52 protein-coding genes, 1 tRNA gene and 1 pseudogene (2 of these 54 running past the window's edge) are annotated in these 57,671 nt (G+C 53.6%); 28 read left to right on the top strand and 26 right to left on the bottom strand.

From position 1 onward, the window contains the following. The 4 genes from DB48_RS10965 to DB48_RS10950 all read left to right on the top strand — a co-directional run. A protein-coding gene (locus tag DB48_RS10965) for a peptidoglycan DD-metalloendopeptidase family protein (protein ID WP_041510313.1) crosses the window boundary here: on the top strand, positions 1 to 462 show its 3' end. 1,014 nt of this gene lie to the left of the window's left edge; only the last 462 of its 1,476 coding nucleotides appear in the window; its start codon lies beyond the left edge, outside the window; it ends in the stop codon at positions 460 to 462. Positions 463 to 500: 38 nt separating this feature from the next. Continuing rightward, positions 501 to 1,610, top strand: a complete 1,110-nt coding sequence (locus DB48_RS10960) for an anhydro-N-acetylmuramic acid kinase (protein ID WP_041510312.1) — start codon at positions 501 to 503, stop codon at positions 1,608 to 1,610. Between the two features lie 102 nt (positions 1,611 to 1,712). Next, positions 1,713 to 2,084 (top strand): DUF2750 domain-containing protein, encoded by a 372-nt coding sequence (locus DB48_RS10955; RefSeq protein ID WP_041510311.1) that lies wholly within the window; start codon positions 1,713 to 1,715, stop codon positions 2,082 to 2,084. Positions 2,085 to 2,130: 46 nt separating this feature from the next. Continuing rightward, the gene (locus DB48_RS10950; RefSeq protein ID WP_041510364.1) at positions 2,131 to 2,673 is read left to right on the top strand and encodes a hypothetical protein; all 543 of its coding nucleotides are present in this window, start codon (positions 2,131 to 2,133) and stop codon (positions 2,671 to 2,673) included. Positions 2,674 to 2,822: 149 nt separating this feature from the next. Here DB48_RS10950 and erpA read toward each other — a convergent pair whose 3' ends face one another. Further along, positions 2,823 to 3,173 (bottom strand): iron-sulfur cluster insertion protein ErpA, encoded by a 351-nt coding sequence (gene erpA, locus DB48_RS10945; RefSeq protein ID WP_011864821.1) that lies wholly within the window; start codon positions 3,171 to 3,173, stop codon positions 2,823 to 2,825. Next, positions 3,166 to 4,083 (bottom strand): DUF6776 family protein, encoded by a 918-nt coding sequence (locus DB48_RS10940; RefSeq protein WP_041510310.1) that lies wholly within the window; start codon positions 4,081 to 4,083, stop codon positions 3,166 to 3,168. The genes erpA and DB48_RS10940 overlap by 8 nt, the downstream gene beginning before the upstream one ends. A gap of 75 nt (positions 4,084 to 4,158) precedes the next feature. Between DB48_RS10940 and DB48_RS10935 the strand changes: the two genes are divergently transcribed. Beyond that, positions 4,159 to 5,868 (top strand): chloride channel protein, encoded by a 1,710-nt coding sequence (locus DB48_RS10935; protein ID WP_041510309.1) that lies wholly within the window; start codon positions 4,159 to 4,161, stop codon positions 5,866 to 5,868. A gap of 55 nt (positions 5,869 to 5,923) precedes the next feature. Here DB48_RS10935 and DB48_RS10930 read toward each other — a convergent pair whose 3' ends face one another. Beyond that, on the bottom strand, positions 5,924 to 6,430 hold the full coding sequence (locus DB48_RS10930; RefSeq protein ID WP_041510308.1) for a 2TM domain-containing protein: 507 nt from the start codon (positions 6,428 to 6,430) through the stop codon (positions 5,924 to 5,926). A gap of 422 nt (positions 6,431 to 6,852) precedes the next feature. On the opposite strand from DB48_RS10930, the gene DB48_RS10925 reads away from it, so the two are divergent. The 4 genes from DB48_RS10925 to nhaD all read left to right on the top strand — a co-directional run bounded on the left by DB48_RS10925 (position 6,853) and on the right by nhaD (position 11,013). Further along, the gene (locus tag DB48_RS10925) at positions 6,853 to 7,872 is read left to right on the top strand and encodes an aspartate carbamoyltransferase (RefSeq protein ID WP_041510307.1); all 1,020 of its coding nucleotides are present in this window, start codon (positions 6,853 to 6,855) and stop codon (positions 7,870 to 7,872) included. Positions 7,873 to 7,899: 27 nt separating this feature from the next. Next, entirely contained in the window at positions 7,900 to 9,186 is a 1,287-nt protein-coding gene (gene hemL, locus DB48_RS10920) for a glutamate-1-semialdehyde 2,1-aminomutase (RefSeq protein ID WP_041510306.1), read from the top strand. Positions 9,187 to 9,213: 27 nt separating this feature from the next. Then, complete coding sequence (locus DB48_RS20105; protein WP_152619145.1) at positions 9,214 to 9,465, top strand: hypothetical protein; 252 nt, start codon at positions 9,214 to 9,216, stop codon at positions 9,463 to 9,465. 300 nt (positions 9,466 to 9,765) lie between these two features. Beyond that, entirely contained in the window at positions 9,766 to 11,013 is a 1,248-nt protein-coding gene (gene nhaD / locus DB48_RS10915) for a sodium:proton antiporter NhaD (protein WP_041510305.1), read from the top strand. Between the two features lie 94 nt (positions 11,014 to 11,107). Here the strand turns inward: nhaD and DB48_RS10910 are convergent, their stop codons facing one another. Both DB48_RS10910 and DB48_RS10905 read right to left on the bottom strand, forming a co-directional pair. Further along, positions 11,108 to 12,208, bottom strand: a complete 1,101-nt coding sequence (locus DB48_RS10910) for a general secretion pathway protein GspB (RefSeq protein WP_041510304.1) — start codon at positions 12,206 to 12,208, stop codon at positions 11,108 to 11,110. Continuing rightward, entirely contained in the window at positions 12,208 to 13,932 is a 1,725-nt protein-coding gene (locus DB48_RS10905) for an ExeA family protein (protein WP_041510303.1), read from the bottom strand. Before DB48_RS10905 ends, DB48_RS10910 begins: the two co-directional genes overlap by 1 nt. Positions 13,933 to 14,120: 188 nt before the next feature. On the opposite strand from DB48_RS10905, the gene DB48_RS10900 reads away from it, so the two are divergent. Together DB48_RS10900 and DB48_RS10895 are read left to right on the top strand one after the other, a co-directional pair. Continuing rightward, on the top strand, positions 14,121 to 15,362 hold the full coding sequence (locus DB48_RS10900; RefSeq protein WP_041510302.1) for a multifunctional CCA addition/repair protein: 1,242 nt from the start codon (positions 14,121 to 14,123) through the stop codon (positions 15,360 to 15,362). 209 nt (positions 15,363 to 15,571) lie between these two features. Continuing rightward, positions 15,572 to 15,838: an Lpp/OprI family alanine-zipper lipoprotein gene (locus tag DB48_RS10895; protein ID WP_011864811.1), complete on the top strand. Its 267-nt coding sequence runs from the start codon at positions 15,572 to 15,574 to the stop codon at positions 15,836 to 15,838. Between the two features lie 747 nt (positions 15,839 to 16,585). On the opposite strand, the gene DB48_RS10890 is transcribed toward DB48_RS10895, so the two are convergent. The 5 genes from DB48_RS10890 to folB form a co-directional block, all read right to left on the bottom strand. Continuing rightward, complete coding sequence (locus DB48_RS10890) at positions 16,586 to 17,527, bottom strand: L,D-transpeptidase family protein (protein ID WP_052813755.1); 942 nt, start codon at positions 17,525 to 17,527, stop codon at positions 16,586 to 16,588. Positions 17,528 to 17,620: 93 nt separating this feature from the next. Continuing rightward, positions 17,621 to 18,445, bottom strand: coding sequence for a putative RNA methyltransferase (locus DB48_RS10885; RefSeq protein WP_041510301.1), 825 nt, complete (start codon positions 18,443 to 18,445; stop codon positions 17,621 to 17,623). A 34-nt stretch (positions 18,446 to 18,479) separates the two neighbouring features. Continuing rightward, on the bottom strand, positions 18,480 to 19,280 hold the full coding sequence (locus tag DB48_RS10880; protein ID WP_041510300.1) for an undecaprenyl-diphosphate phosphatase: 801 nt from the start codon (positions 19,278 to 19,280) through the stop codon (positions 18,480 to 18,482). Positions 19,281 to 19,315: 35 nt separating this feature from the next. Next, positions 19,316 to 19,807 (bottom strand): 2-amino-4-hydroxy-6-hydroxymethyldihydropteridine diphosphokinase, encoded by a 492-nt coding sequence (gene folK / locus DB48_RS10875; RefSeq protein WP_041510362.1) that lies wholly within the window; start codon positions 19,805 to 19,807, stop codon positions 19,316 to 19,318. Positions 19,808 to 19,811: 4 nt separating this feature from the next. Further along, positions 19,812 to 20,165, bottom strand: coding sequence for a dihydroneopterin aldolase (folB, locus tag DB48_RS10870; RefSeq protein ID WP_041510299.1), 354 nt, complete (start codon positions 20,163 to 20,165; stop codon positions 19,812 to 19,814). 296 nt (positions 20,166 to 20,461) lie between these two features. Here folB and plsY point away from each other — a divergent pair, with 296 nt between their 5' ends. Next, entirely contained in the window at positions 20,462 to 21,073 is a 612-nt protein-coding gene (gene plsY, locus DB48_RS10865) for a glycerol-3-phosphate 1-O-acyltransferase PlsY (RefSeq protein ID WP_082035626.1), read from the top strand. A gap of 313 nt (positions 21,074 to 21,386) precedes the next feature. Here plsY and tsaD read toward each other — a convergent pair whose 3' ends face one another. Next, positions 21,387 to 22,400, bottom strand: coding sequence for a tRNA (adenosine(37)-N6)-threonylcarbamoyltransferase complex transferase subunit TsaD (tsaD, locus tag DB48_RS10860; RefSeq protein ID WP_041510298.1), 1,014 nt, complete (start codon positions 22,398 to 22,400; stop codon positions 21,387 to 21,389). A 333-nt stretch (positions 22,401 to 22,733) separates the two neighbouring features. On the opposite strand from tsaD, the gene rpsU reads away from it, so the two are divergent. From rpsU to DB48_RS10840, 5 genes are all read left to right on the top strand, one after another. Continuing rightward, positions 22,734 to 22,949: a 30S ribosomal protein S21 gene (gene rpsU / locus DB48_RS19910; protein WP_006080725.1), complete on the top strand. Its 216-nt coding sequence runs from the start codon at positions 22,734 to 22,736 to the stop codon at positions 22,947 to 22,949. Between the two features lie 6 nt (positions 22,950 to 22,955). Further along, entirely contained in the window at positions 22,956 to 23,399 is a 444-nt protein-coding gene (locus DB48_RS10855) for a GatB/YqeY domain-containing protein (RefSeq protein WP_041510297.1), read from the top strand. A 97-nt stretch (positions 23,400 to 23,496) separates the two neighbouring features. Continuing rightward, the gene (gene dnaG / locus DB48_RS10850) at positions 23,497 to 25,224 is read left to right on the top strand and encodes a DNA primase (protein WP_041510296.1); all 1,728 of its coding nucleotides are present in this window, start codon (positions 23,497 to 23,499) and stop codon (positions 25,222 to 25,224) included. Positions 25,225 to 25,349: 125 nt separating this feature from the next. Continuing rightward, entirely contained in the window at positions 25,350 to 27,191 is a 1,842-nt protein-coding gene (gene rpoD, locus DB48_RS10845) for an RNA polymerase sigma factor RpoD (protein WP_152619144.1), read from the top strand. A 216-nt stretch (positions 27,192 to 27,407) separates the two neighbouring features. Beyond that, positions 27,408 to 27,484: transfer RNA gene (locus tag DB48_RS10840), tRNA-Ile, on the top strand. Positions 27,485 to 27,566: 82 nt separating this feature from the next. On the opposite strand, the gene DB48_RS10835 is transcribed toward DB48_RS10840, so the two are convergent. Both DB48_RS10835 and DB48_RS10830 read right to left on the bottom strand, forming a co-directional pair. Beyond that, positions 27,567 to 28,034: a response regulator gene (locus DB48_RS10835; protein WP_052813754.1), complete on the bottom strand. Its 468-nt coding sequence runs from the start codon at positions 28,032 to 28,034 to the stop codon at positions 27,567 to 27,569. 38 nt (positions 28,035 to 28,072) lie between these two features. Then, positions 28,073 to 31,588, bottom strand: coding sequence for an ATP-binding protein (locus DB48_RS10830; RefSeq protein ID WP_041510294.1), 3,516 nt, complete (start codon positions 31,586 to 31,588; stop codon positions 28,073 to 28,075). A gap of 241 nt (positions 31,589 to 31,829) precedes the next feature. On the opposite strand from DB48_RS10830, the gene DB48_RS10825 reads away from it, so the two are divergent. Together DB48_RS10825 and DB48_RS10820 are read left to right on the top strand one after the other, a co-directional pair. After that, positions 31,830 to 34,280, top strand: a complete 2,451-nt coding sequence (locus DB48_RS10825; protein ID WP_041510293.1) for an EAL domain-containing protein — start codon at positions 31,830 to 31,832, stop codon at positions 34,278 to 34,280. 139 nt (positions 34,281 to 34,419) lie between these two features. Continuing rightward, positions 34,420 to 35,358, top strand: coding sequence for an SPFH domain-containing protein (locus DB48_RS10820; RefSeq protein WP_041510292.1), 939 nt, complete (start codon positions 34,420 to 34,422; stop codon positions 35,356 to 35,358). 83 nt (positions 35,359 to 35,441) lie between these two features. Here the strand turns inward: DB48_RS10820 and DB48_RS10815 are convergent, their stop codons facing one another. The 8 genes and pseudogenes from DB48_RS10815 to DB48_RS10780 all read right to left on the bottom strand — a co-directional run bounded on the left by DB48_RS10815 (position 35,442) and on the right by DB48_RS10780 (position 44,254). Next, the gene (locus tag DB48_RS10815) at positions 35,442 to 36,728 is read right to left on the bottom strand and encodes an NAD(P)/FAD-dependent oxidoreductase (protein ID WP_041510291.1); all 1,287 of its coding nucleotides are present in this window, start codon (positions 36,726 to 36,728) and stop codon (positions 35,442 to 35,444) included. Between the two features lie 84 nt (positions 36,729 to 36,812). After that, the gene (locus tag DB48_RS10810; RefSeq protein WP_011864781.1) at positions 36,813 to 37,640 is read right to left on the bottom strand and encodes an ABC transporter permease subunit; all 828 of its coding nucleotides are present in this window, start codon (positions 37,638 to 37,640) and stop codon (positions 36,813 to 36,815) included. Beyond that, on the bottom strand, positions 37,637 to 38,545 hold the full coding sequence (locus tag DB48_RS10805) for an ABC transporter permease subunit (protein ID WP_041510290.1): 909 nt from the start codon (positions 38,543 to 38,545) through the stop codon (positions 37,637 to 37,639). Before DB48_RS10805 ends, DB48_RS10810 begins: the two co-directional genes overlap by 4 nt. Before the next feature lie 10 nt (positions 38,546 to 38,555). After that, a complete protein-coding gene (potA, locus tag DB48_RS10800) occupies positions 38,556 to 39,692 on the bottom strand; it encodes a polyamine ABC transporter ATP-binding protein (RefSeq protein WP_041510289.1) in 1,137 nt (378 codons plus the stop codon). 99 nt (positions 39,693 to 39,791) lie between these two features. Next, positions 39,792 to 40,892, bottom strand: a complete 1,101-nt coding sequence (locus DB48_RS10795; RefSeq protein WP_041510288.1) for a polyamine ABC transporter substrate-binding protein — start codon at positions 40,890 to 40,892, stop codon at positions 39,792 to 39,794. Positions 40,893 to 41,169: 277 nt separating this feature from the next. Beyond that, positions 41,170 to 42,206 (bottom strand): annotated as a pseudogene (locus DB48_RS10790) (glutamine synthetase family protein). Positions 42,207 to 42,524: 318 nt separating this feature from the next. Next, positions 42,525 to 43,286 carry a gamma-glutamyl-gamma-aminobutyrate hydrolase family protein gene (locus DB48_RS10785; RefSeq protein ID WP_041510287.1) on the bottom strand — a complete coding sequence of 254 codons (762 nt, stop codon included), beginning with the start codon at positions 43,284 to 43,286 and terminating at the stop codon, positions 42,525 to 42,527. 419 nt (positions 43,287 to 43,705) lie between these two features. Further along, positions 43,706 to 44,254, bottom strand: a complete 549-nt coding sequence (locus tag DB48_RS10780; RefSeq protein ID WP_041510286.1) for a cupin domain-containing protein — start codon at positions 44,252 to 44,254, stop codon at positions 43,706 to 43,708. A 183-nt stretch (positions 44,255 to 44,437) separates the two neighbouring features. Between DB48_RS10780 and DB48_RS10775 the strand changes: the two genes are divergently transcribed. Next, complete coding sequence (locus tag DB48_RS10775) at positions 44,438 to 45,742, top strand: NAD(P)/FAD-dependent oxidoreductase (protein ID WP_041510285.1); 1,305 nt, start codon at positions 44,438 to 44,440, stop codon at positions 45,740 to 45,742. A gap of 67 nt (positions 45,743 to 45,809) precedes the next feature. Here DB48_RS10775 and DB48_RS10770 read toward each other — a convergent pair whose 3' ends face one another. Together DB48_RS10770 and DB48_RS10765 are read right to left on the bottom strand one after the other, a co-directional pair. Next, a complete protein-coding gene (locus DB48_RS10770) occupies positions 45,810 to 46,670 on the bottom strand; it encodes a sulfurtransferase (RefSeq protein ID WP_041510359.1) in 861 nt (286 codons plus the stop codon). A gap of 404 nt (positions 46,671 to 47,074) precedes the next feature. Continuing rightward, positions 47,075 to 48,571: an aldehyde dehydrogenase gene (locus DB48_RS10765; RefSeq protein WP_041510284.1), complete on the bottom strand. Its 1,497-nt coding sequence runs from the start codon at positions 48,569 to 48,571 to the stop codon at positions 47,075 to 47,077. A 248-nt stretch (positions 48,572 to 48,819) separates the two neighbouring features. Here DB48_RS10765 and DB48_RS10760 point away from each other — a divergent pair, with 248 nt between their 5' ends. From DB48_RS10760 to DB48_RS10745, 4 genes are all read left to right on the top strand, one after another. Continuing rightward, positions 48,820 to 50,160 carry an aspartate aminotransferase family protein gene (locus DB48_RS10760; protein WP_041510283.1) on the top strand — a complete coding sequence of 447 codons (1,341 nt, stop codon included), beginning with the start codon at positions 48,820 to 48,822 and terminating at the stop codon, positions 50,158 to 50,160. 49 nt (positions 50,161 to 50,209) lie between these two features. Then, complete coding sequence (locus DB48_RS10755) at positions 50,210 to 51,700, top strand: CoA-acylating methylmalonate-semialdehyde dehydrogenase (protein ID WP_041510282.1); 1,491 nt, start codon at positions 50,210 to 50,212, stop codon at positions 51,698 to 51,700. A 55-nt stretch (positions 51,701 to 51,755) separates the two neighbouring features. Beyond that, positions 51,756 to 52,121, top strand: a complete 366-nt coding sequence (locus DB48_RS10750) for a cupin domain-containing protein (RefSeq protein WP_041510281.1) — start codon at positions 51,756 to 51,758, stop codon at positions 52,119 to 52,121. 110 nt (positions 52,122 to 52,231) lie between these two features. Further along, on the top strand, positions 52,232 to 52,951 hold the full coding sequence (locus DB48_RS10745; RefSeq protein ID WP_041510280.1) for a TorF family putative porin: 720 nt from the start codon (positions 52,232 to 52,234) through the stop codon (positions 52,949 to 52,951). A 222-nt stretch (positions 52,952 to 53,173) separates the two neighbouring features. On the opposite strand, the gene DB48_RS20295 is transcribed toward DB48_RS10745, so the two are convergent. Continuing rightward, positions 53,174 to 53,344 (bottom strand): hypothetical protein, encoded by a 171-nt coding sequence (locus DB48_RS20295; protein WP_200890551.1) that lies wholly within the window; start codon positions 53,342 to 53,344, stop codon positions 53,174 to 53,176. A gap of 124 nt (positions 53,345 to 53,468) precedes the next feature. Between DB48_RS20295 and DB48_RS10740 the strand changes: the two genes are divergently transcribed. Further along, a complete protein-coding gene (locus DB48_RS10740; protein WP_041510279.1) occupies positions 53,469 to 53,813 on the top strand; it encodes a DUF3634 family protein in 345 nt (114 codons plus the stop codon). Between the two features lie 35 nt (positions 53,814 to 53,848). Here the strand turns inward: DB48_RS10740 and DB48_RS20520 are convergent, their stop codons facing one another. Beyond that, on the bottom strand, positions 53,849 to 53,971 hold the full coding sequence (locus DB48_RS20520; RefSeq protein ID WP_268747962.1) for a hypothetical protein: 123 nt from the start codon (positions 53,969 to 53,971) through the stop codon (positions 53,849 to 53,851). Between the two features lie 52 nt (positions 53,972 to 54,023). Then, positions 54,024 to 54,962 (bottom strand): DUF368 domain-containing protein, encoded by a 939-nt coding sequence (locus tag DB48_RS10730; RefSeq protein WP_041510277.1) that lies wholly within the window; start codon positions 54,960 to 54,962, stop codon positions 54,024 to 54,026. Between the two features lie 232 nt (positions 54,963 to 55,194). On the opposite strand from DB48_RS10730, the gene DB48_RS10725 reads away from it, so the two are divergent. The 3 genes from DB48_RS10725 to DB48_RS20100 form a co-directional block, all read left to right on the top strand. Next, complete coding sequence (locus DB48_RS10725) at positions 55,195 to 55,671, top strand: hotdog fold domain-containing protein (protein WP_041510276.1); 477 nt, start codon at positions 55,195 to 55,197, stop codon at positions 55,669 to 55,671. A gap of 141 nt (positions 55,672 to 55,812) precedes the next feature. After that, positions 55,813 to 57,276 (top strand): hypothetical protein, encoded by a 1,464-nt coding sequence (locus tag DB48_RS10720; RefSeq protein ID WP_041510275.1) that lies wholly within the window; start codon positions 55,813 to 55,815, stop codon positions 57,274 to 57,276. 245 nt (positions 57,277 to 57,521) lie between these two features. Beyond that, positions 57,522 to 57,671, top strand: partial view of a DUF1294 domain-containing protein gene (locus DB48_RS20100; protein WP_041510274.1) — the start only. The gene runs 201 nt beyond the window's last position; 150 of the gene's 351 nt are visible here — the first part of the coding sequence; its start codon is at positions 57,522 to 57,524; the stop codon falls past the right edge of the window.

Here is a 57,671-nt window from a genome sequence, read left to right as displayed (position 1 = left end):
AGCTCAAGCTTCAATCCGCGTCGCCTCCACCCAGTCACAGGACAGGTCAAGGCCCACAGAGGCGTGGACTATGTGGCGGCGGTCGGCACCCCCATCAAGGCTGCGGGTAAGGGCCGGGTGATCAAGTCCGGCTACAACCAATACAATGGTAACTATGTCTTCATTAAGCATAATGAGACCTATACCACCAAGTATCTTCATCTCAAGAAGCGCAAGGTCAAGCAGGGACAGACGGTAAAACAGGGACAGATCATCGGCACCCTGGGCTCTACCGGTCGCGTCACCGGCGCCCACCTGCATTACGAGTTTATCGTTAACGGCGTGCACCGTAATCCGCGCACGGTCAAGCTGCCCCAGTCTCTGCCCATAGATCGCAAGGAAAAATCCAGCTTCCTCGCCTTGAGTAAGCAATTGATGGCTAAACTTGAACAAAACAAGCAAGTGCAATTGGCCTCCCAGTGAGTCTCTCTTTTTGGGTCAACAGACCCCAGGACACCTAGATGAGCAAACATTACTATATCGGCCTGATGTCGGGCACTAGCATGGATGGCGTCGACGCCGTACTGGTCGACTTCACCGACGATAAGATCACCTTGGTTGACACCCATACCGAGCCCCTGCCGAGCCATCTGCTGAGCGGACTGCAGCGTCTGTGCCAATCGGGCTCAGATGAGATCAACCGTATGGGCATACTGGATCGCAGCGTCGGTAAGCTGTTTGCCCAGGCCGTCGAAGGCCTACTGGCCAAGAGTGGCGTAGACAGACACCAGATCATGGCCATCGGCAGCCACGGCCAGACGGTACGTCACATGCCTAACCTGGAGCTGGGCTTTACCCTGCAGATTGGCGACCCCAACACCATCGCCGCCCTCACCGGCATAGACGTCATCGCAGACTTTCGCCGCAAAGATATCGCCCTGGGCGGTCAGGGCGCGCCTTTGGTGCCTGCCTTCCATCAGGAGCTGTTTGCCCGAACAGGCCATCAGCGGATGATCCTCAACATAGGAGGCATCTCTAACATCACCTATCTGCCAGGCGATGCCAGCGCGGTCATCGGTTTCGATAACGGCCCGGGCAACACGCTTATCGACACCTGGATAAAGCAGGTGCAGGGCGAGGCATACGACAAGGACGGCGCCTGGGCGGCCAGCGGCAAGACAGACCAGCAACTGCTCAAGCAGATGCTGTCGCACTCCTATTTCTCATTAAGCGCGCCTAAGAGTACCGGACGGGAGTTGTTTAACCAGGCCTGGCTCGAGCAGCAGACCGCCGATTTTGGCTATCTGCATGAGGCGGATATTCAATCTACCCTGCTGGATCTCACCTGCCACAGCATCGCTAACGACTGCCTCAAGCTCACCGATAAGGCCGAGCTATATGTCTGCGGTGGCGGCGCCTTTAACACCGAGCTACTCAGCCGCCTGGCCAAGCTACTGCCCGGCTATCAGGTACATACCACCGCCAGCCTAGGGATAGATCCTCAATGGGTAGAGGGCATCGCCTTCGCCTGGCTCGCCATGCGCCACAAGCTCGGCCTGCCCGGTAACCTGCCTGCGGTCACGGGCGCCAGCCGTGAGACTGTACTCGGCGGCCTGTTCCCCGGCAACTGAGCAAGAGCGCCCTAGCCCGCGTAAAAAACGGTTAGCGAGGGGCGCAAGCGATGTTATCATGAGCGCCAATCGGCCCTGCCGCAAATTAATGAAGAGACTGCAATGACCAAGAGTGCAAAAGATGCTAGCCAGATGACCCCTGAGGCCCGTTACGACTACCTCGTCGAACAAGCCAAGGCCAACAAGACCCTGTGGACACTGCAGGATGTCGACGGCTGCGTCATGCTGACCACCGAAGATGAAGACTGCATCCCAATGTGGCCCTGTGAAGAATCCGCCAAGATGTGGGCGATTGATGACTGGGCAGATTGCATCCCACTGGCCATCTCCCTGGATGAGTGGCTGGAACGCTGGGTGCCCGGCATGCAGGACGACGACCTGTTTGTCGCCGTCTTCCCGGTACAGGAAGATCTCGGCGTGGTGATCCCGCCCTATGAGCTGGAACAGCGCCTGACGCCTAAGCAGCGTCACTAATCGGCCCTGTAAGATCATGGGAGAGAACAAGGTGTCACCGTCTGAGATGACAGAGACGACAGCGCAGGCAGAAGCTCAAGTAGAGGCGGCTCAAACGGCTAACGCACAAGCAGAGAGTGCCCTAGCAGAAAGCGCCCTAACTGAAAGTGCCCTAGCAGAAAGTGCCCAGGCCGCCAACCAGCAGCCGATAAAGGCCAGGCTGCCTAAGCGCCTGCTCGCGATGTTGCTGCTCCTGACGCTGGCCTCTGTCAGCGGCTTGATGGCTAAGCAAGGGGTACTGTTTTGCATGCTGACCCTGCTGATGGTGATTGCCGTGCTGGGCCGGCAAAAAGCCGGGCTCTATATGTTAAGGGGCTACACCATTATCCAGCTCGCGCTGGTGAGCCTGCTGCCGGTGATCTTATACGACCCCGACAACCTGGTGGCCGGTCCGTCGACCTTTCACCTGGGCGATTGGCAGGGCAAGCTGCCCGATTGGTTAGTGTTCACTGTACTGATACTGCTCGCGTTGGTGCAGGTGTGGATAGCCTTTACCCCTAAGGTGAAGGCCTACTGCCATATTAAGAACAGCATGAATATCATGAAATAGGCCAGCCAGTATGGGGCTAATACCAATCACAGTATTTACAGTGATCAATCCTTTGTTACGCTTGGTATAAAAATGACACAAAAAAGCCAGCTATGCTGGCTTTTTGTTTATGCGCTCATCGGCGGCATTCGGTTCTCGCTACGGGAGGCTTAAACCGAGAAGCTGGCACCACAGCCACAGGTGGTGGTGGCGTTGGGGTTCTTCACGAAGAAACGTGAACCTTCAAGTCCAGAGGTGTAATCCACTTCACCGCCTACCAGGTATTGCAGGCTCATAGGATCAACAACCAGTTGAACCCCTTGTTTCTCAACGGTAAAGTCACCTTCGTTGACCTTCTCATCGAATGTAAAGCCATACTGAAAACCTGAGCACCCGCCACCGGTCACGTATACACGTAACTTAAGCGCATCGTTTTGCTCTTCCTCCAATAAGGTTTTTACCTTGGCTGCTGCCGCGTCGGTAAAACGAATTGGCATTGTATCTTCAGCTTGTTCAGTCATTACTACCTCTTACATCGGTTTGCTGAGCGGAATTATCCGATACCTGACTATTTTGTTCAAGTAATAGTCGTGGCTCTGTTGAAATCTGTGACCCTTCGCCCTCCTCGGCGGGGGCGTAAGCCTCGTCCGCATGGGGCTCCTCTATCGCATTGGGCTCGCCGCCGGAGCGTGCGCCCACCTCATTTTCTGGCTCTGGTGTGGCAAGGAGTTCCTGGGCGGTAAAGCTCTGCTGCGCCTTGGCGCCCTTGCTCCAACGGCTGGCGGGCACTATCACCTCTGTCTCAACCCGGGACAGCTCGAAGCCGGTCGGCAGGGTGATCTGCGCCTCCAGGGTCTGGAAATAGCGGAAGCTAAAGGCAAACTTGGCATCGGTTAACGACGACAGTGGCAGATTCACCATCTTACCCTGCTGCACGCCGACAAAGACGAGCTTGGCTTGACCCTTCAATGCCTGCTTACGTTTCTGCAGCTGAGTGAGCACTAACTTGACCTGAAATTGATTGGCCAGCGGACCCGGGGTCATCTCCAGGCCGTGGATGGCGACGCCATCGGCCTGATGCTCGGGCGCCATGATGCTGCGGTAGAAGGCGAGTTCTCTGTCCAGCGACTTCTGTTTCTGGTGCTGCTCGAGAAACATCTTCTGCATGTTGCTGTTGGCTTCACGCTCAAGGGACAGCTCGAGGTTGCGCGAGGCCAATACCTCGGCCTGCTCCTTGAGCGCCTGGCGTAGCTCGGCTTCTTTTGCGGTGGAATGCGTCTGTGTCACAGAATGATTGGCGGACCAGAGGTCCCAGGTTAACACGCCGAGTAAGAAGGCGACGATCACTAAACAAAACAGATAAACGCTCGAAGGTCTAATTTTTCGTTCGAGCACTTGCATGCGATCGACCCAGCGATGATAATTTGGCATTAAGTACTAGCCCCTTATGATAATTTTTTCATTCGCCCCGCGAAGCGTTACTAACGATTGATCCGGAAGGTTACTGTGCAGCTCAGAATAAACAGCGCCATACAGCAATGCCAGAAATACCTGAATACCGACCTCAAAGACAAACTGGCCCAGGCCAAGATCAGCGTTCAGCTTTGTGGCCTCGCCCTCGCCTTCGCCCTGGTGGCCTCTGGCGTGATCATCCTCTTTCGACTTCTGCTGCAGTGGCTTAACCACCTCACTCAGACCCAAGAGTGGCAGTTTACTGGCAACTTAGGTGACTGGCGAGTCCTATTGCCACTTTTAGGGGCGATCTTAATCTGGTTTGTGGCCATTTTGGGATCTAAGCGCTACAAACGCATGGGGATCGCCTATGTGATGCAAAGGATGAAGCTGCACTACGGCAAGATCCCCCTGCAGTCCGCCCCGGGGCAATTTTTCCAGGCGCTGTTTGCCCTGGCGACCAACTTCTCCGTCGGCCGCGAAGGCCCGGCGATTCACTTGGGCGCGGTAAGTGCCAGCGTGATGGCGGAGAAGTTTAAGCTGCCCGACAACAGCGTGCGCATCATGTGCGCCAGCGGCATCGCCGCCGGTATCGCGGCCACCTTCAACGCCCCCCTGGCTGCGGTGATCTTTGTGTTCGAGGTGATACTGAGGGAATACAAGGTACATTACTTCTTCCCCATCATGCTCTCGGCCATCTGCGGCGCCCTCTCCAGCCAGCTGGTATTTGGCAATATCCACGAATATGACCAGATAGGGGTAAGTCATATCCCCCTGTCGCAATATCCTGTGCTGGCACTCTGTGGCATCACCTTAGGTTGTATCGCCGCCCTGTTTAATCACACCCTGTTGAAAGTCACCGCCAAGGGGCAGCAACATCCTCTGATCTTACGCCTGCTGCTCGCCGGGCTTATCACCACCATCATAGGCTTCTTCCTGCCCCAGGCACTGGGCAGCGGCGACTTAGCCATTAGCCACGCCATTAGCGAACACCCCAGCCTGTCACTACTGGTCGGCTTGTTGCTGGGGAAAATCATCGCCACCATCGCCGCCATTGGCCTGGGCATTCCCGGGGGCATCATAGGCCCGCTATTTGGCATCGGCGCCCTGATTGGCGCCATCTTGGCAGTGGTCAGCGCCATCTTGTTTCCCACCATCACCCCCTATGTGGGCCTCTACACCATCATAGGCATGACGGCCATGATGGGGGTCTGCCTCAGTGCGCCGCTGGCGGCGCTGGTCGCCCTGCTGGAGCTGACCAATAACGCCGCCATCATCTTGCCGTCTATGTTCGTGACTATTCCGGCGTTTCTGATCGCCCATCAGGCGTTCAATACCAAGTCGCTGTTCTACAAGCAGATAGAGTTGATGGGGCTAGACTATAAGGTCTCCTCGGTCAAGCTCGGCCTGCAGAAGAAGGGGGTGCGCGCCGTGATGGACAAGCGCTTCGTGATTGTAAGAGACAACGACGAGCTGCTGCTGGAGGTGCTCAAGCGCGCCGAGGGCCGCTCGGTATTGATGCAAAACAATCAGGGCCAGATGGAGATGTTGCACCTGGAGCTGCAGGTCTCCGAGGAGATGAGCACACTCACCCGCCATCCTATCGAAGGCGTCGTCGACACCGCTACCCTGAAGGAGGTGTACGATATTCTGTCCAAGGAGCGTCGCGGCGAGGTGTTTATCTATCAGGACAAGCGTGAAAATGTGGTCGGGGTGATCAGCTGGGTGATGCTGCAAAAAGAGATCAACCAGGGGCAGATATAGCAGGCGCCAGCTTTTATCAACCAGGCTGAGCGGCACCTGCTAAAGGCCTAAATAATTACAGCCTGCGCTTGAGTCGCTTCTCTATCTGACGCTTCTCCCAATTCGCGCCAAACAGGCTAAAGGGCTCGAATACCGAGATGGCATGCAGCACGGCCCCGCCGCCCCAGCCCAGCACGACCCACCAGACCCACATATAACCCGGGCTTATCATCAGATTCAGCAGATAAAGCAGTGGCAAGACAATCGCCATGGTCGCCAGATTGCTATAGAAGCCTTTCAGCTCTTTGACATACTCGATGGCGGCGCGCTCATCATGGCTCACGGGCTGCAATCTTTCCTCTGTTGCGTCCTTGGTTTGCTTATCCATTGTCGTATTCATATCCATCTCCTGTTGCAGCGCCTCCAGTGGCACCTCAAATACTGCGGCTAAAGATTTCAATGATTCGAGACTCGCCTTCTGACCACGCTCTATACGCTGTACGGTGCGCACGTTAAGGCCTGAATTCTGCGCTAGTTGTTCCTGCGACCAGGCCCGCTGAAGACGTAATTTACGAATGATCATTGTTTTCCTTAACCTCGTTTAATTGGAGATGCCAGCTTAGTCCTTGCCGATTTGTCCCACCACGGCGTCTAAGCGACTTGAGCACGACTGCTACACGACATAAGCACGACACGCCTATGACACTCATTTATTTTCAATAAGTTACAAACAAGAAACAAGCCACACACGATGGACAAACAGGCTTTGCCAAGCGGGTCGATGGCCAGTTAATTGCCCCTGCTTGATGGCCAATTTGGCCCGCAGGGCTTAGGCCGCAAGCCTTGGCCCAGCAAAGCTTGGGCCAACACGCAAATATGCTCGGCAAGTTATTCCACCGCCTCGCTATGTCTGGTATAGTGTCGCCTCAGCCACCCTACATAACTTAGGGCAAAATGACCATCTGCTTCGGCCATTTTGCCCCCCGAAATTGGAAATAAAGGCTGATGACTCAGTTTCAAGGTTCACACATCCTCTCGGTAAACCAACTCAATCTCGATGCCGTACAAGAGATCTTTAGCGTTGCATCGCGAATGACTCCCTATGCCCTCAGACAAAAACGTACCACGGTACTCGATGGCGCGATTCTGGGTAATCTGTTTTTCGAACCCAGCACCCGCACCCGGGTCAGCTTCGGTAGCGCCTTTAACCTGCTGGGCGGCAAGGTCAACGAAACCGTTGGCATAGGCACCTCATCGCTGTCGAAAGGCGAGTCGCTCTACGACACCGCCCGCGTGCTGTCGAGCTACTCGGATGTGATCGCCATGCGCCATCCCGATGCCTACTCGGTCAGAGAGTTTGCCGAAGGCAGTCGTGTGCCTGTGATCAACGGTGGCGATGGCCCCAATGAGCACCCGACCCAGGCACTGCTGGACCTGTTCACCATTCAGAAAGAGCTGGCCGCCGGTGGCCGCACCATCAGCGGCATGCACATTGCCATGGTGGGCGATCTCAAGTTTGGCCGCACAGTTCACTCGCTATCGCGCCTGCTGTGCATGTACAAGGATGTGAGCTTCACGCTAATCTCCCCCAAAGAGCTGGCAATGCCAGACTATGTGATCGATGACATTGAAAATGCTGGGCATAAGATCACAATAACAGATCAACTTGAAGGCAATTTAGATCAGGCTGATATACTCTACCTGACGCGTATTCAAGAAGAGCGTTTTCCTTCACAGGAAGAGGCCAACAAGTATCGTGGTAAGTTCCGATTAAACCACAATATTTACACACAGCATTGCAAATCGAATACAGTGATCATGCATCCGCTGCCTCGCGATTCTAGAGAGCAGGCCAACGAGCTGGACAACGACCTCAACAGTCATCCAAACTTGGCTATCTTCAGACAGGCAGACAACGGATTGCTTATCCGCATGGCGCTGTTTGCGTTGACATTAGGTGTTGATTCCCAGCTGGAACAACACGAATGTCCGGTAAATTGGTATTCACAAAAAGCCGATTTTTAATCTGGCAACGACTTTAAAGGATCTAGAATGACCCGTTCTGAAACCCTATTTGAGCAGGCTAAGAAAACTATCCCTGGTGGCGTAAACTCACCCGTGCGTGCCTTCAACGGCGTCGGTGGTTCACCACGTTTCATCGAGAAGGCTGACGGCGCCTACATCTATGATGCCGACGGCAAGGCCTATATCGACTATGTTGGCTCTTGGGGCCCGATGATCTTGGGTCATAATCATCCAAAGATCCGCCAGGCCGTGTTAGATGCGGTAGAAAATGGTCTCTCTTTCGGCGCGCCAACCGAACTTGAGGTGCGTATGGCCGAGAAGGTGATCGAGATGGTGCCTTCGATGGAGCAGGTTCGCATGGTGAGCTCTGGTACCGAAGCCACCATGAGCGCCATCCGTCTGGCACGCGGCTTTACCAATCGCGACAAGATCCTCAAGTTTGAAGGCTGCTACCACGGCCACGCCGACTGCCTGCTGGTTAAGGCCGGCTCTGGCGCCCTGACGCTAGGTCAGCCAAGCTCACCGGGCATCCCTGAAGATTTCGCTAAGCACACGCTGACCGCGGTTTATAACGAGCTGGAGTCGGTTAAAGCGCTGTTCGAGCAGTACCCAGAAGAGATCGCCTGTATCATCCTTGAGCCGGTTGCCGGTAACATGAACTGCATTCCGCCTATTCCTGGCTTCCTCGAGGGTCTGCGCGCCCTGTGTGACCAGTATGGCGCCCTGCTGATCATCGACGAGGTAATGACAGGCTTCCGCGTCTCTAAGAGTGGTGCACAAGGCCACTATGGCATTACCCCTGACCTGACTACCTTGGGTAAGGTGATCGGCGGCGGTATGCCAGTCGGTGCCTTTGGCGGCCGTAAAGAGGTAATGCAGTTTATCGCTCCTACCGGTCCTGTCTATCAGGCGGGCACCCTGTCGGGTAACCCTATCGCCATGTCGGCGGGTCTGGCACAGATGGAAGAGCTGTGCGCCGAAGGCCTGTATGAAGAGCTAGCGGCTAAGACCAAGCGTATCGCCGAAGGCTTCAAGGCCGCGGCCAACAAGCATGGTATTCCACTAAGCATCAACTATGTGGGCGGCATGTTCGGCTTCTTCTTCACCGAGCTGGAAAAGGTTACCCGCTTCGATCAGGTGACTCAGTGTGATGCAGACGCCTTCCGCGCCTTCTACCACGGCATGCTGGACGAAGGTGTTTACTTGGCACCGAGCGCCTATGAAGCAGGCTTCCTATCTATGGCACACGGCGAGAAGGAGCTGGAAGAGACTCTGGCCGCTGCCGACCGTGTGTTTGCCCGTATGGCCAAGTAACTCGCGCCGCGAGTGATATGACAGACAATGACAAAAGGACGCCTAGGCGTCCTTTTTTGTTACCCGGCGTTTATCGGCGATGCACGCAATGCTCAATTAAGGCCTAAGCTCAATTCACCCAACACCAATCAACCCGGCATCAATTCACCCGACATCAATTCACCCGACATCAATTCTCCCGACATCAATTCTCCCGAGATCAAGCGGCCTGTACAGGATAAACCTGGCCAGCTGCCGTTCGTAAATAAATTATTCCACCCTATCAGCCGCCGACAGTAGAGACTATCGTAACACGAGCGATTATCAGCAGGATAAACTAAGCTGCAGACATAGAGTGGTGAGAATTCAGCACCTTTCACCACAGATCCAAGGAATCAAAAAATATTCCGCTAGTTCAAAAGACTAGGCGTGCGCAAGATCGCATTTTCCAGCGAAATTAGACTAAGGTAACACTTGCGTATTATCTCATCCTATGGTCAGATCGCCGCCTAACACAACAACCTTAACCAAACCTTGATGTAAATCATACCGCCTCTACTCTGCCGAGCGAGATTTACTATCAGCCGTAGGAACAAATGTATGCTCAACATTTTCCTGATCACACTTGCTGTGCTAGCGCTATTAAGCATTATTTTTGAAGAAGTTACCCACATTAATAAGGCTAAAACCACCCTCTTTTTCGGCTGTATCGCCTGGATCACCTTATTTGTTGCGGCGCGGGATCCCAGCCACCAGCATCTAGTGGCAGAGGAGCTGGACCACAACCTGCTGGAAATCGCAACGCTCTGGCTCTTCCTGATGTCGACCATGACCTTCGTGGCCTACCTAAACGCCAAAGGCATGATTCAGATCCTGGTGCAAAAACTGTTTCCCCAGAAGGTCTCTGTGCGCATGCTGATGATCCAGGTGGCCCTCTTCTCCCTGGTACTGTCGGCCATCTGTGATAACGTGACCGCGACCCTGGTTTCGCTGGGCTTGTTGACCACCTTCCAACTCGAGAGCCAGATGAAGCGCCGCATGTCGGTACTCATCATCTTCGCGGTAAACTCGGGCGGTGTGGCGCTGATCACCGGCGATGTGACCACCCTAATGATCTTCCTCGGCGGCCACGTCCATATCTCACAGCTACTCCTGCTATTTATCCCGGCGGCGATCAGCGTCATGCTGCTGGCGGTACTCTTCTCGCTAAAGGCGGAAGGCCATGTGAGCACCACCCCCATCAAGCGTCAATACAGCAAGCTGGATGTATTTATTGCCCTCATCTTCCTGATCACCATCATAATGACCATGGTGCTCAATATCTTCTTCGGTATTCCGCCTGTACTGACCTTCCTGTCGGGCCTGTCGGTGATGTTCCTGATGGGCACACTGCAGCGCAGCAACAAGGAGGAGCTACAGATCCTCGAATATATCCGTCAGGTGGAGTTCGATACCCTGCTCTTCTTCTTAGGGATCCTGCTGCTGGTGGGCATGCTGAAAGAGATCGGCACCCTGCATCTGCTGACCGATGTGTATGCCAAGTTTGATCCTAACATCTCTAACTTCGTGACGGGTATCGGCTCGGCGATTCTGGATAACGTCCCCCTGACCGCGGCGCTGCTCAAAGCAGAACCTGTGCTTAACACCCCAGAGTGGTTAGGACTCACCTACTCGGTGGGCGTGGGTGGCTCGCTGCTGGTGATAGGTAGCGCGGCGGGTATCATCGCCATGAGTAAGGTGAAAGAGCTCACCTTCGTCACCTACCTCAAGTACGTACCTGCGCTGGCGCTGTGTTATACCTGTGGTTACGGCCTGACCCTGCTACTGGCCTACGAGTTTTACGGCTAGAGGTGTTGGCGACAGCCAAACATGAAAAAGGCGATGAATGATTCATCGCCTTTTTTGTATCATCAAAGCGCTCATGAGTCGCCCATAATGCTCGCTAGATAGCCGGCACCTTAAACTCTGTGCCCGCCACCTCTAACACCACGTCTCTTGGGCGTATCTCGACTATCTTGAGCTTACCGCCAATCATGTCACCCTGTTGTAACTCGGCGCCATCCACATTCAACCAGCGGTTCTTAGGATCGTTAGCATAGACATGGGCCAGAATGTTGAACTCGGGCACCTGTAGCTGGATCCCCGCCGGCAACTGACCATACTTTGGCAGCTCATCCGCTTGGGGTACTGGAATAGGATCTAGCTTAGGCTCGGTCACAGGTGTGGCGACGGCGTTCTCCTTCTCCACCTCCTTGAGCGCGGCCTCGAAGGCGGCCACCAGCTTGCTGGTATCCTTCACCGCGGGGCGCTGCTGGGCAGCAGGCTCCGGGAGCTGCTGCGACATCTGATCTAATGCCTGCTCCGAGCCCTGCTCTGCCACATAGGCCGACTCTAGGCCGACATCTGCAGCCGCTTCATCCACCTGGGCCTTTAGAGAGCTGAGTAGATCGCGGCCACGCTGATTGGCGTTGGCACCTAGGATAATCGGCTCCTCGCTGCTTTGAGCGCTCACATCGTCATTGCCTAGCGCCTTATTCCTGGCAACGCTTTGTATCTCGGCCGGCTGGCGCCTTGGCTGCGCCGCGACAGTCGCTGGGTTGCTCGCCTCGGCCCTGAGACTTGGGCGTTCCACCGGCACGGGCAGTGCGACCTTGCCCGCCAGCTTGATACCAGTCCCATTGCTGGCATCATTGCCTGACTGTGCACTCTGGCTTACAAGCGGCTGAGTAGTCTCTGATTTGACGGCCTTTGCTTCTATGGCCTTTGGTTCGGCGGCCTTTGGCTGAACAGCCTTGGATTGAACTGCCTGAGCTTGCCCAGCAGATAAAGACTCAGCCTGCCCTTGAGTGGCGAGAGATCCCTGACCACTTAGCACCCAGGCAAGGGCGATTGCCCCGCCAAGCCCCGTGCCCACCAGCCCCAACTTGACCACCAAAGGCCATTTGGGCTGCATCGCCTCATATTGGGCCCTAGGCGTGATCACAGGGTCTAGCTGCTGATCTTGCTGTTTTGCACGGGTCACCGCATCGAGAAGGATTGACATCAGTAACGCCCCTCGCCTTGCACTCTCCCCTGTAGTCCCTCTTGCAATCTTGGCCCCTTATCGCTGAGATAGAGGTTGAGTTGCACTAAGGTCTGGCTACCGGCGATGGCATCGGCGCGCAGGCCATGCTGACGCTGGAAGTCCATCAAGGACTGCTCGAGTTCGGCGTCGAAATATTGCACCAGGCGGGCAGGCTTGTTCTGGATCTGCGCCAGGGCATTCTCCAGCCACTGGATCTGCGCCTGAGCCGAGCCTCGGCCTATCTCCTTAGGCTGATAGCTTGGCGCCTGCCATAGGAGCTCGAAGGTGCCGGCAAAGTGACGGGTAAACCAGTCTCTGTCGACCCAAAGCTGTTGCTCCGCCAGTTGCAGCAACAGCTGCTCACCTTGGCGCGATACGACTGTGCCATAGAAAGGCTCGCCGCGCGCATCCTGCAGATAGACCACGGCTGGATAGTTGAGACGCACCAGCGAGTGCCAGTTGCCCTGCTGCTGGAAGCAATCAAGTCCCTGCTGCTTGGCCGACTGACAGGCGGTCAGGCCGACGTAGGGCGCCTTGTCCCACAGACCCAGTATGCTGGCATAGGCGGTATCTATGTTACGGCTCTGGGCGATCGCCTGACGCAATATCTGCTGATCGGCGCTCAGGCTGGCATAGGTCTCTTCGGCTTGCTGACGATTTGTCTGACTAGCAGGTCGCTGACCGACTTGTGTCTGGGCGGCTTGTGTCTGCGTCTCCGGTGTGAAACTACTTTGGCTTTGGCTCTGACCGGCTTGCTGCGTACTCGTCCCCGCGGGTTCACTGGCCTGTACTATGCCGCCTTGCCCCTGCAGATTAAAGAAGTAGAAGGCACCGGCAAAGGTCGCCAGGATAAGCGTTGCTGCGGTTGCCGGCCAAAGCAGTTTGCGCTGCTTGATCTCTTCCCCCAGGACTTCGCTGGCAGCGGTTCTCACCATGTTGGCGTCGATAGGCACCTTAGACTGGGCATAACCCGCCATCAGAGCACGCTCACACAATAGGTTAATCAGGCGCGGGATGCCGCCGCTGTATTGGTGTAGCACCTTGATGGCACTGCGATGAAACAGCGGCTCGTGACGGCCTGCCACCTGCAGCCTGTGCTGCACATAGAGGGCGATCTCCTGCTGAGTGAGGGGCAGCAGGTGATAACGAGCGGTGATGCGCTGGGCCAGCTGTCTTAGCTCCTGACGCTTGAGCAGCTGTTGCAGCTCGGGCTGACCGATAAGGATCACCTGCAACAACTTCTTGGTATCTGTCTCTAGGTTGGTCAATAACCTGAGCTGTTCCAGTACCTCGGCGCGCAGATGCTGCGCCTCGTCGATGATAAGGACGGTATTGCGCCCCTTCTCATGGTTGGTCAGCAAAAACTGACTCAGCTGATCCGTAAGCTGTTTCAGGGTCGGCGACTCACCATAGTGTACGCCCAGCTCGTCACACAGGGTGGCAAGCAGCTCGAGTTCGGTCAGCGAGGGGTTGAGGATGAAGGCGGTATCGGTATTCTCGGGCAGCTGCTTGAGCAGGCAACGTGACACTGTGGTCTTTCCCGTGCCCACCTCGCCGGTTAACAAGACAAAACCACCGGTTTCACCCAATCCATAGGTTAAATGTGCCAACGCCTCTCTATGTCTGTCGCTCAAGAACAGATAATGAGGGTTGGGTGCGATCGAAAACGGGTTATCGCTTAGTCCGTAAAACGCCTTGTACATGCCGCCTCAGTCCCAAAATAATAATGACGATTCAAATTAATCCCTAGGGGAGACGTTGTCAAAACTTCCCCCCATTTAATTGCGCCACAGCCGCGCCTAAAGCCAGCTATCAGCACGGCGAAAGGATGCGGCCCGACGACTTGCCATGATAAGCTTAGGCCAAATATAAAGTTATCCCTTGGTGAGACGTGAAGATCTATTTAGTTGGCGGCGCCGTCCGCGACCAGTTACTCAATATTCCCATAAAAGATCGTGACTACATGGTGGTAGGCGCCACGGCCCAAGAGATGCTCGACAAGGGTTATAGACAGGTCGGCAAAGATTTCCCCGTGTTTCTCCACCCCAAGACGCAACAAGAGTATGCCCTGGCACGCACCGAGCGCAAGACGGGTAAAGGTTATGGCGGCTTTAGCGTCTACGCCGCGCCGGATGTCACCCTGGAGGAGGATCTGCTGCGGCGCGATCTCACCATCAACGCCATCGCCCAGGATGAACAGGGGCAGATCTTCGACCCCTATGGCGGCAAAGAGGATATCGAGCGGCGCCTGCTCAGGCATGTGTCCGACGCCTTCGTAGAAGATCCGCTGCGGGTGCTCAGAGTCGCCCGTTTCGCCGCCCGTTTTCAGCCACAGGGATTCAGGGTCGCCCCGGAAACCATGGCGTTGATGCAAAAAATTGCCGCAAGCGGCGAGCTAGAGGCGCTAACGCCAGAGCGCGTGTTTCAGGAGCTGGATAAGGCGCTAGCCACCGAAGCGCCACAGGTATTCTTCGAGGTGCTCAGAGAAGCCGGCGGATTAGCCATACTGTTTCCCGAGATCGAGGCGCTGTTTGGTATCCCCCAACCCGAGCAGTATCACCCCGAGATAGATACCGGCATACATACGCTCATGGTATTAGAACAGGCGGCCAGACTCAGCCAGGACAAACAGGTACGATTTGCGGCTTTGGTACACGACCTGGGTAAGGCGCTGTCTCCCAAGGAGCACCTGCCTAAGCATCACGGCCATGGTCAAAAAGGCCTGCCGCTGATCCGCGCCCTGTGCGAGCGTTTTCGTGTCCCCAACGACTATCGGGATCTGGCACTCCTGGTGAGTGACCAACATCAGAATATCCATAACGCCTTCGAGCTGAGACCCGAGACCTTAGTCAAGTTGTTCGACAAGGCCGATCTCTGGCGTAAGCCCGAAAGGCTGCCGCAGCTGCTGCTCGCCTGTGAAGCAGACAGCAAGGGACGCACGGGTTTAGAGGACAGTCCCTACCCCCAAGGAGCCTATGTGCAGCACTGTTTTGAACTGGCGCGCGACGTCGAGATAAAACCTATCATAGAGGCGGGTTTTAAGGGCGCCGAGATCAAGGCACAGTTACAGAAGCTAAGGGTCGAGGCCATCGCCCAGTACAAGGGAAAAACCGCCTTAAATGCAAAGCCATAGCTAAGTGTTCGTTAAGTTTTAGTGATCATAAGCCAAAATTTGAGCAAAAACCCTCGACAGGCTTGATTTTGCACAATCATGAGATATTGTATTACGACCTTAGGGTGAAAATTCATAGCAATATAAATTGGCTATGACATAATTAACCAGTTGCAGTTGTACTTTTCGGCTGCTCCATTTCAATCCAACTTATTTAAAGGGATTTCCCAATGAACAAAAAAGTACTGATGATTGCTGGCGTAGCAATGACTGCCCTTCTTGGTGGTTGCGCAAACACTACTGCTCTAGAAGAAAGCGTTGCTAACCTAGGCAACAAAGTTGACCAGTTATCTGCTGAAGTTAGCTCTCTGAAGTCTGAGCAAGGTGCTCTTGCTGCTGACGTTAAAGATGCAAAAGCTGCTGCGATGGACGCACAAGCTGAAGCTAAGCGTGCTAACGACCGCATCGACAACATCGCTTCTTCTTACAAGAAGTAATGTGTCTGTATCGGCAACACACCTGTGTTGCCGATATATTTTCCCCCGACATCACCTCAAACTCGTTTCCCCAAGACTGAATATCCCCCCACGCTCCTAAGCCCCAGTTTTTCTCACTCATTTAAGCCAATCCTTTGCGCGAATCCTTTGAGCTAATCCTTTGCGTGAATCCTTTGAGCTAGTCATATGGCTTGCCTTATGAGACTGTCTTTTATACCACTCACAGTAAATATGTGATCAGAAATAGCGCAGGAAAAACGCTTGAGAACAAAGCAGGATTTTTAGATAAGTAACCTGAACTCTGGATAAGAAAGGCTATCATTCTTTGATTTGCATAATAGCAATATTATCTCATGACTCAGTGCGGCCATTTTAGATGCAAAACAAGGCAAAATCATAAGACAATAGCTGGTCTATTGCGTTGATTTTAACGACGTTAGGCGCTAAAAGAGCCGTGCTGAGAGACTTAGATTATCCGGAGTTGAGGTTAAGTAATTATTCTACAATTAAAAATACTAATACAGTTATCGAGCGTTTTAACAAGCTAGAATGATCAATTGTTTATTACGATTGGTATTAAACAAATCGTTTAAGCATTCAGACCTGGCCACCCCTCTTATTTCTTGACCTAAACTCGCTGATACTCGCGCCACACTAGCCTTAGAAAAACGCCCATAAAAAAGGCGCCCAATGGACGCCTTGATAAGTGAGCATGAGTCGCTCAACGCTAAACCTATAAAAGCTAGCCTAGGGGGTTACCTCTAAATCCTGAGACGCCGTCAGCGGTGGATGAGAGATCACCATAGGGATACCGTTCTGCGTCAGCAGGGCATCGTTTGCCCTAGTGTTGTCGACGCTTTCCTGACTGATAAACTTCACTACCTTGCTGCTCAGGCTGATCACCTTCTCTCGCGGCTGATCTTCCGTCTTTGACAGCGGCGAGTGCACCTCGATGATCTGACGACCATCGGGCTCCGAGGCGATCTTCACCGTTTGATTGATCACCCTTACGCTATCGCCATATTTGGCCTGGTGGAATAGCCACTCGATATCATCGGGATTAAGCCTGATACAACCGGCACTGACTCGCATGCCGATACCGAAATCCTTGTTGGTACCATGGATCAGGTAGCTGCCGTCGCCATAGGAGAGCTGCATGGCATACTTACCCAGCGGGTTATCAGGGCCAGCGGGCACCACGGGAGGCAATACCTCGCCGCGCTCACGCAGATGCTCGGCGCGCAGGCTCGCCGGCGGCGTCCAGCTCGGATTAGGAATACGCGCCTTGATCTTGGTGGTCATCTCTGGGGTTTCACGACCGATGCGACCAATGCCCACAGGAAAGACATGCACCTCACGGCCATTCTTAGGGAAATAGTAGAGACGCAGCTCTGGCAGGTTGATCACTATGCCCTTGCGGGGCACGTCTGGCAGCAGCATCTGGGTGGGGATCACCAACTCGGTGCCGGGTGTCGGCAGGAAAGGATCCACCCCGGGGTTAGTTTCCATCAACTCCAAGATACCGATATTGTATTTATCGGCGATGGTTTTGAAGTAGTCCCCCTTCTGAACCACATGGGTCTGCAACTCGCCGACGAGGCGACCGCCATTGGCTGGCAGGGAGTAGACATTGGCAAGTAACTGCAATGGCGCGAGACTCAAGATGAGCAACAGCAATTTACGCATCATCGAAACGGATTTCCAAAAATCGAGTTAAAGGTTTGGCTCAAAGGGTAACCCGAGCCGCCGGGATTTTCTAGTGGTGAATAATTGTACTTTCACCTAAGCATCTTTCGTCGCTAAGGTGAGATAGAGATCGATCTGAAGCGATTCAAAATTCTGCTGGGCGATCTGACGCTTTATCTTGTCATTGGCTCGCCAGGCAAAGGGGGTCATCTCCAGCAGGGTCAGCGCCTGCTCGCCGCTAAGTGCCAGGGAGTAGCTAATACGTTCGCTCGCCACCAGGCTTACCCCCTTAGGCTGCTGTGGCTCACCGCCCTTCTCGGTCAGGTTTGGATAGATAAACTCTCTTATCTGCCACAGATGACGCGGACCCGGCGATAACCACACAAATGTGCCGCCAGGCTTAAGCAGCCGCAGGGGCTCCTTGCCTTTGAGCGGCTTGTCAAACAGGCTCACCAAATCGAAACAGTCATCCGCGAAGGGCAAGGTCTTGAGCTGGCTCTGGATCAGGCAGGCTTCAGGCTGCGCCTTCGCCGCCACGAACAGGGCGTTATCCGCCTCGGCGACACCTGTCTGCTCAACAGCCAGGCCTAATGCCTTAAACACGCCATCGAGGGAGCGCAGGTAATAGCCTTCACCGCTGTCGATATCCAGATGCGACAGCCTAGCATCGCTTGGCAATAGATCGCCTAGCTGACGCTGCAGCGCCTCGATAACGGGCGTGAAGATCCCTGATTCCAACAAGAAATGTTTGGCGCGCATCAGCTGACGCGAATCGATATGGGGCTTCTTCGGTTGGCTGAACACCCAGTAACCCTGTGCCCCCTTATCGAAATGGTGTTTATTGGCGCAGTGCAGACCCTGAGAGTCTTGATGCACATTCATCGGCGCCTGGCAGAGGGGACACAAGTAATGACTCTTCATAGGACTCTCTTAAGTAAGATTGACTTATCGACCATCAGGCAAAAATCACCACACACAGGATAGCCCCCAAGGCGAGACGATAGATAACAAACGGCGTCATCCCCATGCGACTGATGATCTTCAAGAAGTAATGAATACAGAGATAGGCGGCAACGAACGACAGCCCAGTACCCAGTACCAGCGCCTGATAATCGATCGCCTCCTGGCTGGATAGCAAGTCTTTCACCACTAAGAGCGCGGCGCCCAGACTCACAGGTACAGACATCAGGAAAGAGAAACGCGCCGCCGCCTCGCGGCTTAGACCCAGTGCCAACGCCGCGGTAATGGTCGCGCCCGAACGTGAGGTGCCGGGGATCAGCGCCATCGCCTGGGCAAAACCGATCAGCAGAGCCTTCTTCCAGCCTACCTGAAACTCGCTAAAGCCTTCGCGGTTTAGCTTATCCGCCCACCAGAGCAATAGACCGAAGACGATGGTCGTAGTAGCGATCACCTCGATGTTTCTCAGATGGGTCGAGATGAAGTCTTTGGCGGTAAAGCCAAAGATCACCGCAGGAATGGTCGCCAGGATGATCCACCAGGCCAGCTTGCTCTCTTGGGTCTGCTTACGCGACACCAGGCTGCCGGTCCAGGCGGTAAACATGGAGAAGAGCTCGCGGCGAAAATAGATCACCACGGCAAGCAGCGACCCCGTATTCACCGCTACGTCGAAGGTCAGCCCCTGATCCTGCCAGTCGAGCAACTGAGCGGGTAAGATGAGATGCGCGGAGCTAGAGATAGGTAAAAACTCAGTCAGGCCTTGGATCAGAGCCAAAACAATTACCTGAAAAATATCCATGATTATCCTTTAAGATTTGGGTCGGGTAAGAAAAATTAATAAGACCATTGAAATTCGACAGGCCACAGCTTCTGCTGCGACTTATCATAATTGTCCCACAGGGTTTGGTAGGAAAGCTGCGCCACCGGGTGTACCCGCTCGGGGGCGATCTCCGCCAGCGGCCAGAGCACGAAGGCGTTGGTGGTGATCTCGGCGCGCGGCAGCGGGATTGGGGAGTCTGTGACTAGGTCGTCGTAGAGCAGCAGATCCAGATCCAGCGTGCGGGGACTAAACTTCTTGGCTCCCGGCAAACGACCATTGTCTGACTCTATCTGCTTGAACAAGGCCACCACCTCGGCGATGCCTAACTCGGTATCGGCGGCAACCACCATGTTGAGAAAATTGCTGCCGTCAAAACCGACCGCCTCACTCTCAAACACACTGGAGAGACACAGGTTATCGAAATGCGCACTTAAGGCCTTGAGGGCGGCATTGAAGTAGTCCTCTGGGTGAATATTACTGCCAATACTGATGAAGATGCGTGCCATAAGGTTACAGATGACCTCGCTCAATCTCGACACCCACCGCCTGGGCACTGGGGACGGCGCCGGGCTTCATCACCCTAACCTTTACCCAAGGCACATTAAATTCATCCATCACGCAATCGGCACACATCTGCGCCACCGTCTCGATAAGTTCTATCGGCTTCTCGGTGATCAGGGCCGTGAGCCGGTTAGAGACGGTTTCGTAACACAGGGCTTGTTGGTAGTCGTCATTGGCTGCCGCCAGGCTGTTGTCCCAGGCCATCTCGAGATCGATCAGCAGGTTTTGATGGATCTGCTTTTCCCACTCATAAATACCGATCACGGTTTCGACTTTGAGCTGTGAAATAAGTACCTTGTCCATGATGCCTCCCGATAGGCAAAAAATTAGGTAATAAAAGAGGTCTAATAAGCTACAACGACCAATATGGTTATAATGCCTCGGATCACACAGATAATCTGTGATTACCCCTTTCGTGCAGCCGAAAACCCAAGTAGGATAAGCGACTGTAATGACAACGAATCAGGGATTAGAAAACGGATGCCAAATCGCCCGTTATCATTACATGCCCAATCAACCAGTGCGTAAAATACAAGGTTTAATCAGCCGCCTCAATAACTAGGGCGGGATGATACCTTAAGAAGGATAAGGAAACCAATTTGAGCTTAACGCTGCTGACTCTAGCGATGATATTGACCGCTTACCTTGCAGGTTCGATATCCAGTGCCGTGCTAGTTTGTCGACTCAGAGGATTACCGGATCCTCGTAGCCAAGGCTCAGGCAACCCAGGGGCAACCAATGTGCTGCGCATAGGTGGTGCCAGTGCCGCCGCCATGGTTTTGCTGTTCGACATGCTGAAGGGCGCGGTACCCGCCTATGTCGCCTTCCGTCTCGGCGTCGACGCCGTCTCATTGGGGGTGATTGCCATCGCCGCCTGTCTGGGCCATATCTTCCCCATCTTCTTTAAGTTTAAGGGCGGCAAGGGTGTCGCTACCGCCTTTGGCGCCATGGCGCCTATCGGGGCCGACCTGTCACTGGCGCTGATCGCAACCTGGATTGTTATGGTGTTGATTTGTCGCTACTCGTCACTCGCCGCCATAGTCACTGCCCTGCTCGCCCCGGCCTATACCTGGTATTTCGACGAGCGCTTTACCGTGCCGGTGGCCATGCTTTCCTTGCTGATCATCATACGTCACAAGGAAAACATCCATCGCCTGCTCAAGGGCGAAGAATCTAAGGTCTCACGTAAGAAGCGCACCGACGGCAACTGAGCGGCAGAACGCCTCCCCCTTGGTCCCCTTGTTCCGCTTCGACCTCCCCGAAGCATGCCACTCGCTCAATCAAACCTCACAGACGCCAAGCAAGCGCGCAACAAAAAGCCCTTCTCTCGAAGGGCTTAAAGGCAAGAATAAGGCGTTATACCAATCACAGTAAGTATTTGATCAGAAATAGCGCAGGAAAAACGCTTGAGAACAAAGCAGGATTTTTAGATAAGTAGTTATTCTACAATTAAAAATATTAATGCAGTTATCGAGCGTTTTAACAAGCTAGAATGATCAATTATTTATTACGATTGGTATTAGATTACACCGGCGGAAGCGAGTCCAGCGGCCAACGTGGCATTCCCTTAACGGAAAGCGGCTCAAGCTGATCGGCCTTGAGGCGCTGCATGCCGGCATAGGCGATCATAGCGCCGTTGTCGGTACAGAACTCTCCTCTCGGATAATAGACCCTACCGCCGAGTCCCTGCATCATCTCCGCCAGACTCTCACGCAGTCGGCTGTTGGCACTCACACCGCCGGCGATCACCAAGCGATTATAGCCGGTCTGCTTCAGGGCGCGTTTACACTTGATGGCTAAGGTATCGACCACGGCCTCTTCGAAGGCGCGAGCGATATTGGCACGGGTCTGCTCATCATCGGGCTCATCGGCGATGGTGTTGGCGGCAAAGGTCTTCAGGCCAGAGAAGCTAAAGTCCAGGCCTGGGCGGTCCGTCATCGGACGCGGGAAGCGGTAGCAGTTTGGCTCGCCTTGGGCGGCCAGCTTGGCCAGTCTTGGGCCACCTGGATAATCCAGCCCCATCAACTTAGCCGTCTTGTCGAAGGCCTCACCGGCGGCATCATCCACAGATTCACCCAGCACCTGATAACGACCTATGCCTTCTACTGCCACCATCATAGAGTGGCCGCCAGAGACCAGTAGCGCCAGGAAGGGGAATTCGGGCACATCCTCTTCCAACATGGGCGCCAGCAGATGGCCTTCCATATGATGTACGCCTACGGCAGGTTTACCCCAGGAAAAAGCTAGCGAGCGCCCCACACAGGCGCCCACTAAGAGTGCGCCCACTAAACCTGGGCCCTTGGTATAGGCGATGGCGTCGATATCATCCTGGGTCGAATCAGCCTCTTTCAGGGCCTGCCTAATGAGCGGGATGATCTTGCGCACATGGTCGCGCGATGCGAGCTCAGGCACTACGCCACCGTAGTCGGCGTGCAGTTTCACTTGACTGTAAAGTGCATGAGATAACAGGCCTTTTTCGTCATCATAGACGGCGATACCTGTCTCATCACAAGATGTCTCTATACCTAAAACTCGCATTTTTCCTCATCAAGCTAAATAAAGTGGCGGCCAATTTTACCTGCTTGCCCGCGGAAATACCAATGGATTGCGCGCCCCTGTCGATTCACCCACTTATAAAGGCCAAGCCCAGATGCCATGGGGCATGCACCAGGAACCTTCACCTGGTCGGTCATGATAGGGACACAAGGAAATGCTAAACTTAAAGATGTTGCTCCGATAAAGGATCCCGAAAGGATCGCCATAAGGGGTTTACAAAAGGTCGACAGTCGGTATAGAATTCCGCACCATTTTTAAATTAACTTGGGTTAAGAAATTAACTCAATACAAACTACACCTAAGGGGTGATGGCGTATGCCAATTATTAAAGTACGTGAGAATGAACCATTTGACGTAGCTCTACGTCGTTTCAAGCGCTCTTGTGAAAAAGCTGGTATCTTAGCCGACGTTCGTGCTCGTGAATTCTACGAGAAGCCAACTACTGCACGTAAGCGCGCTAAAGCTGCTGCAGTTAAGCGTCTTGCTAAGAAGCTTTCTCGCGAAAACGCGCGTCGCGTACGTTTATACTAATCTCTTATGAGCCTAGTTGATCAGCTAAAAGACCAGATGAAGGAAGCCATGCGCGCCAAAGATAAGGTGCGTCTGGGAACAATTCGTATGGCACTGGCTGCCATCAAGCAGATCGAGGTGGATAACCGCGAAACGCTAAATGATGATCAAGCCATAGCTGTCTTAACCAAAATGGTTAAACAACGTCGCGACTCTATCGCTCAATATGAAGCGGCGGGTCGCAACGAACTAGCAGAAGCAGAAGCCGGAGAGATTCGAGTCCTCGAGACTTTCCTGCCTAAGCCTCTTTCTGAAGAAGAGGTTGCCGAGCTAGTCGATGCTACTATCCAAGCGGTAGGTGCATCATCCATGGCGGATATGGGCAAAGTAATGGGAGCATTGAAACCTAAGGTACAAGGGCGAGCCGACATGGCGTCAATTGGCGCTCTGATCAAGGCAAAACTCAAGTAACCTTAAGTTCGATGTATGAATGAGCCGTGCCTACGCACGGCTTGTTTGTTTCTACTCTTTCGGTTTAATTTCGCGAAAAGGCGGCATTTATACAGCAATGGCGATACCTCGTGAGTTTATTAATGAGCTTGTAGCTCGCACCGATATTGTCGATCTCATCGACGCCAAGGTCCCCCTGAAGAAGGCGGGCAAAAATCACTCTGCCTGTTGTCCCTTCCACAGCGAAAAGTCTCCCTCCTTTACCGTCAGCAGAGACAAACAGTTTTATCACTGCTTCGGCTGTGGCGCCCACGGCAATGCCATCGATTTCGTCATGGAATATGACAGGCTAGACTTTGTAGATGCCATCGAAGAACTCGCCGGCCGCTTAGGTCTGGAAGTGCCCAGAGAACAAGGCACGGGCAAACGTCGCGACGAGGGGCTAAGCCGTGGCCTCTATCAGTTGATGGAAGAGGCTAGCCGCTACTTTCAGAACCAACTGAAACAGCACACGGACAAGCAGAAGGTGATCGACTATCTCGCCCACCGAGGACTGTCCGATGAAGTGATCGAACACTTCAACATCGGCTTTGCCCCCGATGGCTGGGATGGTCTGCTGGGACGTTATCGCCAAAACCAAGATGCCCAGGACAAGTTACTCACCGCGGGCATGGTGATCGAGAACGACAGCGGCAAGCGTTACGACAGGTTTCGCGACCGCCTCATGTTCCCTATCCGCGATCGTCGCGGCCGGGTCATTGGCTTTGGCGGTAGAGTCTTGGGTGACGGTACACCGAAATACTTGAATTCGCCGGAAACGCCCATATTTCATAAGGGCTATGAACTCTACGGCCTGTATGAACTCAAACAGAGACACAGGGATCCCAATCAGATCCTGATTGTCGAAGGCTATATGGACGTGGTGGCCCTGGCTCAGTTTGGCGTCGACTATGCCGTCGCCTCCCTAGGCACCTCGACCACGGCAGATCAGTTCCAGCTATTGCTGCGCAGCGCCAAAGAGGTGGTCTGCTGTTACGACGGCGACAAGGCGGGTAACGAGGCGGCCTGGCGGGCGTTGGAAACTGCCCTGCCCCTGCTCAAGCCCGGCGATCAGGTGAAGTTTATGTTCTTGCCCCAGGGGGAAGATCCCGATTCTCTGGTGCGTCAGATAGGCAAACCGGCCTTCGAGCAGCTGATTGCCGAGGCCATGCTACTACCGGAATTTCTGTTCGATACCTTAGCCAACCGCTACGGCACGGACAAAGGCACCCTGGCTAAACAAGCCATGGGCCTGATAGAGAAAGTACAAGACACTGTTCTGCAGAGCCTATTGCTGGAGAATCTAGCCTACAAGCTCGGCATGAACAGTGCAGAAGAATTGCAGCGTAAACTCGGCTTTAAACGCATTGACGCAAATAAGCCTCTGCAAAACAAAGCGCTTAAGGGACGCGGTACCCCATTGCGATTGGCCATCGCCCTGTTGGTACAGCATCCGCACCTTGGCAATAACCTGCCGGTGCAGCCTGCGCTAAAACATATCAAGATGGCTGGCATAGATTTGCTCAGCCTCTTACTCGACAGAACTCGCGCCGAGAAGGTTAACAGCGCACAACTACTTGAACAGTTCAGGGGTGATCAACAATTAGACACCCTGAAAAAATTAGCCCAATGGGAGCATCAAGTGGCGGATGAAAACCTTCAGCAAGAGTTCAAAAAAGCCCTGATTTGGTTGAACAATCAATATATTGAGCAACGTTATCAGGAATTGAGCTTAAAACAGCACCATACTAAAGAAGAGCGGATGCAACTTAAAAAGCTCATTGCAGTGATCCAAGGGCAAGCTTAGAGCAAAATTTGTCTCATAAAGTAAACACTTGGACTAGCACAGCACAGTGCACACGGCTATAATTGACGATTTGCGCGGCACACATTGCCCGTCGTTGTAACAGTTACCCAACTTGGATGATATCTATGGAGCAGACTCCGCAGTCGCAACTCAAATTGTTGCTTGCCAAAGGTAAAGAGCAAGGTTATTTAACCTATGCAGAAGTGAATGATCACTTGCCTGCAGATATGGTCGATTCTGATCAGATCGAAGATATTATCCAGATGATTAATGACATGGGTATTCGCGTCTATGAGCAGGCGCCGGATGCCGATGAGATCATGATGTCTGAAGACAGCACCGATGAAGATGCTGCCGAAGAAGCTGCCGCAGCACTGGCTACGGTTGAAGCTGAACTGGGTCGTACCACAGATCCCGTACGTATGTACATGCGCGAGATGGGTACGGTAGAACTTCTAACTCGCGAAGGCGAAATCGTTATCGCCAAGCGTATCGAAGAAGGGATCAACACGGTTCAGGCGTCTGTAGCCGAATACCCTCAAGCGATCGCCATGATCCTTGAGCAGTACGACCGCTACGAAGCTGAAGAAGTCAGACTATCGGACATTATCTCTGGATTTGTTGACCCCAATGCCGAAGACGTGGCGCCAACGGCGACTCACATCGGCTCTGAATTGTCAGACGACGATCTCGACGATGAAGATGATGAGGGCGATGACGAAGATGATGACGGCGATGAAGACGATTCGCCAAAAGGCCCAGATCCGGAAGAAGCGCGCGAGCGTTTCACACAGCTGCGTGAAGCACATGAAAAAGCCTTAAAGATCATCGAGATTAAGGGTCGTGAACACCCTGAGTCGACGGCCGCCCTGTTCGAAATTGGCGAGATCTTTAAAGAGTTCCGTCTGGTACCTAAGCAGTTCGACCGCCTGGTGAAGAACATGCGTGAAATGATGGACAAGGTGCGTATTCAAGAGCGCCTCATCATGAAGCTGTGTGTCGAGCAGGCCAAGATGCCGAAGAAGAACTTCGTTAAGGTCTACACCTCTAACGAAAGCAGCATCGAATGGTTCAACGAAGAGATTGCCGCCAAGAAACCTTATGCCGAAGGGCTGGAGATGGTTGCCGAAGACGTGCAACGCTGCCGTGCCAAGCTCGATGCCATCGAGAATGAAACCGGCCTGGCCATTGCCGCCATCAAGGATATCAACCGTCGCATGTCTATCGGTGAAGCTAAGGCTCGCCGCGCCAAGAAAGAGATGGTTGAGGCTAACCTGCGTCTGGTAATTTCTATCGCCAAGAAATACACCAACCGTGGCCTACAGTTCCTGGATCTGATCCAGGAAGGTAACATCGGCCTGATGAAGGCGGTGGACAAGTTTGAATACCGTCGTGGTTACAAGTTCTCGACCTATGCGACCTGGTGGATCCGTCAGGCGATCACACGTTCGATTGCCGACCAGGCGAGAACCATTCGTATCCCGGTACACATGATTGAGACCATCAACAAACTCAACCGTATCAGCCGTCAGATGCTACAAGAGATGGGACGCGAGCCGTCACCGGAAGAGCTGGCCGAGCGCATGTTGATGCCGGAAGACAAGATCCGTAAGGTACTCAAGATTGCCAAAGAGCCTATCTCAATGGAAACCCCTATCGGCGATGATGAAGATTCGCATTTAGGTGATTTCATCGAGGATACAACCCTCGAGTTGCCATTAGACAGTGCGACCGGCGAGAGCCTGAAGAACGCCACTCACGAAGTACTTGCTGGCCTGACTGCACGTGAAGCCAAGGTACTGCGTATGCGTTTCGGTATCGATATGAACACAGACCACACCCTAGAGGAAGTGGGCAAGCAGTTTGACGTAACTCGTGAGCGTATCCGTCAGATCGAAGCCAAGGCACTGCGTAAGCTACGTCACCCGTCTCGCTCAGAGATCTTGAAATCTTTCCTGGATGAATAGACTCGCTAAAAGCAGCTAAGACAGACAGCTAAAACAGAGCCGAAAAGCCAGCCATAGTGCTGGCTTTTCTATTTTTATCTCCGCCTAACAAGCCGATTGCACAACAGATAAGCAGTTGAATTCAAAGTTCAGAATTCTTGCCAAATCGGTGGTGACAAGCGCTTTTAAACCTCGTATACTTCTTTGCGCTTTCGATAGTGACGACTATCTTAAGTCGGCCCCTTAGCTCAGTTGGTTAGAGCACACGACTCATAATCGTTAGGTCCACAGTTCAAGTCTGTGAGGGGCCACCAATTTAAAACAAAAAAGCCTGCACCCTGTGCAGGCTTTTTTGTTATCCGTATCGCCTCGTTCTAAGGCTTACCACGCCCAAGACTAACTCGGCACCTTGCCTCTGCCCTCCTGCTGCAACATAAAGCGCAACAGATCCGACTGACGTTTCAGCTGTATCTGGTTTTTCACCCTCGCCTGGGCGATCACTGCATTGAGCGGTTTATGGATAAAATCTACCGCTCCCAACTCAAAGCCACTCACCTGCTGCTCCTCGTCATTATGTGCCGAGACAAAGATCACAGCTATGTCCTGAGTATCAGACTGAGATTTCAGTTGCCGGCAGACCTCAAAACCCGACATGCCCGGCATCTCGATATCGAGCAACAACAGATCCGGCTTAAAGCTGTCGCACAGAGCGAGAGCCTCCTGGCCACTCAGGGCCGAGGCGATCTCATACTCCTTGCTCAATAGCTGCCTGAGAATGATGATATTGACCTGCATATCATCGACGATCAGTATTCTCCCCTTACGAGAAAAAACTAATGGAGACAATTTGTTATTCTGTTCCATTAACTACCTATCGACCTTTAATTGTTTAAATTCTTTCATTAAGTTTGGGCTGAGGCATTTTGTACCTCATCCTGGTTTTCGAGCGTCTCCTGCAGGCGCTCCATCAATTTCTCATAGCAAGGCTTAATCACCCCGAAGAGTAGATTCAACTTGTCACAGTTTTTCATCTTAGCCTCCATTTCCAGGCTCAGAAACTGCTCCTGCAATTGTATGGCGCCTAAGCTACTGGAGAGCCCCTTAAGCCCATGGCTAAGCTGGCGCACCTTCTCAAAATCCTCGGCGGCAATCGCATCTTCAAGCTCCCTGAGTTGCCCAGGCGTCGTCTCGTGATACATCTGACAAATCTCGGCAAACAAAACCTCATTGTCCATCAGCCGACTCAGAGCCAGCTTGCGATTCCAGACATAATCTTCATCGTTAACCTGGATCTCCTCATGGGGCTGGGATTCCAGCATGACCTCCTGATCGGCTTTCTCACAGACCGACACTAACCAGTCGACCACCTTCTCCTGTAGACGCTCAGCCAGGATAGGCTTGGTGATATAATCATTCATGCCCGCCTCGATACACTTATCGCGCTCACCCATCATGGCGCTGGCCGTCATGGCGATAATGGGGGTATCGACAAACACCTCTCCCGCCTCCCCAGCGCGGATCGCCCGGGTACAATCATAGCCATTGAGTATCGGCATCTGACAATCCATCAGGATAACCTGTACCGTCAGTCCCTCTTGCTCGCATTCCCGTAGCCTGGTTAGTGCCTCCTGCCCATTGGTGGCTCTGACAAACTCCAGCGACAGTTCCGACAAGACGCCCTGAGCAACCTCTATGTTGATCTCGTTATCATCGACCACCAACACACGTGCCCCTTTGACACAGAGAGCCTCCTCGTCGCTGATCGACAGTGCACGCTTGCTCTGGCTAGGTTCAACACCAGTGACAGATTTCTGGGCGCCGAACTTGTGCATAAATTCGGAAAACAGCAGCGGGTTGTTCAAATATTCAAGCTCGATATTCTGCAGTGACTTATTACCGTCGGCACTCTTTTGAAATGCCAGCACCCTAGGCAAGCGTTTATGGGTCGCCGCCAGCGTCGGCCAGAGGCTATCGAGATCCGTAAGCAGTGAGTGACGCTGCTCGACAATCAACACATGAGGAAGCACCTCTGGTACAGGGGCATCCTGATTGAGCCAGTCACGAATAGGCGCGCCAGGCAGCAACTTACCCCCTAGGCGCGCGACTGCCCCCTCGACACAGGCCTGCTGCGCCTGGTTGACCAACAAGACACTACAGGTCATCTCATGGAGCAGCGCCTCGGGCGCCATCAACTTAAACTGGCCCTGATGCAACACCATAGTGAAGGTGAAGCTGCTCCCCTGCTCCTGATGCGACTCAAAACTCATCTTACCATTGAGTAGCTCACTGAGTTCCTTACAGATCGAAAGCCCCAGACCTGTGCCACCATATTGCCCCGCGATACTGGAGGTCGCCTGGGAAAAGGCGGTAAAGAGCTTGGCCTGGTTCTCCTCGGCAATGCCTATGCCGGTATCAGACACCTGACAGGTAAACTCCAGCTCTCCCGTCTCTCGCAGACGACTAAAAGCCCTCACCTTGATATATCCCTGCTCGGTAAACTTGATAGCATTGTTCACCAGGTTAGTGAGGATTTGGGTGAGTCGATGGGCGTCGCTCTCTATACTCTGGCAACGAAGATCGACAACATCGATGACAAACTCAACCCCCTTCTCCTGCGCCTTCACCGCCATACTACTGCAGACACTCTCAACCAGGTTGAGCGGGCTGAAGGTACTGATGTCCAGATCTAACTTGCCCGCCTCTATCTTAGAGAGATCAAGCACATCATTGATCAGCGCCGACAAGGCATTTACGCTCACCTCGGCCATCTCCAGATAACGCTCCTGTCGCTCGCTCAGAGACTCCTTACGAACCAGATTCAGGGTGCCCACGATACCGTTTAACGGTGTGCGCATCTCATGGCTGATGTTGGAAATGAAGGTACTCTTCACATAGCTGGCCTTTTGCAGCTCCTGAGTCCTGATGGCCACCTTCTTCTCTAACTCTGTGTTGACCAATTGGATCTTCTTGGCCGCCTGCTTCTCGATCGAGACATCACGCATGATGACGGCCACGCCCAAGGCAAGTTTGTTTTCTCCTAAGATGGGGGAAACCGACACAGAGAGATCCACATTACGCCCCTCGTTCATCGGCAGAACCGCCTCTAGGTTAAGCGTCTTATTGCCCTGATTAGCCTTGCTCACCAACTCGGCCAGATTGACTTCGGGTAGCAGCGCTAGCTCGTTAATAAAGTGCCCCTTGGCATAATCGGCGTCATAGCCAAACAGCAACTCGGCGGCGCGGTTCCAATTATTAACCACCCCGCTGCTGTCCACCCCTATGATGGCATCTTTGGAGCCATCTATGATGGCCGCTGATTGCGCCTTTTCCTTGGCGAGCGCCTGACTATTGCGGGCACTGCGTCCCAGGATAATGACCACAAATAGAAACAGCCCGCCAATGGCCAACATAAAGGTGTAGACACTTATACGACGCGATACCGCCATCTCCTGCACATATTGTTTGGGGGCCATCAAAGTGGCGGTAAGCCGCCCACTCAGGGCATCGTTTGACAGTGTAATTGTCCGCCTATAGGCATAATAGGGCCTATTATCATGGTAGCTGTCCAGCACCAGCTCAAAATTGCGTTTAAGGGTCTTACTCGCTTGGTAGTGTTTATCCCAAACCAACTCGGGCTGCAGATCTCGGCTATAACGCATCTCCTCATTGGGATGTACCAGAAAATAGCCCTCACCGTCGGTCAACACCAGGTCAATAGGATCTGGCACTAGCCGCTTAAAGGAGGTAAGCAGCTCACCGGCATTGATGTTGACGATCAGCAGGCCAAACCGGCCACCAGCGTCGTCAAAAATCGGTGTCGCCAGGCGGAGCATGGGACGGTATGGATAATCTATCTTGCCAAACTCGCGATTCAGGGTGATGGGCGAGGTATATATCTCCCCCTGTTGCAACGCTTTGCTGGCTTGAAAGTAGTCCCGCCCCTGCTTGTCCTGTAAGTTGATATCTTCAACCACCTGCACGGAGCCACCGCGCCGGTCAACCCGAATCAGCTCCATGCCATCGGCGCTTAGTATGCGAAGCTGTTCATACTCACTATTGTTCTGCAAAAACGCGACGAAAATGGTTTCGAGACGATGACGCCACTGGCCGTAGCGGGTCTCATCCACGGGATCGATTCCCTGATTGTTTTTCGCCCTCGACAAGCCTGAGATAGGTGGCGTCTCAAACAGAAAACGTAAGTTATTAAAGTAAGAGTTGAGTCTGTGCTGAGCCTGGTTATTGACCTGCTCGCTTTGAGCCTCAAGATCGGCGCGCAGACTATCGACGATATTCTGGTTTAATTGAGACTCAAAACTGGCGACGATAATCAATGCCACCGCCAGCACTAACAATGAGGCAATCAACAGCAATGAACGTCCGCCAAAGAGAGAAGATAAGCGTGAAATCTGTCGCACCATGGACTTTAACTCCTTTTAACATCCAAAATCAGTAACACACTGTTATTTAAGAAATATAATTCATGTACAAGTGATACCCCGCACGAAACGCTATCGGAAAGTATGCTTATTTGACGCCCCTGACTAACTCAAAAGTAGTAATCGAGCGCAATTTCATCTCTAAGCATTAAAAATCCCTAAGCAAACTGATTATAGTCGGCTAAGCTAAATGTAGGCGGCAGATTTGAAAAGGAATTCTTTTATGCTTTTCGGCAACGATGTGGAGGCTCGGCAAAAAATATTAGTTGTCGACGATGAAAGCGCGAATCTACATCTACTGGAACAGTCCCTTACCGATCTGGCCGAGATCATCTGTAGCACAGGCGGCCAGGACGCGCTGGACAAGGCAGAACAACATCAACCCGCCATCATATTACTGGATATCGAGATGCCACAAATGAATGGCTTCGAGATGTGCAAGCGCCTGAAGAACAATCCTAAGACCTGCAACAGCGCGGTGATCTTCGTCACCGCCCATAGCGAGAGCAGCTTCGAATATAAGTCCCTCAGCTCAGGTGGCATAGACTTCATCCACAAGCCCATAGATCTCACCACCTGCCGTCTGCGCGTCAAGAACCACCTGCTACTCAAGCGTCAGGAGCAGACCATCATAGAGGCACGCCAAGACATGCAGGCCCTGGTCAATCAGATCCCCTCATACATCTCCTATTGGTCCAAGGATCTGCTCAACCGTTTCCATAACGACTACAACGGCAAGTGGTTCGGCACTATCCCCCAAGACGCGCTAGGCAAACCGGCCTCGAGCCTGTTACCCAAGGCACTGTATGAAGAGCTATTGACGCGCATCGCCAGCAACAAACTCAAACATCAATTTGAGATCGCCCTGGAAAATAAGCCAGACAAAACCGAATATGCCCAGGCCCATCTCACCATCAGGAAGCACGAGGGCAGTATCTCAGGCTTGCTGCTGACCCTAACGGATATCACCTCCATCAAGCAGGCCAAGAGCCAGCTGGACATGGAGAATCGCCGCCTGAAGATCATGCTCAATACCATAGGCGATGCTGTCGTCGCCACCGACAGTAAGGCGAAGATCACCTTTATGAACCCTATCGCCGAGCGCCTCACCGGCTGGGTAAGCCGTGACGCCATCGGATTGCATATCGAGCAGGTAATGGATCTTTGCGATGCCAAGACCAAATACCGTAGCCCCAACCCGGTCACCATCGCCATCAACGAGAAGCGCAACGTCGCCATGGCGCTCAACTGTCAGCTCACCAGCTTAGATGGCACCATATTTCAGATAGAAGATTCGGCGGCGCCCATTACCGACAGCGAGGGCGAGGTCACTGGTGGCATCATGGTGTTCCATGACTGCAGCGAGTCCGTGGCCATGTCACTTAAGATGAGTCATCTGGCAAATCATGATCAACTCACGGATCTCCCTAACCGCATCCTGTTACATGACAGGATCAATCATGCCTGCGCCGTGGCCGACTCCTACGACACAAGCGTCGCCCTAATGTTGATCGACATAGACCACTTTAAATACCTCAACGACTCTTTAGGCCACAGTTATGGGGATCAGGTGATCAAGCAGGTATCGAAACGATTACAGTCCCTCATCGATCCCAGCGCCACCCTGGGGCGCATTGGTGGTGACGAGTTCATCCTGCTGCTCCCCTCTCTGAGCGCCACCAGCCAGGTTGACTCCATCGCCACCGATATCGTGAGAAGCCTCAACACGCCTTTTCGTATCGATGGTCAGGAATATACCCTGTCGGCCAGCGTCGGCATAAGCATCTACCCCTCGGACGCCCTCAGGCCCGAGGAGCTGATGACCCATGTGGATGCCGCCATGTATCGCGCCAAGGACCTGGGCCGCAACCGCTTCTGCTATTTTTCAGAAGATCTGGAGCAGGAACTGGTTAAACGTCACGAACTGGTTACCCTGCTACGCAACGCCATCGATACCGAGGCCATTGAGGTCTACTACCAGCCTAAGGTAGATCTAAAAACCAAACAGATCATCGGCGCCGAGGCCCTCGCCAGGCTTTACGATCCCAACGGCAAGCTGATCTCCCCCCTAGATTTCATCCCCCTTGCGGAAGAGACAGGCCTCATCCATCAACTGGGAGAGATCATCTTAAAGCAGAGCTGCATGGCCGCTAAGGCATGGCAGGATAAAGGCAAGCCTCTGCAGATAGCGGTCAATATAGCCGCTAAGCAATTTAACAACCCCGACTTTTGTGACTCTGTGGCCAAGGTGCTTGAACTCACTGGGCTCGACAGCAGCTTCCTGGAACTTGAGGTAACAGAAAGCTCCCTCATGTATGATTTCGATGAGGCACTCAATGTACTCAACACCCTCTCCTCACTTGGGCTGAGCATCGCCATCGATGATTTCGGCACCGGCTATTCGAGTCTCAGCTACCTCAAGTTCTTCCCGGTAAATACCTTAAAAATCGATCAGTCTTTCGTAAAGGATATGCTGGGAGATGAACAGAGCCTGGATATCGTCAAGGCGGTGATCCATTTGGGCAAATCCCTCAAGCTCAAACTGATCGCCGAAGGCATAGAAGATGCTGAGCAGCTGCAAAAACTGGTTTCACTGGAGTGTGAACAGGGCCAGGGCTATATGTTCAGCAAGCCACTCCCCCTAACAGAATTTGATCAACGCTTTATTCGCTAACCCTTCCTTCTTCCCTTTCTCCTCTTCCCTTGACTCTAAGGGGAAATAACGTAACATCCTCAGCGCCTTAACCTGTGTGTAACACTCGTTACTCATGCGTACGTTTAAGGCCTAGAGATACCGTCACGAAGGAGAGAGCATGACAACACTACCCAAGGATATCGCCAACCTATCGACCATAAAGAGCAAAGGCAAAGGCGCCATTGTCTTGGTCGCCGGCTTACTTTTCGCCCTTATTCTATTCAGCCAGACCATGTACACGGTTGACGAGGGACATGTGGGCATCATCAAGCGTTTCGGTCAAGCGACAGAGCAGGTCAACCCGGGCCTGCACATCAAGATCCCTTTCGTCGACAAGGTAGAGATCTTAGAGATACGTACTCGCAAGAATGTCGAGAAGCTCAATGCCTCGACCCACGAGCAGATGCCAGTCACCGCCGAGGTGTCGATTAACTGGACCGTCAATCGCGACCAGGCCTTCGATCTGTTCAAAAGCTATGGTGGCCTGAGCCAGTTCGAGTCTCGCATTCTGGATCCAAAACTCAGATCGGCCGCCAAGGATGCCCTTGCACGCTATAAGGCCGAGGAGATCATCCAAAACCGCAGTCGGGTGATCGCCCAGATCGAAGACTTCCTCATCGAAGAGATGAAGGAGTACCCGGTCAAGCTCGACTCGGCGCAGCTGGAAAATCTGGGCCTGCCGCAGAAGTATATCCAGTCTATCGAGACCAAGCAGACAGAGAAAAACCTAGCGGCCGCCGAGAAGCATCGTCTTGAAAGACAGAATCTGGAGGCCCAGCGTGAGGTAAACACGGCCAACGCCAAGCGTGATGCCGCCAAGGCCACAGCCGACGGTAAGGCCTATGCGATTCAAACCGAGGCCATCGCCGAGGCCGAAGCCATTCGCTTAAAGGGTATCGCCGAGGCCGAAGCCATCAAGAAGAAAGCCGAGGCGCTGAGAGAATCGCAGACCCTGGTGGATTATGTACGCGCCCAGCAGTGGAACGGCCAGATGCCCACCACCATCATGGGCAGCGACCAGAGCGTGCTGTGGAATAGGACCAGTAAGAAGCAGTAAGTAAGCTAGCTATACCTGCCTGACTCATAGGCACAAAAAAGCCCGCATCGCGCGGGCTTTTTATATTGACCAAACATAGCAAACTACACGCCCAGTTTGTCACGCATCGTGTAGTACCAGGCACCTATGGCCGAGAAAGGCACCTGCAACAGGTGACCGCCCGGGAAGGGGTAATGAGGTAGCTGAGCAAAGGCATCGAAGCGTTTCGCCTGGCCATTGATGGTCTCCGCCAGTATCTGACCCGCCAGGTGCGTATAGGTCACCCCATGACCGCTACAGCCCTGAGAGTAATAGATATTACCGCCGATACGCCCGACCTGCGGCAGGCGTGACAGGGTCAACAGGAAGTTGCCCGTCCAGGTATAATCTATCTTCACATCCTTGAGCTGCGGGAAGGTCGCCAGCATCTTGGGACGAATGATCGCCTCGATATTGGCAGGATCCCGGGCGCCGTAGACCACGCCACCACCATAGATGAGACGCTTGTCGCCAGACAGCCTGAAATAATCCAGCAGATAGTTACAGTCTTCGACGCAATAGTCTTGCGGCAGCAGCGAGTGCGCCAGCTCTTCACCAAGCGGCTCAGTGGTGATCACCTGAGTACCACAGGGCATAGACTTGGCCTGTAGCTCGGGCATTAAGCCCTTGAGGTAGGCATTTCCGGCCACGATAACAAACTTGCACTTCACCGACCCTTCCTGGGTGTGTACCACGGGGCTGTCGCCCTGATCGACGCGGATCACCGCCGAGTCTTCAAAGATCTGTCCCCCTAAGGACTCCACCGCATCGGCCTCACCCAGCGCCAGATTCAGCGGGTGAATATGGCCGCCGCTCTTGTCTAACATGCCGCCCACGTAGCGCTCGGTATCCACCACGCCGCGTATGCCCTGCTCATCCAGCAGCTCAAGATGTCCAAGGTGACCATGCTTCTCCCACAGCGTCTTTTGCGCGGCGAGGTGACCCATCTGCTTCTTGTTCAGCGCCGCAAACACGCCGCCTTCTTTGAGATCGCACTGAATATTATATTTGGCGACCAGTCCTTTAAGGATGCGCCCACCTTCGAAGGCCATCTGACCAAACAGCTTGGCCGGCTCGGTGCCGACCACCTTCTCTATGGTGTCGATATCCCGGCTGAAGCTGTTGACTATCTGGCCGCCGTTGCGTCCGGATGCGCCGAAGCCGACCCTGGCCGCCTCCAGCACTGTCACCTTAAAGCCCGCCTCCAACAGATGGATTGCCGACGAGAGGCCGGTATAACCCGCGCCTATGATACAGACGTCGGTCTCTATGTTATCGCTTAACTTGTCGCGCAGCGCCTTGGTGTTGGCAGACGCCGCATAATAGGAATTTGCATGAGGTGTACAGGTCATATCATTCACCCTGAATCGTTATAATAATGGCTTGGGTTGACAGGCGCCGCGGGGCGCCTGCTATCTAGAGCTAACGCTGCGAGCCTAGTCGCTGACCATACGGCTACGTTTGTCGGCGCGTCTGGCGAGGTACCAAGAGATGAAGGCAATCAGCGAAACGATTAAGATGATCAAGGTCGCCAACGCGTTGATCTTGGGCGATACCCCCATACGTACGGAGGAGAAGACCACCATAGGCAGGGTCGTCGCTCCAGGCCCAGAGGCGAAGCTGGCGATCACTAGGTCATCCAGCGACAGGCTGAAGGAGAGCAGCCAACCCGCAATCAGCGCCGGCGAGATCATAGGCACTGTGATGTGGAAGAAGGTCTTGAGCGGCGTCGCGCCTAAATCCTGAGCCGCCTCCTCGATAGACATATCCAGCTCACGCAGCCTGGATGACACCACCACGGCCACATAGGCGGCGCAGAAGGTCGAGTGGGCGATCCACACCGTCAGCATGCCACGCTCGGCCGGCCAACCCAGTAGGTCTGCCATGTGCACGAATAGCAGCAATAGCGACAGACCCGTGATCACCTCTGGCATAACCAGTGGCGCGGTGATCATGTTCGACAATGTCATCTTGCCCCAGGAGCGGGCGAAGCGTGTCATCACGAAGGCCGCCATGGTGCCGAGAATCACCGCCATGGTGGAGGCGAAGAACGCCACCTTCAAACTGGTCGCCACCGCATCGAGGATCTGATCGTCGCGGAATAGCTCACCATACCACTTGGCCGAGAAGCCGCCCCAAACCGTCACCAGCTTAGACTCGTTGAAGGAGTAGAAGACCAGGATGAACATGGGCGCGTAGAGGAAAAACATCCCACCCCAGAGCATCAGGGTGGAGAAACTCAATTTTCTTAGTCTGTTGCTCATATCGTCTTCTCCATACTTCTGGACTGATAACGATGAAATAGGGTGATAGGGATAATCAAGAGTGCCAACATCACGATGGCGAGAGACGAAGCGACCGGCCAATCACGGTTGTTGAAGAACTCCTGCCAGAGCACCTTACCTATCATGAGCGAATCAGGACCGCCCAATAGCTCAGGGATCACGAACTCCCCGACCACAGGAATAAACACCAGCATAGACCCGGCAATCACCCCGCCTTTCGACAGCGGCAGCGTTACCTTCCAGAAGGTATTGAGACTGCGTGAGCCGAGATCTGCCGCGGCCTCGAGCAAACTGCCATCGAGCTGCGACAGGTTGGCGTATAGAGGGAGGATCATAAACGGCAAATAGGTATAGATGATGCCGATATAGACGGCGAAATTGGTATTGAGCATCTGAATAGGCTCGGAGATCACCCCTAGCCACATCAGCAGGTTATTGACCACCCCGTTGTTACTCAGTATCCCCATCCAGGCATACACACGGATAAGAAACGAGGTCCAAGATGGCAACATCACCAAGAGGATCAGCACAGTCTGGTGCTGCTTAGGTGCCCTGGCGATAGCATACGCCATGGGGTAACCAATCAGTAGACAGCCGAAGGTGGTGACCAACGCCATCTTGAGCGAACCCAGATAGGCATTGACATAGAGATGATCTTCGAAGATCAGAATATAGTTGCCCAGATTGAGCATGATCTGCAGCGACTCGTCGGCATATTGATACAGCGCCTCATAGGGCGGGATCGCCACGGCCGGCGTCGACAAACTGATCTTCAATACGATGGCAAAAGGCAAGGCAAAGAACATCAGCAGCCAGAAATAGGGCACGCCTATGGTCCAGCATTGCCCCTTGGGCAAACGAAACTTTATTGGCTTCTTCTTCATAACGCCCCCGTTAAGATCTCAGTACAACGGCACTGGTCGCTTCCCAGCTCACGAAGACATCCTCTTCCCAGGTGGGCGAATCGGCGCGGCGGTCGCTGTTAGTCATCACTGACTGAATAAGCTGTCCATTACACAGGCGTATGTAGTAAACCGAGATGCCCCCCAGGTAGGCGATATCTTCTACCTTACCGGCGCACCAGTTGCGCGCCTCGCCTGGCTGCTCGCGGCTGATATGAGTCTTCTCGGGACGAATCGCCACCCACACCTGGGTGGTATCCACACTGGTAGACACACCGTAGCCCACGTAGAAGGGCTGAGGAATGTTGGCCACATTGATCACCACGTGGTCGACCTCATCCTCGACAATATCCCCCTCGAACAGGTTTACGCTGCCGATAAACTCGGCCACCATGCGGTTAGCCGGGCTCTCGTAGATATCCATTGGCGAACCGGTTTGAGCGATCCAGCCATCGTTCATGATGGCGATGCGCTCGGCCATAGTCATAGCCTCTTCCTGATCGTGGGTAACCATCACACAGGTCACCCCGACCGCCTCGAGAATGTCCACCACCTCGAGCTGCATCTGAGTGCGCAGTTTCTTATCCAGCGCCCCCATAGGCTCGTCCAGTAGCAGGAGTTTTGGACGCTTGGCCAGCGAACGCGCCAGGGCCACACGCTGACGCTGACCACCGGAGAGCTGATTAGGCTTACGCTTGGCATAAGGCTCCATGTGAACCAGCTTGAGCATCTCTTTAACACGCTGCTCTATCTCATCCTTGGGCATCTTGTCCTGCTTGAGACCGAAGGCGATATTTTGCGCCACCGTCATGTGCGGAAACAGGGCGTAAGATTGGAACATCATATTGATGGGGCGCTCATAGGGTGGCATATCGGTAATATCCTGGCCATCGAGATAGATGCGTCCCTCGGTCGGCTTCTCAAAGCCGGCCAGCATGCGCAGCAGCGTCGATTTCCCCGAACCTGAGCCGCCAAGCAATGCAAAAATTTCCCCACGATTAATATTTAGCGAGACGTCGTCCACGGCGCGAACATCGTCAAATAGCTTGCTGACTCTCTCGATCTTCAGCAACACCTCTCCTTGCGTCTTTGTTGTCGGTTTGTTGGTGACGCCCGAATTGCTAGCCATAATACTTCTCCACAAAAAGCACCAGTAAGGCACCTACTGCAATAGTTAAGATGATCTTAAAGAAAGGAGGGCAAGCGACCTTGCCCTCTAATACAGGCATTACATGCCAGATTTGACCTTAGTCCACACGCGAGTCATGGCACGCTGCGCCTTCATCGGACGCACATCGGCCACATACAGGCGTGACAGTACTTCAGGGGTAGGATAGATAGCCGCGTCGTTACGGATCTCTTCATCCACCAGCTCCTGAGCAGGCACGTTAGGGTTAGCGTACGCCACATAGTTAGTGATAGGTGCAATCACCTCGGGGCGCAGCAGATAATTAATAAAGGTGTGAGCGTTCTTCACGTTCTTTGCATCGGCAGGAATCGCCAACATATCGAACCAAAGGTTTGAACCCTCTTTTGGAATCGCGTATCCAATCACCTGACCATTCTCGGCCTCTTCGGCGCGCGCGGCGGCCTGGAAGACATCACCCGAGTAACCGAATGCCACACAGAGGTCGCCATTGGCCAGATCGGTAATGTAGCGTGATGAGTGGAAATAGGTCACGAAGGGACGGATCTTCGCCATCACCTCACCCGCCTTGGCATAGTCTTCGCTCTTAGTGCTATTTGGATCTAAGCCTAAGTAGATCATCGCCATCGGCAGCATCTCGTCGGCACTGTCCAGCAGCGAGAAGCCACACTTAGAGATCTTCTCGGCATACTTAGGGTTAAAGACTAGCTCCAAAGAGTCTACCGGCGCATCTTCACCCAACACCTGTTTCACCTTAGCCTCGTTATAGCCTATGCCAGTGGTGCCCCACAGGTAAGGCACGGCGTGCTCGTTACGTGGATCGGCGGTTTCCAGCTGCTTCATCAGTTCAGGATTGAGGTTCTTATGGTTGGTCAGCTGTGACTGATCCAACTTCTGGAAGGCACCCGCCTTGATCTGCTTTGCCAGGAAGTTGTTTGACGGCACCACGATATCATAGCCAGAACGACCCGATAGCAGCTTAGCCTCGACCACTTCGTTGCTGTCGAACACATCGTAGACCACCTTGATGCCCGTCTCTTTCTCAAAATTGGCGAGGGTATCTTCGGCGATATAATCAGACCAGTTATATACTCTAACCACCTCTTCGGCGCTGGCGACAGAGCTTGCAAATACCCCGGCGGTGACCAGAGCGAGTGTTGTCATTTTCTTTAAAAGCTTCATGCTATCTCCTTGTTAGCTTGCCAGTAGTCTGATGATTACTGTCATTGCATTGCCGCTTGTGACGGCTTTCATTGTTATTATTGCCAATGCTACAGCTTACAACTGCATCGAACCTGTTTAACATTCATCGCTAGTGTAAAATCGAACATATCCACCATCAATATGAATTTATATCTATTTACACCGGTTAGTTATCCATGATTCAACCAGGGGGTTAATCCCCCGGCAATCTTGCTTCATTTTGTCGCCAACCCTGCCCCAGAGTGGTGCAGAGCCGCTAGACGGTCAGTAGTAGGAACTCGCGCTCCCATGAACTGATCACCCGGCGGAAGTTTTCCAGATCCGCCTGTTTCACCGCGATATAACCTGTGGTAAAGGTATCCCCCAGATATTCCCTAACCGCCGAGCTTTCCGACATCACCGCCAGCGCCTCTTCGAGGGTCAGCGGCAGGCTGATCCCCTGGCGATTCTCGTTAGCGCGTCCATGCATAGGCGTGGAGGGTTTCACATCTTCCACCATGCCCATGTAACCACACAGCAAGGTGGCCGCGATGGCCAGATAGCTGTTGGCATCGGCACCGGCGATGCGGTTCTCGATGCGACGGTTCTGTGGCGACGACTCGGGAATACGCAGACCACAGGTACGGTTCTCATCGCCCCACTCCAGATTGACCGGCGCCGAGGTGCCGGGCAGGAAGCGTCTGAAAGAGTTTACGTTGGGTGCCATCAGGGGAAGCAGCTCGGGAATATACTTCTGCAGGCCGCCTATGTAGCTCAGGAACTTAGCACTTTTCGTGCCGTCTTCGTTGGTAAAGACATTCTTGCCGGTCTTGATATCCACCACACTCTGGTGAATATGCATGGCGCTGCCGGGCTCGTCGGTGACAGGCTTGGCCATGAAGGTGGCACACACATCATGCTTAAGCGCTGCCTCACGCAAGGTACGCTTAAACACAAACACCTGATCCGCCAGCGACAGAGGGTCGCCGTGGCTGAAGTTGATCTCCATCTGGGCCGTGCCCTCTTCATGGATCAGGGTATCGATATCCAGTCCCTGAGCCTCGCACCAGTCATACATATCTTCAATAAGGGATCGTACTCGTTGGCGGCATCGATTGAGAAAGACTGACGACCCGACTCCTTGCGACCACTGCGGCCCACGGGCGGGATCAATGGAATATCGGGATCTGAGTTTCTATGGGTCAGATAAAATTCCATCTCGGGCGCAACGACTGGCTTCCAGCCCTTATCTTCATAGAGCTTGAGCACTTTCTTTAGCAGGTTACGGGGCGACAGCTCTATGGGGTTACCCATCTTGTCGAAGGTGTCGTGGATCACCTGGGCAGTGGCTTCGACCGTCCAGGGCAACATGAATACCGCGTTCGCGTCCGGGACACAGACAAAGTCGATATCCGCCTTATCCAGCAGGCTGTCATACAGATCGTCATCCACATAATCGCCGGTCACTGTCTGCAGCAGCACACTCTCTGGCAGGCGCATCCCCTTCTCGTCGATAAACTTATCCACCGGAGCGATTTTACCGCGGGCGATCCCCGTCATATCGCTGATGACACACTCCACCTCGGTGATCTTATTGGCTTTCAAATAATCGATTAACTTCTTCATGCTTCATTATCTCTTGCGTTGAGCTGCTCTGGCTTGGCAGGCTTGACTAAAGGCACTGAAAATTGAGCGATAGAAAGGGTTCTCTAACACCTTCCATTCGGGGTGAAACTGCACCCCCAGCGCGAAATTTTTCGCCTCTTTGACCGAAAACGCCTCGATTAATCCATCGGGGGCATAGGCTTCTGGCCGCAATCCAACACCCAAACGGTCAACACCTTGAGTGTGCACAGAGTTCACCTCTGCCAAATTGCGGCCCCAAGCCTCGTGGAGTAATCCCCCCGGTTCTATCTTCAACGGATGAGACAGGCCGTACTGCACCTCGACGTCAGCCGTCTTGTCTTCTCTGTGTTCAATATAATCGCCAACTTCATGCAATTTCTGATGCAGGCTGCCACCAAATACCACATTCATCTCCTGAAATCCCCGGCAGATGGCCAGCACAGGCACACCGGCATCGATCGCCGCCTTCAGCAGCGGCAGATTGGTGGCGTCGCGTTTGGGATCGTGTAGGGTATCTGGGTCACTCGCCACACCGTCATAGTGGTGGGGCTCGATATTGGAGGGCGAACCGGTGAAGAGCAGGCCATCTAATCTGGGCAATATCGTCTCGGCCGGGCAATGGCCAAGTGCGGGGATCACCAAGGGCCAGCCCTGGGTGGCATCGGCAATACTCAGTAGGTATTTCTCGCCAACGATATTGAATGGGTGCAGGCCTACCTGTTGATTACAGGCCGTGACACCGATAACAGCAAGTCCTTCATCGGACATAGTTCACCTTTAGCTTTGTTGCGTCTTCTTATAGTTATAGCAATGAACAGACTTCAATCAATGTTCATTTTTTCACACACTACACTGAAATAGTTGACGAGGCAATAGCCCGCAGAAAACAAAATATACAATAGAATAACAATTAGAATAAAACTCAATTAAAACAACATTAAAAGAGAAATAAAATTAATGTAAAGCCGAAAACAGGCGAAAATCACGCCAGGGGTTTTGTGAACCAGCTCCCACAGAAAAGCCGACTTCAGAAATGGGGGTTATGGCCTTAATGGACAAAATTATTTACATAATCGAGCGTACAATGGCTCAGCCGTATGGGCATAGACATACCGACATGGGCAGGGAAGCAATAGAGAGGGGGAAGGGTGGATAGGCCGGGCGATACCCGGCCTACTAATATTGTGTTAGAAGTTTGCCGGCGTCGTGGCGCTGACGATGCGACAAGGCTTATCGAAAGGATTGCGGAACCTGTGGGGCAACTCACTGTTGAAGTAGTAGCTATCGCCCTCGCTGAGCACATAGACTTCATCGCCTATGGTGATCTCCAGTTGGCCCTCGATCACCATGGCCGCCTCTTCACCTTCGTGCTGTAGCATCTCTTCGCCGGTATCAGACCCAGGGGGATAGACCTCGTTCATCACAGACATAGCGCGGTTGGGGTAGTCTCTGCCGATCAACTTGTAGTCCAGGTTGCCATCGCCAATATCCAGCAGCTCGCCAGAGCGGTAGACCACCTTCTGCTCGCTGGGCATGCTCTCCTCGATAGAGAAGAAGTCCACCAGCGACATGGGCAAACCCGACAACACTTTCTTCAGGGAACTCACCGAAGGACTGACGCTGTTCTTCTCGATCATAGAGATGGTGCTGTTGGTCACGCCGGCACGCTTGGCCAACTCGCGTTGCGATAACCCTTTCATTTTACGAACAGCTTTGAGATTTGCGCCTATATCCAAAAAACATCTCCTATTCAACAAGACCCCGGAAGAAACAATTTTCCATACTAGTTTGTATCAAACTAAAAAGCATGTTAAATATAATCAACAGGTGTGAATTATAACCAACTCAAGGGTCAAAAGTATACTTACTCTGGCCAATTTAGTCGAATAACAAGAATAAAACCCTCACTCGGAGCCAAAATGACCACCAAGCGCCCTGTCCACAGTGACCAATATCCCGACTCTTACTATCATGCCACTGCCAATGCCCTGGAAGCTTTACCTCAACTCACCGAACGGATCAGCGCCGATGTCTGCATCGTCGGCGGCGGCTTTAGTGGCATCAATACCGCCATCGAGCTAGCCGAGAAGGGTTTCGACGTCGTCCTGCTCGAGGCGAAGCGGATCGGCTGGGGCGCATCGGGCCGCAACGGCGGCGAGCTGATCCGGGGCATAGGTCATAATGTTGAACAGTTCCGCAACGAGATCGGCTCAGAAGGCGTCGCAGCCATAGAAGAGATGGGCTTCGAGGCGGTCGACATCGTCCGTAAGCGCATCGCGAAACACAATATCGACTGTAACCTACAGATGGGCTATTGCGATCTGGCCACCAAGCCCAGACACATGAAGGAACTCGCCGCCGACTATCAGGAGATGCTGCACCAGGGCCGCGAGGGCTTTAAGCTACTGGAGAAGCACCAGCTTGGCGAGGTGATCGGCTCAGACCTATACTGCGGTGCCCTAGTCGACATGAACAGCGGCCACCTACACCCACTCAACCTTGCTCTGGGCGAGGCCAAGGTGGCGCGTAGCCTGGGCGTTAAGATGTTCGAATACAGCGCCGCCACCAAGATAGTCAAGGGCGATCGCCCCTGCGTGCATACCGAACACGGCCGCGTCGACTGCCGCTATCTGGTGCTCGCCGGTAACGCCTATATCGGCCATGAACTCAACGGCTATGTAGGCGGCAAGGTGCTGCCCGCCGGCAGCTACCTGCTGGCCACCGAGCCGCTCACTCAGGCCCAGTGTGATGCACTGATCCCGCAGAATATGGCGTTCGCCGACATGCGTATCGATCTCGACTACTTCCACCTTTCTCAGGACAACCGCCTGCTATTCGGCGGCCTGTGTACCTATTCGGGCAAAGATCCTAAGGATATTGATGCCGCCCTGCGTCCCAACCTGGAGAAGGTCTTCCCCCAGCTCAAGGGCGTTAAGATAGAGTATGAATGGGGCGGCATGATAGGCATAGGTGCCAACCGCCTGCCGCAGATAGGTAGACTGCCGGATTGCCCGAATATCCTCTACGCCCAGGCCTATGCCGGTCACGGCGTCAATGCCACCCATATGGCGGCCAGGCTTATCGGCGAAGCCCTGACGGCCCAGGCGGAGCGGTTCGATATTTTCGACAGGGTCCAGCACATGACCTTCCCCGGCGGTCCGAGATTCCGCTCACCCATGCTGGCCGCTGGCATGCTGTATCACAGGCTGAAAGACCTGTTTTAGCCTAAAAACTAAAATAAAATAGTCAGCATAAAAAAGGTGCCCTAGGCACCTTTTCTTTTTACTGGAATTAATTTCCCTGCTCTATAGGTAGCTCAGGGTTACTGCCCCAGTCGGCCCAGGAGCCATCATAGAGCACCGCCTTGTCATGTCCCGAGGCCACAGAGGCTAAGATCAGGATACAGGCTGTGATACCCGAGCCGCAGCTGAAGATCCGCTCTGCTTCCTGCTCACCCACCAGCTCTCCTACCAACTGCTCAAACATGGCCTGCAGGTCCTCGACCCGCTTCATCCGATGTTCGCGCAGCAGCTCGCCAAAGGGTAGGTTCAGCGAGCCGGGAATATGACCGCTGCGCACGCCGGGTCTGGGCTCACTGACCTCGCCGGCAAAACGCCCCGCTGCGCGCGCATCCAAGATAACACTATCGCTGCCCAGAGATTCGAGTACGTAGTTGGCATCGCAGATAAGGCCCGACTGATAATCCGCCACATAGGGCACAGACTCTTCATCCAGTACCGGCGTTTGATAACTTTCGCTGGTCATGCGTGCCTCGCCGAGCCACTGGGGCAGGCCGCCATCGAGCACATAGACGTTTTCGTGCCCCATGACCTTAAACATCCACCAGGCTCTGGGTGCGCTATAGATCCCCTGGTTATCGTAGATCACCACCAGGCTGTCTCTGTCGATACCCAGCGCCGTGACACCTTGCTCAAACTGCCCAGGGGTCGGCATGGCATGTAGCTGAGCTGAATCGGTATCGCAAAACACCCGCTCAATATCAAACTTCTGCGCTCTGGGAATACAGATGAACTCATCGTATAAAATGGGTTCCTTGCCCACCACGCTCTGCATACTGGCGTCGAGCAATACCAGATTCGACTCAAACAAATTTGCCTCAAGCCAGGCGGTGGTAACTAACGGGTATTCCAATTCCATAGTGACTCCCAATGTGGGGGCTAATCAACATCTGTCTGGCCCCTCTTATTAATCGTATGACGCTTATCTGTAAAGACAATATACGATGCAAGGGGCTCAGGACAAGTGATACCAATCGTAATAAATAATTGATCATTCTAGCTTGTTAAAACGCTCGACAACTGTATTAGTATTTTTAATTGTAGAATAACTACTTATCTAAAAATCCTGCTTTGTTCTCAAGCGTTTTTCCTGCGCTATTTCTGATCACATACTTATTGTGATTGGTATGACTTATTTGAACCCCGCCAACGGACAGGCATAAAAAAGCCCTTTATGGCTAAAGGGCTATTACTAAAGGGTTATTAATATAAAGCAATGGGGAAAACCCTTTTGTCTGGCAGGCTACTCGCCTATCTCTACAGGGCGATCCAGGTGGCCTTGATCTCAGTGTACTTGTCGAAGGCGTGCAGTGACTTGTCGCGGCCGTTGCCCGACTGCTTATAGCCACCAAAGGGCGCCGTCATATCTCCGCCGTCATAGTGATTGATCCATACCATGCCGCTGCGCAGCGCCTTGGCGGTCTTGTGTGCCTTGCTGATATCTGAGGTCCAGACACCCGCCGCCAGCCCATAGATGGTATCGTTACCGATACGGATCGCCTCCTCCATGCCATCGAAGGTGATCACCGACAAGACAGGGCCGAAGATCTCCTCCTTGGCGATAGTCATCTCGTTCTTCACGTTGGCAAAGATGGTCGGCGCCACATACACGCCGCCTGTCTCGGCCAGCACCTGCTGCCCGCCATGACGCAGCTGCGCCCCCTCGGCCACTCCGGCGCGGATATAGGCAAGTACATTATCCAGCTGCTGCTTATCTACCACGGCGCCACAGGTGGTGGCAGGATCAAGCGGATGCCCCGGCTGCCAGGCCTGCATCTCGGCCTCGATAAGCTTGATAAGCTCATCCTTGACGCCCGATTCCACCAGCAGACGCGAACCTGCGGTGCAGACCTCGCCCTGGTTGAAGGCGATGGCCGATGCCGCCGCAATGGCAGCCTCTTTCAGGTTAGGCGCATCGTTGAAGACGATGTTCGGACTCTTGCCCCCAGCCTCCAGCCAGACGCGCTTCATGTTTGACTCACCAGCATAGATCATCAGCTGCTTGGCGATCTTGGTCGAACCGGTGAAGACCAGGGTATCGACATCCATATGTAGCGCCAGCGCCTTACCCACTGTGTGTCCGTAACCTGGCAGCACGTTGAGGACACCCTTGGGGATCCCGGCTTCTATCGCCAACTGCGCCATGCGAATGGCGGTCAGGGGGGATTTCTCTGACGGCTTTAACACCACGCTGTTACCCGTGGCCAGTGCGGGCCCCAGCTTCCAGCACGCCATCAGCAGCGGGAAATTCCAGGGGACGATGGCAGCCACTACGCCGACAGGCTCGCGGGTGATCATGCCTATCTCGTTGTGGGCCGTCGGCGCTATCTCATCATAGATCTTATCCACCGCCTCACCCGACCAACGAATGGCACGGGCCGCCCCCGCCACATCGACGGCGCCGGAATAACGTATGGGCTTACCCATATCCAGCGTTTCTAACAGGGCCAGCTCATCTTTATTGGCCTCGAGGAGTTCGGCAAAGCGTATCATCACCTGTTTGCGTTTCACCGGCGGCAGCTGCGACCAGTCGCCGCGCTCAAACACCTCGCGAGCATTTGCCACCGCGCGGTTAGCATCCACCAGATCGCAGCTGGCCACCTGGGTCAGTACCCTGCCATCGATAGGGCTGATACAGTCGAAGGTGTCATTTGAATCGGCGGCGCAGTATTCGCCATTAATAAATGCCTTGCCCTGAATAACCAGGTTATCCGCCATCTCTTGCCATTGTTCGCGATTTTGTGGAGTACTCATTCTGACCTCTTAACGGGTGATAATTGCTCTAGCATCAATGCTCGATCGCCCTCTCACGCCCTGTACGGCGCAACAGTGCCTGTCCTAGATTACGCTTAACCCTCATTTGATTTCAATATTTTTTACAAAAAGTTATTTTTTGCTATAAATAATGAACAAAAAGCTTTCATGTTCATTATTTCTGACATAGCATAGCGAATATCAACCACTCACTAAAACAACAATTACACAGAACCAGGGTAGATGATATGGAAGATTTCAATAAAGCTGACCAGCAGGCCACAGGCACACTGGAACACTATTGGATGCCTTTTACCGCCAATAGACAGTTTAAGCAGAGTCCCCGCCTCCTCGCGCAGGCCGAAGGGATGTACTACAAGGATGTCAATGGCCGCCCCGTCCTCGATGGCACGGCCGGTCTCTGGTGCTGTAATGCCGGACACGGCCGCAGGGCGATCTCTGAGGCGGTCAGCAAACAGATCCACGAGATGGACTATGCCCCCTCTTTCCAAATGGGTCACCCACTGGCGTTCGAACTGGCCGAGCGTCTGGCCGCCATCGCCCCCAAGGGGATCAACAAGGTATTCTTTACCAACTCAGGCTCTGAGTCTGTCGACACGGCGCTGAAGATTGCCCTTAACTACCACAGGGCCCGCGGTGAGGCCACCCGTACCCGCTTCATCGGCCGAGAACTTGGCTACCATGGCGTTGGCTTCGGCGGCATATCGGTCGGCGGCATCGGCGGCAATCGCCGCACCTTCAGCCAGCAGCTACTGCAGGGGGTGGATCATCTTCCCCACACCCTGGATATCCAGCAAAACGCCTTCTGTAAGGGCCTGCCGGAAACCGGCGCCGAGAAGGCCGAGGTACTTGAGCAACTCATCACCCTACACGGCGCCGAGAATATCGCCGCGGTGATCGTCGAGCCAATGTCGGGCTCGGCCGGGGTCATTCTGCCGCCCCAAGGCTATCTCAAGCGTTTGCGTGAAATTACCCGCAAACACGGCATCCTCCTGATCTTCGATGAGGTGATCACCGGCTTTGGCCGCGTGGGCGACGCCTTCGCCAGCCAGCGCTGGGAGGTGACGCCAGATATGATCACCACCGCCAAGGCGCTTAACAACGGCACCATCCCCATGGGCGCCGTGCTGATCGACGATGCCATCTATGATGCCAGCATGGACGCCCCCGAAGGCGCCATCGAGCTCTATCACGGCTACACCTACTCGGGTCACCCGGTCGCCGCAGCTGCGGCGCTCGCCACTCTGGAGATCTATCAGCAAGAGAGGCTGTTTGAGCGCACCAAGTCGCTGGAAGGCTACTTCGAGCGTGCGGTGCACAGCCTCAAGGGACTGCCGAATCTTATCGACATACGCAACACAGGCCTGGTGGCGGGAATCCAGTTCAGCCCGAGCGATAAGGGCATAGGCAAGCGAGGCTTCGGCATCTTCGAGACCTGTTTCAAGAATGGCACCCTGGTCAGGGCCACCGCCGACACCATCGCCCTGTCGCCACCTTTGATTGTCGACGAGGCTCAAATCGATCAGATGGTCAACACCCTAAGCGATGCCATCACCACAGTTGGCTAATTCAGAATAACCAGAACACATTAGAGATTTTGCAGGGAATTTACGCGCTATGCAGCAGATAAACCACTACATCAACGGCCAGCACACCCAGGCGAGTGCCCGCTGCGCCGCCGTCTTCGAACCCGCCACCGGCGAGCACAAGGCCAACGTCTCTCTGGCCAGCGCCGTCGAGGTGGATGCAGCCATCGAGCTGGCCAAGAAGGCCCATGGCCCCTGGTCTGAGATGACGCCCCTAAACCGCGCCCGTATTCTGTTCAAGTTCAAGGCACTGGTCGAGGCCAACATGGACGAGCTGGCCGCCATGATCACCCGTGAACACGGCAAGGTGCTCGACGATGCCAAGGGCGAGATCATTCGCGGCCTGGAGGTGGTGGAATTTGCCTGTGGCATTCCCCACCTGCTCAAGGGCGAACACACAGAGCAGGTCGGCGGCGGCGTCGATGCCTGGACACTCAACCAGTCTCTGGGGGTCGTGGCGGGCATAGCCCCCTTCAACTTCCCGGTCATGGTGCCAATGTGGATGTTCCCCATCGCCATCGCCGCGGGCAATACCTTCATCATGAAGCCATCGGAGAAAGATCCCACCTCTGTGATGCGCATGGCCGAACTCCTCACCGAAGCCGGCCTACCAGAAGGCGTGTTCAACGTGGTCAACGGCGACAAGGAAGCGGTCGATGCCCTGCTGACTCACAAGGATATTCAGGCGGTGAGCTTCGTCGGTTCGACGCCAATTGCCGAATATATTTACCAGACCGCGGCCGCACACGGTAAGCGCGTGCAGGCGCTGGGCGGCGCCAAGAACCACATGCTGTTGATGCCAGACGCGGATCTGGATCAGGCGGTCAGCGCCCTGATGGGCGCCGCCTATGGCAGCGCCGGTGAGCGCTGCATGGCGATCTCTGTGGCTCTCGCTGTCGGTGATGTGGGCGATGCTCTGGTAGAGAAGCTCCTGCCACAGATCCAGGCACTCAAGGTCGGTAACGGCCTAGAGGGTGAGATGGAGATGGGGCCGCTGATCTCCGCCCAGCATCTGGCGAAGGTGCGCTCCTATGTGGACACAGGCGTGAGTGAAGGCGCGACCCTGCTGGCCGATGGCCGTCAACTGAGCGTAGCCGATCATGAACAGGGCTACTTCCTTGGTGGCTGCCTGTTTGACCACGTCACGCCTGAGATGACTATCTATAAGGAGGAGATCTTCGGTCCCGTGTTGGCCATCGTCCGCGTCAAGGATTACACCGAGGCACTGACGCTGATCAATGAGCACGAGTTTGGTAACGGCACCGCCATCTTTACCCAGAGCGGCGAGGCCGCCAGACACTTCTGCCACCATGTACAGGTTGGCATGGTCGGGGTCAACGTACCTATCCCAGTGCCTATGGCCTTCCATAGTTTCGGCGGCTGGAAACGCTCCCTGTTCGGCCCGCTGCACATGCATGGCCCGGATGGCGTGCGCTTCTACACCAAGCGCAAGGCGATCACCGCCCGCTGGCCTAAGGGTAACAGCGGCCAGGCAGAATTTGTGATGCCTACCATGAAATAAACTAAGCTTAGGGCGCCGCGCTGCGCCTTAAGTCTATCTGTATTTTGGAGCCGACATGACACAGACGATCGATGCCATCATCAACTTTGGCCAGCATAAGGTTAAGGCGGAACACTATGAGGTGGCACAGGAAAAGATCCTCAGCGGGGATCCCAAGCAGCAGCTGGAAAATCATTACTCCAGTCCCTGCGATCAATTTCACGCCGGAATTTGGCAGGGCCAGGTCGGCAGTTGGAAGGTCAACTACAGCGAACATGAATATTGCGAGATCTTATCGGGCAGCAGCGAGATCATTGATGAAGCAGGCAAGAGCCTGACGGTCACCAAAGGCGATCGCTTCGTCATCCCCGCCGGCTTTAAGGGCGTATGGAAAGTGCTGCAGGAGTGCCGCAAGGTTTACGTCGTATTTGAGCAAAAATAAAGAAAATCATTGCCATGTCGTCTCAGCTGTTTAGCTGTTGTTTGGCTTAATCTGATCTATGTAGCTCGCTATGTGGATCGGTGTCAACCAAGTGAAATGGAGAAACCACCGTGTATAAAAAATTTAATAAGAAACGGATAGCCCAGCTAGCTGGCTTAACCTTGGCAACCGCGCTAATAACACCTTTGGCACAGGCCGAAGTCTCGGGAGAAATTGGCGTCACCAACGATTACCGCTTCCGCGGTATCTCACAAACCGCAGGCGACTTTGCCGTTCAAGCCAGCATAGACTACAGCATGGAAAGTGGTTTCTTCATCGGTGCCTGGGGCAGTAATGTCGATGATGAAAGTTATGATGCCGATGTCGAAGTCGACTTCTACGCCGGTTATGCCGGCGCCTTTGGCGAAGACGATGCGGTAGAATATGACTTCACCCTGACCTACTACACCTATCCCGGCCAAGACGAGAGCACTAAGTATCTCGAAGCCTCACTGGGCTTCTACTTTGCCGACTTCCACTTCGCTCAGTGGTATACCAACGACTATGCCAACGCCGATGTTGCCATGCACTACAGTGAGCTGAATTACTCCTATGAGTTTGCCGAGAACTGGAGCATCGATGCACACGTGGGCTATAACTATGGCGACGGTGCCGATCTGGACTGGGGTGAGAACTATGTCGATTACTCTATCGGCGTATCCACCGAGGTGGCTGGTGTCGGCCTGTCATTGGCCTGGTTGGACACTAACCTGAGCAGCGACAACGAGATCAGCGATGGCCCATGGAAGAACGAAGGCACCATACTGGCCACTGCCAGCTACGCCTTCTAACCCCATTTCCTCCCCAACCAAGTGATTGAAAAAAAACCGCCAATATTGGCGGTTTTTTATTATACCAATCACAGTAAATATGTGGTCAGAAATAGCGCAGGAAAAACGCTTGAGAACAAAGCAGGATTTTTAGATAAGTAGTTATTCTACAATTAAAAATACTAATACAGTTATCGAGCGTTTTAACAAGCTAGCATGATCAATTATTTATTACGATTGGTATTACAGCTTCAGGCTCTCTCCCCGACGGACGCGCTCGGCCAATCCCCGCCAATAGTTGACTAACTCCTGGTGCGCCTGCGTGCGCTCGGGAAAGGTTTGTGACAACCCTTGAAGTATATTGGCTTGCTGATGGCAGAGTTTTTCCCAGCGGCGGGCATTAGACAGATGCATAGTGTTTTCCTTAACCTGTGATAATCCTTTGGAGAGTATAGCCAGTTTATTAAAATTTGATCTAAGCCGCTAGGAAAAACCCTTAGCTGGGAGTATCTTCAAACTATAACGCTAAGGAGTGACTATGACCGAAACCCTATTTAAAATCGCCTTTATCCTGGTGGGCCTGATTCTGATCTACAAGCTGATCTTCTCGGGTAAACGCGGCCTGACCCTCTTTGAGATGCATTTTAAAGATGGCCGGCTCATCTCCCACAAGGGCAAGATACCAGAGAAGTTTCAGCGGGAATGTAAATCGATTGCCAAGAGTGAAAAACTGACCTGTGTCGTGCGCGCCGAGAAGAGCGGCAGCGTCAGGCTGCATGTGTCGGCCAATGTCAGCGATGCCATCATTCAGCGTATCCGCAACCAATTTCCTTTCGAATACTACGACAAGAAAACCGTCGATAATTCGCGTCAGGCTGGCTAGGGCTGCATTTCACGAATCATAAGCTCTGGCCGCCGTTAATCCTTGTTCAGGCGGCCATCTTGCTTGGCATCATCTATGATGCGCTGATTGTCCTGTGACATGGGATCTTTCACTATTAGAGGATCCCCTTCTGGCTCTGCCTCAGTCGTCACACTCATGCTTATTCCGCTCGAGCAGGCACTCAAGCCGAGTGCAATGAGCAATATCCACTTATTCATCTTTGCTACCCGCGCTTGCATTATCGCCTGCAAAGTATTCCAGCGCCCACACCAGGCCGATCCCCACCAACATGGCACCAATCGCCAGACCAAGCTGCGCCGGCTGCCCGGTTAGCTGCTCGAAACTCATAGGAGAGAGGTTCTGCTCCAGCAGCGGCACCTGCTCGCCCGCCGAGTTTTCACGCCAGGTCAGTACCTGCTTCCAGGGCCAGATCTTTCCCAGCGTGCCGAGCATCAGGCCGGTGAGAAAAATCAGCGTCGCATCATGATACTTACGCAGCAGCGCCGACAACAGGTGACTAAACGAGAGCAAACCAGCCACGCAGCCACAGGCAAAGGTCAGAAGAACCGGGATATCCAGGCTCTTGGCCGCGCCCAGCACCGAGGTGTAGAGACCAAGTAGCAAGAGGATGAAACTACCTGAGATCCCCGGCAGCAACATGGCGCAGATGGCAATACTGCCGCCGATGAACACGTTGAGGTAGGTCATCTGCATATCGATGGGGTGCAGCACAGTGATCCCCCAGGCGAAGGCCACCCCGAGGGCAAACAGCAGCAGGCGTCCCATGGAGAATCCCTTCACCTGCTTAAGCATATGCACCACAGAGATGATGATGAGGCCGAAGAAGAAGGACCACACGGGGATCGGCTGAGTATGCAGCAGATAGGTAATCAACTTAGCCAGGGTAAAGATGCTGGTCAGGATGCCGCCAAACACGGCAATGAGGAAAGGCCCATTGATATGCATAAAGGCGGCCTTCACGCCTTGCCGGCGTATGATGCCGATAAGGCTAGGGTTAACCCTGCGTATGCTATCGAGCAGGGGGTCGAGAATACCGGTAATAAAGGCGATGGTGCCCCCGGAAACACCGGGCACCACGTCGGCGGCCCCCATGGCCATTCCTTTGAAATAAGTCAGCAGATATTTCACTCAAGATCCTTAAGTTAATGATTTTCTATGGGCCAAAAGCCTCAGGGGCCGATTATACGCGCCCAGCACAAACAAAGGAAAATGAAGTTTGCTTTAGACAGGCGATTCGCACCGCTATTGTTAACCGCTTGTTATTGGGCTAGTCTAACAACTCATCAGACCAGATGGGTTTTCTATTAAACCCAGAGCGCTTTCTATTAAGAAAGAACAATTTCAACTAACGAGTAAGCCAATGACTAACAAACCGACAAGAGTGATGGCACTCTACCGCCGCGTGACCAAATGGCCACTCGGCCATAAAATTTTTTCAGTTATGGTGTCTCGCATGGCACCCTACTTCGCTACCGTTAAGCCCCTCATCACAGAGCTCAGACCCAACTACTGCCAGGTGCTGGTACGTAAACGCAAGTCAGTACAAAACCATATCGGCACTGTACACGTGATCGCCATCTGTAATGGCCTGGAGATGGCCATGGGCACCATGGCCGAGGCCTCGATTCCGTCTCACTTACGCTGGATCCCCAAAGGCATGAGCGTCGACTATACCGCCAAGGCCGGCAGCGATATCCGCTGTATCGCCGAGGTGACGCCTGAGCAGTGGGTCGAAGGCGATATGCTGGTATCTGTTACTGCACTGGATGAAAATGACGTAGTGGTAGTCAAGGGGCACATCAAGCTGTGGATCTCCCTCAAGCCAGCCAAGGCTTAGCCGGCAGCAAGCGGCGGTTTTAGGTCGCTTGTTCACACAGCTGAATGATGCAAAATGGCATAATTCCATGAAAATTTGACATTTTTGCCTGAGTCTCTCATGTTAGAGACTGACTCTAATTTGGCAACAGGGACGCGCCATATGACACCAGTATTGAAGACTCTCTCCAGCGGCATTCTCCTATTTGGACACCTCGGCCTTGCCGCAACGGTTTTTGCAAACAGTAATACTAGCCCGCAGCCACAAGGCGCGAAGATACTTGATAAGAAACCCAAGTGTATCGCTACCACCCTAGAGCCCATTACCCTCTCGGTGACCAGCAAGAAGTACCCCAGTGAGACCAAACCACTGGAAAGCGAAGCCTTTGCGGCAGTATTAGCCCAACTCAAACAAGCCGCCACGGAAAAGGGCGCCGAAGCCATACTGCTTACCCAGGTGAGCAACCATATCCTCAGCAAGGTGAAACAGAAAAAACTGTCTCAACGCTCCACCCAAGAGACGGTTAAGACTTACCAACTACGCACTCAACTGGAGGCCGAACTCTATCAGCTATGCGAGGATGACAAGAGCCTATCCAATGAGTCTGCAGCTTACGACAGCAAAGGCTACGAGATCCGCAAGTCGAATTTTGAATACACCTTCGAGCCGATCATGCCCAAGTCCGCAGCTAAGATTGCAGCGGCCAAGACACTGCCTCCGGCCATAGTATCGTTAGACAATGGGGTCTATGGCGCAAAACTCGGCATGAGTCCCGAAGAGCTCTACGAATTACTGGGACCCGCAAGCATAGAGTTACCGCTTTCGGCACTAGATTTTGCCTGGGGTTACGGCAGACAGCTCTGGTTTGTGTTTACCAACCAACTTCTCAGTGCCATTTCCACCGACTTCAGCCCAATGAACAATACAGGTCTGAATCTTATCGAATATCGCGACGGATTCGATGGTGCTCCCTGGTTAATTAACGGCAAGCTAGGCTACCGCGCGCCCTTCTCTCAGGTGCGCCAATCTCTGGGCGCCAACCAAGCAAGGCTACAGGGTGACCAACTCAAACTGAGTGACGGCAATCGTCGCCTCACGCTGAGCTTTGACACCTTTCACCAGGGCAGCGAAGCAACGCCTGAATCCCAGTTAACCGGTTTCAGCCTCTATCAAGACAAGACAAAGCTGGCGTTACAAGGCAAACAACCCGGCAAGAAAGCACTGTCGCCGCTGCTCAAGCAGCTCACGCCTTCCTATTCCGGCGAGCGGCCTAAGCTGCAGCAGTTGCAGAAAACCTACCCCTCCATGGCTAAGCTAGCTATCTCGAATGATGGTGAGTGGTGGCTGCTGGGCAACCATCTACAACTCAAGTTCGATGGCGACACCTTACATAGGGTTAGACTGGCTTCAGGCATCTACCCACAAGCAGACGATGCGGATCTCGCCGTGCTATGCGATAAGATGGCGGTTCCATCGCAAAAAGATAAGCTGCTTGCGCAATTCGAACAGGCTAACGATGAATTCGACAGCGTCGATATTTATGAAAAAAACTTTTCTCTGGTGGCGAAATATGACTCTTATGATGACGACGCGACGCTATACGAACTGGAGATCACCTATTTCTAAGTGATATAAAGTCCATTGCCCAAATAAACGCAAGAGCATCAATGAGACAGATTCGTCCTAACAGTCACAGTGCACCGCCTAGGCATAGCGCAAAACCTAGTCAAAGCGCAAAGCCTAGGCAAAGCGTAAGCGGGCCAGGAAAAACAACAGGCTCCAAGGCATCAGGCTCCAAGCGCCCTCATGGGGGAAAGATCAGACAAAAAGGGACGAGATGGACCCTAGCCGATAAACTACGCCTCCTGCTGATGATGGCACTGTTTCTCGGCCTACTACTTGCCAGCCTGTTGCAACGACTACCAATAGCAGTCTTCATCTATTACGTCGTCATAAGCCTCATCACATTTACCAGCTACGCCATCGATAAACGCGCCGCCAGGCAAGACACCTGGCGCATT

Source organism: Shewanella sp. cp20 (assembly GCF_000832025.1).
GTDB lineage: Bacteria > Pseudomonadota > Gammaproteobacteria > Enterobacterales > Shewanellaceae > Shewanella.
This window is presented reverse-complemented; position numbering and strand designations above follow the sequence as displayed.

What these genes read in the sequence shown, in the direction of transcription:
- DB48_RS10960 (WP_041510312.1), top strand. Translation starts at nt 501, where the DNA reads ATGAGCAAACATTACTATATCGGCCTGATGTCGGGCACTAGCATGGAT.
- DB48_RS10955 (WP_041510311.1), top strand. Translation starts at nt 1,713, where the DNA reads ATGACCAAGAGTGCAAAAGATGCTAGCCAGATGACCCCTGAGGCCCGT.
- DB48_RS10950 (WP_041510364.1), top strand. Translation starts at nt 2,131, where the DNA reads ATGACAGAGACGACAGCGCAGGCAGAAGCTCAAGTAGAGGCGGCTCAA.
- erpA (WP_011864821.1), bottom strand. Translation starts at nt 3,173, where the DNA reads ATGACTGAACAAGCTGAAGATACAATGCCAATTCGTTTTACCGACGCG.
- DB48_RS10940 (WP_041510310.1), bottom strand. Translation starts at nt 4,083, where the DNA reads ATGCCAAATTATCATCGCTGGGTCGATCGCATGCAAGTGCTCGAACGA.
- DB48_RS10930 (WP_041510308.1), bottom strand. Translation starts at nt 6,430, where the DNA reads ATGATCATTCGTAAATTACGTCTTCAGCGGGCCTGGTCGCAGGAACAA.
- DB48_RS10925 (WP_041510307.1), top strand. Translation starts at nt 6,853, where the DNA reads ATGACTCAGTTTCAAGGTTCACACATCCTCTCGGTAAACCAACTCAAT.
- hemL (WP_041510306.1), top strand. Translation starts at nt 7,900, where the DNA reads ATGACCCGTTCTGAAACCCTATTTGAGCAGGCTAAGAAAACTATCCCT.
- DB48_RS20105 (WP_152619145.1), top strand. Translation starts at nt 9,214, where the DNA reads ATGACAAAAGGACGCCTAGGCGTCCTTTTTTGTTACCCGGCGTTTATC.
- nhaD (WP_041510305.1), top strand. Translation starts at nt 9,766, where the DNA reads ATGCTCAACATTTTCCTGATCACACTTGCTGTGCTAGCGCTATTAAGC.
- DB48_RS10910 (WP_041510304.1), bottom strand. Translation starts at nt 12,208, where the DNA reads ATGTCAATCCTTCTCGATGCGGTGACCCGTGCAAAACAGCAAGATCAG.
- DB48_RS10905 (WP_041510303.1), bottom strand. Translation starts at nt 13,932, where the DNA reads ATGTACAAGGCGTTTTACGGACTAAGCGATAACCCGTTTTCGATCGCA.
- DB48_RS10895 (WP_011864811.1), top strand. Translation starts at nt 15,572, where the DNA reads ATGAACAAAAAAGTACTGATGATTGCTGGCGTAGCAATGACTGCCCTT.
- DB48_RS10890 (WP_052813755.1), bottom strand. Translation starts at nt 17,527, where the DNA reads ATGATGCGTAAATTGCTGTTGCTCATCTTGAGTCTCGCGCCATTGCAG.
- DB48_RS10885 (WP_041510301.1), bottom strand. Translation starts at nt 18,445, where the DNA reads ATGAAGAGTCATTACTTGTGTCCCCTCTGCCAGGCGCCGATGAATGTG.
- DB48_RS10880 (WP_041510300.1), bottom strand. Translation starts at nt 19,280, where the DNA reads ATGGATATTTTTCAGGTAATTGTTTTGGCTCTGATCCAAGGCCTGACT.
- folK (WP_041510362.1), bottom strand. Translation starts at nt 19,807, where the DNA reads ATGGCACGCATCTTCATCAGTATTGGCAGTAATATTCACCCAGAGGAC.
- folB (WP_041510299.1), bottom strand. Translation starts at nt 20,165, where the DNA reads ATGGACAAGGTACTTATTTCACAGCTCAAAGTCGAAACCGTGATCGGT.
- tsaD (WP_041510298.1), bottom strand. Translation starts at nt 22,400, where the DNA reads ATGCGAGTTTTAGGTATAGAGACATCTTGTGATGAGACAGGTATCGCC.
- rpsU (WP_006080725.1), top strand. Translation starts at nt 22,734, where the DNA reads ATGCCAATTATTAAAGTACGTGAGAATGAACCATTTGACGTAGCTCTA.
- DB48_RS10855 (WP_041510297.1), top strand. Translation starts at nt 22,956, where the DNA reads ATGAGCCTAGTTGATCAGCTAAAAGACCAGATGAAGGAAGCCATGCGC.
- dnaG (WP_041510296.1), top strand. Translation starts at nt 23,497, where the DNA reads ATGGCGATACCTCGTGAGTTTATTAATGAGCTTGTAGCTCGCACCGAT.
- rpoD (WP_152619144.1), top strand. Translation starts at nt 25,350, where the DNA reads ATGGAGCAGACTCCGCAGTCGCAACTCAAATTGTTGCTTGCCAAAGGT.
- DB48_RS10835 (WP_052813754.1), bottom strand. Translation starts at nt 28,034, where the DNA reads ATGGAACAGAATAACAAATTGTCTCCATTAGTTTTTTCTCGTAAGGGG.
- DB48_RS10830 (WP_041510294.1), bottom strand. Translation starts at nt 31,588, where the DNA reads ATGGTGCGACAGATTTCACGCTTATCTTCTCTCTTTGGCGGACGTTCA.
- DB48_RS10825 (WP_041510293.1), top strand. Translation starts at nt 31,830, where the DNA reads ATGCTTTTCGGCAACGATGTGGAGGCTCGGCAAAAAATATTAGTTGTC.
- DB48_RS10820 (WP_041510292.1), top strand. Translation starts at nt 34,420, where the DNA reads ATGACAACACTACCCAAGGATATCGCCAACCTATCGACCATAAAGAGC.
- DB48_RS10815 (WP_041510291.1), bottom strand. Translation starts at nt 36,728, where the DNA reads ATGACCTGTACACCTCATGCAAATTCCTATTATGCGGCGTCTGCCAAC.
- DB48_RS10810 (WP_011864781.1), bottom strand. Translation starts at nt 37,640, where the DNA reads ATGAGCAACAGACTAAGAAAATTGAGTTTCTCCACCCTGATGCTCTGG.
- DB48_RS10805 (WP_041510290.1), bottom strand. Translation starts at nt 38,545, where the DNA reads ATGAAGAAGAAGCCAATAAAGTTTCGTTTGCCCAAGGGGCAATGCTGG.
- potA (WP_041510289.1), bottom strand. Translation starts at nt 39,692, where the DNA reads ATGGCTAGCAATTCGGGCGTCACCAACAAACCGACAACAAAGACGCAA.
- DB48_RS10795 (WP_041510288.1), bottom strand. Translation starts at nt 40,892, where the DNA reads ATGAAGCTTTTAAAGAAAATGACAACACTCGCTCTGGTCACCGCCGGG.
- DB48_RS10785 (WP_041510287.1), bottom strand. Translation starts at nt 43,286, where the DNA reads ATGTCCGATGAAGGACTTGCTGTTATCGGTGTCACGGCCTGTAATCAA.
- DB48_RS10775 (WP_041510285.1), top strand. Translation starts at nt 44,438, where the DNA reads ATGACCACCAAGCGCCCTGTCCACAGTGACCAATATCCCGACTCTTAC.
- DB48_RS10765 (WP_041510284.1), bottom strand. Translation starts at nt 48,571, where the DNA reads ATGAGTACTCCACAAAATCGCGAACAATGGCAAGAGATGGCGGATAAC.
- DB48_RS10760 (WP_041510283.1), top strand. Translation starts at nt 48,820, where the DNA reads ATGGAAGATTTCAATAAAGCTGACCAGCAGGCCACAGGCACACTGGAA.
- DB48_RS10755 (WP_041510282.1), top strand. Translation starts at nt 50,210, where the DNA reads ATGCAGCAGATAAACCACTACATCAACGGCCAGCACACCCAGGCGAGT.
- DB48_RS10750 (WP_041510281.1), top strand. Translation starts at nt 51,756, where the DNA reads ATGACACAGACGATCGATGCCATCATCAACTTTGGCCAGCATAAGGTT.
- DB48_RS20295 (WP_200890551.1), bottom strand. Translation starts at nt 53,344, where the DNA reads ATGCATCTGTCTAATGCCCGCCGCTGGGAAAAACTCTGCCATCAGCAA.
- DB48_RS10740 (WP_041510279.1), top strand. Translation starts at nt 53,469, where the DNA reads ATGACCGAAACCCTATTTAAAATCGCCTTTATCCTGGTGGGCCTGATT.
- DB48_RS20520 (WP_268747962.1), bottom strand. Translation starts at nt 53,971, where the DNA reads ATGAGTGTGACGACTGAGGCAGAGCCAGAAGGGGATCCTCTAATAGTG.
- DB48_RS10725 (WP_041510276.1), top strand. Translation starts at nt 55,195, where the DNA reads ATGACTAACAAACCGACAAGAGTGATGGCACTCTACCGCCGCGTGACC.
- DB48_RS10720 (WP_041510275.1), top strand. Translation starts at nt 55,813, where the DNA reads ATGACACCAGTATTGAAGACTCTCTCCAGCGGCATTCTCCTATTTGGA.